This window comes from Maricaulis parjimensis, from assembly GCF_016817355.1.
Classification (GTDB): Bacteria; Pseudomonadota; Alphaproteobacteria; order Caulobacterales; family Maricaulaceae; genus Maricaulis; species Maricaulis parjimensis.
Window position 1 is genome coordinate 765,166 of record NZ_JADOTT010000001.1, and the last position, 45,488, is coordinate 810,653.

45 protein-coding genes (1 of these 45 running past the window's edge) are annotated in these 45,488 nt (G+C 62.6%); 20 read left to right on the forward strand and 25 right to left on the reverse strand.

What is annotated here, in order from left to right; genetic code table 11:
• The 4 genes from I0K07_RS03440 to I0K07_RS03455 form a co-directional block, all read right to left on the reverse strand.
• Positions 1–451, reverse strand: the 5' portion of a protein-coding gene (locus tag I0K07_RS03440) for a putative bifunctional diguanylate cyclase/phosphodiesterase (RefSeq protein ID WP_203291333.1). It extends 1,679 nt beyond the left edge of the window; only the first 451 of its 2,130 coding nucleotides appear in the window; the start codon lies at positions 449–451; its stop codon lies beyond the left edge, outside the window.
• A 137-nt stretch (positions 452–588) separates the two neighbouring features.
• A complete protein-coding gene (locus I0K07_RS03445) occupies positions 589–1,830 on the reverse strand; it encodes an SAM-dependent methyltransferase (RefSeq protein WP_203291336.1) in 1,242 nt (413 codons plus the stop codon).
• Positions 1,830–2,600 carry a DUF1365 domain-containing protein gene (locus I0K07_RS03450; RefSeq protein ID WP_203291337.1) on the reverse strand — a complete coding sequence of 257 codons (771 nt, stop codon included), beginning with the start codon at positions 2,598–2,600 and terminating at the stop codon, positions 1,830–1,832. Before I0K07_RS03450 ends, I0K07_RS03445 begins: the two co-directional genes overlap by 1 nt.
• Positions 2,597–3,952 (reverse strand): NAD(P)/FAD-dependent oxidoreductase, encoded by a 1,356-nt coding sequence (locus I0K07_RS03455; protein WP_203291339.1) that lies wholly within the window; start codon positions 3,950–3,952, stop codon positions 2,597–2,599. Before I0K07_RS03455 ends, I0K07_RS03450 begins: the two co-directional genes overlap by 4 nt.
• A gap of 191 nt (positions 3,953–4,143) precedes the next feature.
• On the opposite strand from I0K07_RS03455, the gene I0K07_RS03460 reads away from it, so the two are divergent.
• From I0K07_RS03460 to I0K07_RS03505, 10 genes are all read left to right on the forward strand, one after another.
• The gene (locus I0K07_RS03460) at positions 4,144–4,728 is read left to right on the forward strand and encodes a sigma-70 family RNA polymerase sigma factor (RefSeq protein ID WP_203291341.1); all 585 of its coding nucleotides are present in this window, start codon (positions 4,144–4,146) and stop codon (positions 4,726–4,728) included.
• The gene (locus I0K07_RS03465; protein ID WP_203291343.1) at positions 4,725–5,384 is read left to right on the forward strand and encodes a ChrR family anti-sigma-E factor; all 660 of its coding nucleotides are present in this window, start codon (positions 4,725–4,727) and stop codon (positions 5,382–5,384) included. The genes I0K07_RS03460 and I0K07_RS03465 overlap by 4 nt, the downstream gene beginning before the upstream one ends.
• Positions 5,385–5,497: 113 nt before the next feature.
• Complete coding sequence (locus I0K07_RS03470) at positions 5,498–6,562, forward strand: LacI family DNA-binding transcriptional regulator (protein WP_203291345.1); 1,065 nt, start codon at positions 5,498–5,500, stop codon at positions 6,560–6,562.
• 97 nt (positions 6,563–6,659) lie between these two features.
• A complete protein-coding gene (locus tag I0K07_RS03475) occupies positions 6,660–6,986 on the forward strand; it encodes an Hpt domain-containing protein (protein WP_203291347.1) in 327 nt (108 codons plus the stop codon).
• Between the two features lie 26 nt (positions 6,987–7,012).
• Positions 7,013–7,315, forward strand: a complete 303-nt coding sequence (locus I0K07_RS03480) for an STAS domain-containing protein (protein WP_203291349.1) — start codon at positions 7,013–7,015, stop codon at positions 7,313–7,315.
• Position 7,316: 1 nt separating this feature from the next.
• Positions 7,317–8,507, forward strand: a complete 1,191-nt coding sequence (locus I0K07_RS03485; RefSeq protein ID WP_203291351.1) for a PP2C family protein-serine/threonine phosphatase — start codon at positions 7,317–7,319, stop codon at positions 8,505–8,507.
• A complete protein-coding gene (locus tag I0K07_RS03490; RefSeq protein WP_203291353.1) occupies positions 8,504–9,361 on the forward strand; it encodes an ATP-binding protein in 858 nt (285 codons plus the stop codon). The genes I0K07_RS03485 and I0K07_RS03490 overlap by 4 nt, the downstream gene beginning before the upstream one ends.
• 79 nt (positions 9,362–9,440) lie before the next feature.
• Complete coding sequence (locus I0K07_RS03495) at positions 9,441–10,940, forward strand: alkaline phosphatase (RefSeq protein ID WP_203291355.1); 1,500 nt, start codon at positions 9,441–9,443, stop codon at positions 10,938–10,940.
• A 125-nt stretch (positions 10,941–11,065) separates the two neighbouring features.
• Complete coding sequence (locus I0K07_RS03500; RefSeq protein WP_203291356.1) at positions 11,066–12,412, forward strand: hypothetical protein; 1,347 nt, start codon at positions 11,066–11,068, stop codon at positions 12,410–12,412.
• A 112-nt stretch (positions 12,413–12,524) separates the two neighbouring features.
• On the forward strand, positions 12,525–13,685 hold the full coding sequence (locus I0K07_RS03505; RefSeq protein WP_203291358.1) for a dipeptidase: 1,161 nt from the start codon (positions 12,525–12,527) through the stop codon (positions 13,683–13,685).
• A gap of 9 nt (positions 13,686–13,694) precedes the next feature.
• On the opposite strand, the gene I0K07_RS03510 is transcribed toward I0K07_RS03505, so the two are convergent.
• From I0K07_RS03510 to I0K07_RS03520, 3 genes are read right to left on the reverse strand one after another with little or no spacing between them, the layout of a single operon-like run.
• Positions 13,695–15,245, reverse strand: coding sequence for a carboxylesterase/lipase family protein (locus tag I0K07_RS03510; RefSeq protein ID WP_203291360.1), 1,551 nt, complete (start codon positions 15,243–15,245; stop codon positions 13,695–13,697).
• A complete protein-coding gene (locus tag I0K07_RS03515) occupies positions 15,242–16,306 on the reverse strand; it encodes a sugar kinase (protein ID WP_203291362.1) in 1,065 nt (354 codons plus the stop codon). Before I0K07_RS03515 ends, I0K07_RS03510 begins: the two co-directional genes overlap by 4 nt.
• A gap of 10 nt (positions 16,307–16,316) precedes the next feature.
• Positions 16,317–17,825 (reverse strand): UxaA family hydrolase, encoded by a 1,509-nt coding sequence (locus I0K07_RS03520; protein WP_203291363.1) that lies wholly within the window; start codon positions 17,823–17,825, stop codon positions 16,317–16,319.
• A 161-nt stretch (positions 17,826–17,986) separates the two neighbouring features.
• Here I0K07_RS03520 and I0K07_RS03525 point away from each other — a divergent pair, with 161 nt between their 5' ends.
• The 4 genes from I0K07_RS03525 (at position 17,987) to kduD (ending at position 22,045) form a co-directional block, all read left to right on the forward strand.
• Positions 17,987–19,072, forward strand: a complete 1,086-nt coding sequence (locus I0K07_RS03525; protein ID WP_203291365.1) for a LacI family DNA-binding transcriptional regulator — start codon at positions 17,987–17,989, stop codon at positions 19,070–19,072.
• Positions 19,073–19,179: 107 nt separating this feature from the next.
• On the forward strand, positions 19,180–20,604 hold the full coding sequence (gene uxaC / locus I0K07_RS03530; protein ID WP_203291375.1) for a glucuronate isomerase: 1,425 nt from the start codon (positions 19,180–19,182) through the stop codon (positions 20,602–20,604).
• Positions 20,605–20,618: 14 nt separating this feature from the next.
• Complete coding sequence (locus tag I0K07_RS03535; protein ID WP_203291377.1) at positions 20,619–21,257, forward strand: RpiB/LacA/LacB family sugar-phosphate isomerase; 639 nt, start codon at positions 20,619–20,621, stop codon at positions 21,255–21,257.
• Between the two features lie 32 nt (positions 21,258–21,289).
• Positions 21,290–22,045 (forward strand): 2-dehydro-3-deoxy-D-gluconate 5-dehydrogenase KduD, encoded by a 756-nt coding sequence (kduD, locus tag I0K07_RS03540; RefSeq protein ID WP_203291379.1) that lies wholly within the window; start codon positions 21,290–21,292, stop codon positions 22,043–22,045.
• A gap of 57 nt (positions 22,046–22,102) precedes the next feature.
• Here the strand turns inward: kduD and I0K07_RS03545 are convergent, their stop codons facing one another.
• The 3 genes from I0K07_RS03545 to I0K07_RS03555 are packed head-to-tail and all read right to left on the reverse strand — an operon-like array spanning position 22,103 to position 25,856.
• Positions 22,103–23,734, reverse strand: a complete 1,632-nt coding sequence (locus I0K07_RS03545) for a phytoene desaturase family protein (protein ID WP_203291381.1) — start codon at positions 23,732–23,734, stop codon at positions 22,103–22,105.
• A 36-nt stretch (positions 23,735–23,770) separates the two neighbouring features.
• Positions 23,771–25,300: a class I adenylate-forming enzyme family protein gene (locus I0K07_RS03550; RefSeq protein WP_203291383.1), complete on the reverse strand. Its 1,530-nt coding sequence runs from the start codon at positions 25,298–25,300 to the stop codon at positions 23,771–23,773.
• A 19-nt stretch (positions 25,301–25,319) separates the two neighbouring features.
• Positions 25,320–25,856 (reverse strand): TetR/AcrR family transcriptional regulator, encoded by a 537-nt coding sequence (locus I0K07_RS03555; protein ID WP_238934390.1) that lies wholly within the window; start codon positions 25,854–25,856, stop codon positions 25,320–25,322.
• 155 nt (positions 25,857–26,011) lie between these two features.
• Between I0K07_RS03555 and I0K07_RS03560 the strand changes: the two genes are divergently transcribed.
• The 3 genes from I0K07_RS03560 (at position 26,012) to I0K07_RS03570 (ending at position 30,273) form a co-directional block, all read left to right on the forward strand.
• Entirely contained in the window at positions 26,012–26,917 is a 906-nt protein-coding gene (locus tag I0K07_RS03560; protein ID WP_203291388.1) for an alpha/beta fold hydrolase, read from the forward strand.
• Entirely contained in the window at positions 26,914–29,220 is a 2,307-nt protein-coding gene (locus I0K07_RS03565) for a TonB-dependent receptor (RefSeq protein ID WP_203291390.1), read from the forward strand. Before I0K07_RS03560 ends, I0K07_RS03565 begins: the two co-directional genes overlap by 4 nt.
• Before the next feature lie 114 nt (positions 29,221–29,334).
• Positions 29,335–30,273: an alpha/beta fold hydrolase gene (locus I0K07_RS03570; RefSeq protein WP_203291392.1), complete on the forward strand. Its 939-nt coding sequence runs from the start codon at positions 29,335–29,337 to the stop codon at positions 30,271–30,273.
• Here I0K07_RS03570 and I0K07_RS03575 read toward each other — a convergent pair.
• The 15 genes from I0K07_RS03575 to hppD all read right to left on the reverse strand — a co-directional run bounded on the left by I0K07_RS03575 (position 30,270) and on the right by hppD (position 41,378).
• Entirely contained in the window at positions 30,270–30,644 is a 375-nt protein-coding gene (locus I0K07_RS03575) for a BlaI/MecI/CopY family transcriptional regulator (protein WP_203291394.1), read from the reverse strand. The two genes, I0K07_RS03570 and I0K07_RS03575, sit on opposite strands and share 4 nt — an antisense overlap.
• A 98-nt stretch (positions 30,645–30,742) precedes the next feature.
• Positions 30,743–31,273: a DUF4199 domain-containing protein gene (locus I0K07_RS03580; RefSeq protein ID WP_203291396.1), complete on the reverse strand. Its 531-nt coding sequence runs from the start codon at positions 31,271–31,273 to the stop codon at positions 30,743–30,745.
• Positions 31,274–31,359: 86 nt separating this feature from the next.
• A complete protein-coding gene (locus I0K07_RS03585) occupies positions 31,360–31,836 on the reverse strand; it encodes a helix-turn-helix transcriptional regulator (protein WP_203291398.1) in 477 nt (158 codons plus the stop codon).
• Positions 31,833–32,552 carry a hypothetical protein gene (locus I0K07_RS03590; protein WP_203291422.1) on the reverse strand — a complete coding sequence of 240 codons (720 nt, stop codon included), beginning with the start codon at positions 32,550–32,552 and terminating at the stop codon, positions 31,833–31,835. The genes I0K07_RS03585 and I0K07_RS03590 overlap by 4 nt, the downstream gene beginning before the upstream one ends.
• A complete protein-coding gene (locus I0K07_RS03595) occupies positions 32,549–33,307 on the reverse strand; it encodes a hypothetical protein (protein WP_203291424.1) in 759 nt (252 codons plus the stop codon). The genes I0K07_RS03590 and I0K07_RS03595 overlap by 4 nt, the downstream gene beginning before the upstream one ends.
• A complete protein-coding gene (locus I0K07_RS03600; protein ID WP_203291425.1) occupies positions 33,304–34,041 on the reverse strand; it encodes a hypothetical protein in 738 nt (245 codons plus the stop codon). The genes I0K07_RS03595 and I0K07_RS03600 overlap by 4 nt, the downstream gene beginning before the upstream one ends.
• Positions 34,038–34,784: a hypothetical protein gene (locus I0K07_RS03605; RefSeq protein ID WP_203291426.1), complete on the reverse strand. Its 747-nt coding sequence runs from the start codon at positions 34,782–34,784 to the stop codon at positions 34,038–34,040. Before I0K07_RS03605 ends, I0K07_RS03600 begins: the two co-directional genes overlap by 4 nt.
• Entirely contained in the window at positions 34,781–35,548 is a 768-nt protein-coding gene (locus tag I0K07_RS03610) for a hypothetical protein (RefSeq protein WP_203291427.1), read from the reverse strand. Before I0K07_RS03610 ends, I0K07_RS03605 begins: the two co-directional genes overlap by 4 nt.
• Entirely contained in the window at positions 35,545–36,312 is a 768-nt protein-coding gene (locus tag I0K07_RS03615) for a hypothetical protein (protein WP_203291428.1), read from the reverse strand. The genes I0K07_RS03610 and I0K07_RS03615 overlap by 4 nt, the downstream gene beginning before the upstream one ends.
• The gene (locus I0K07_RS03620) at positions 36,309–37,058 is read right to left on the reverse strand and encodes a DUF6090 family protein (RefSeq protein WP_203291429.1); all 750 of its coding nucleotides are present in this window, start codon (positions 37,056–37,058) and stop codon (positions 36,309–36,311) included. Before I0K07_RS03620 ends, I0K07_RS03615 begins: the two co-directional genes overlap by 4 nt.
• Positions 37,055–37,795, reverse strand: a complete 741-nt coding sequence (locus tag I0K07_RS03625; protein ID WP_203291430.1) for a hypothetical protein — start codon at positions 37,793–37,795, stop codon at positions 37,055–37,057. Before I0K07_RS03625 ends, I0K07_RS03620 begins: the two co-directional genes overlap by 4 nt.
• Entirely contained in the window at positions 37,792–38,532 is a 741-nt protein-coding gene (locus I0K07_RS03630) for a hypothetical protein (RefSeq protein WP_203291431.1), read from the reverse strand. Before I0K07_RS03630 ends, I0K07_RS03625 begins: the two co-directional genes overlap by 4 nt.
• 102 nt (positions 38,533–38,634) lie before the next feature.
• Complete coding sequence (locus I0K07_RS03635) at positions 38,635–39,612, reverse strand: PhoH family protein (protein ID WP_203291432.1); 978 nt, start codon at positions 39,610–39,612, stop codon at positions 38,635–38,637.
• Between the two features lie 143 nt (positions 39,613–39,755).
• Positions 39,756–40,289 carry a VOC family protein gene (locus I0K07_RS03640; RefSeq protein WP_203291433.1) on the reverse strand — a complete coding sequence of 178 codons (534 nt, stop codon included), beginning with the start codon at positions 40,287–40,289 and terminating at the stop codon, positions 39,756–39,758.
• A gap of 9 nt (positions 40,290–40,298) precedes the next feature.
• Complete coding sequence (gene hppD, locus I0K07_RS03645; protein WP_203291435.1) at positions 40,299–41,378, reverse strand: 4-hydroxyphenylpyruvate dioxygenase; 1,080 nt, start codon at positions 41,376–41,378, stop codon at positions 40,299–40,301.
• 120 nt (positions 41,379–41,498) lie between these two features.
• On the opposite strand from hppD, the gene I0K07_RS03650 reads away from it, so the two are divergent.
• The 3 genes from I0K07_RS03650 (at position 41,499) to typA (ending at position 45,121) form a co-directional block, all read left to right on the forward strand.
• Entirely contained in the window at positions 41,499–41,984 is a 486-nt protein-coding gene (locus I0K07_RS03650; protein WP_203291437.1) for a MarR family winged helix-turn-helix transcriptional regulator, read from the forward strand.
• Between the two features lie 69 nt (positions 41,985–42,053).
• Positions 42,054–43,229: a cache domain-containing protein gene (locus I0K07_RS03655; RefSeq protein ID WP_203291439.1), complete on the forward strand. Its 1,176-nt coding sequence runs from the start codon at positions 42,054–42,056 to the stop codon at positions 43,227–43,229.
• 65 nt (positions 43,230–43,294) lie between these two features.
• The gene (typA, locus tag I0K07_RS03660; protein ID WP_203291441.1) at positions 43,295–45,121 is read left to right on the forward strand and encodes a translational GTPase TypA; all 1,827 of its coding nucleotides are present in this window, start codon (positions 43,295–43,297) and stop codon (positions 45,119–45,121) included.
• The last annotated feature ends 367 nt before the right edge of the window (positions 45,122–45,488 follow it).

A 45,488-nucleotide genomic window follows, 5' to 3' on the forward strand; every position in this document is an offset into this window, starting at 1 on the left:
GGCTGCCGATGAATTCGTCTTCCTGATAGGCGGCCGCCAGATCGGCGCGGATTTCCGTCAGCTGTTCTTCAGAAAGAAGCTTGGGCAGCGGTGTTTCGCCGCTGTCGCGGTGCCAGGACAAGGCATAGGCATTGTCCTTGGAGGCCATCACGACAAAATCGAAGCCGAGGTGATCGGAGAAGGAGGAGGCCATGCTCACGGAAAGTTCGTCGACGGCGCGCTGCTCCAGAAGCTCGCGGGCGTAGGACCACCAGCCGTAATCAGCGACCCAGGTTTCATTGTGGTGGATGGCTGTTTCGATGCCGGCTGTCAGCAATTGCCGGTCGGTCCGCGCGGCATTGCGGTTCAAGGCGCCCACAAAGAAATAGATCATCAGGACAGACGCGATCAGGCTGATCAGCGCTGCCACATTGATGAAGCGTCCCAATTGAGTGTCGAGCGTTCGGCTCATCCTGCCCCGATCCCGGTCCAATGCAATCGAACCGCACGATGACAGGCTTTGGTAAAGACGCCGTCAGCAAGCCTGCATAAAATTTACACGACCTGAGAAATTCTGAAAGTCAGTGTAAAAACAGTATATTGATGGTGTTACGCACGGGCGGTTCCGGGCTTTTCATAGGTGAATTGGCCCACATCAATGCGGCCCGTGTCGAAACCGGCTTCGCAATAGGCGAGGTAAAGGCGCCAGATCCGGTCGAACCGGTCATCAAAGCCCAAAGGCTTGATGGCAGGCCATGCGGCCGAATAGCGCGCGTGCCAGGCTTCGAGCGTTCGCGCATAGCTCTTGCCGAACATGTGGGTATCAACGGGGACGAGACCGGCCCGGCGGGCTTCGCTGTCGAGGCGGCTGGGCGGCGGAAGAATGCCGCCGGGGAAGACGTATTTCTGGATGAAGTCGACGGAGTGGTAGTATTGCGCGAACAGGTCTTCGCGAATGGTGATGACCTGGAGCGAGGCGCGGCCACCAGGCTTCAAACAGGTCATCAACTGGTCGAAATAGATGGACCAGTGGGCTTCGCCGACGGCCTCAAACATCTCGATCGAGGCAATCGCGTCAAAACTTTCCTCGACATCACGATAATCCTGCAGGCGGATGTCGGCCTTGTCGCCCAGGCCGGCCGCGTCGAGGCGGGCAATCGCATAATCATGCTGTTCCTGGGACAGGGTCAGACCGGTCACACGGCAGCCGAAATCCCGGATGGCGATCTCCGCAAACCCGCCCCAGCCACAGCCGATCTCCAGAACATGGTCGCCGGGTTTCAGCTGGAGGCTTTCGCAAATCCGGCGGTATTTCCGCGTCTGGGCCTCTTCCAGTGCATCCTGCTGAGTGTCGTACAGGGCAGAGGAATAGGTCATGCTCTCATCGAGCCATTGCGAATAGAAGGCGTTCCCCAGATCGTAGTGGAAAGCGATATTGCGCCGGCTGCCCTTGCGCGTATTGGCATTGCGCCAATGCTGGAAGCGGCCCAGTAGCCGGCTGGGGCCGCGCTTGCCTTGGGCGGCTTCAATATCATCAAGTTCGTGGGACAGGGCTTTCAGAAGTCCCCGCAAATCATTCGTTTCCCACTCCGCATTGATGAAGCCTTCCACAAAGCCCAGCGTCCCGGAGCTCGCAATCCGCAGCAGCGCATTCCATTTGTGGATGGTCCAGTCGGCGCGTACTTGTGCTGAGCGAGGGCCGCACTCAAACCGGTAGCCGCCTGGCAGCGTGATCCGCAACCGGCTTTCCGTCAGGTCTGCCAGGGCGGATCTCAACCGTTCGCCGGCAAAACGTTGCAGGCGGCTGGGTGCGTTCGGAAGGGAGGCAGGGCTTCCCGTCTGGTAATCCATCACAAACTCTCCGGCATAGTGTCAGTACTTCCCCGGCGCGGTGCGAATGTCGGCAATCCCTTCAGGCGAAGGCGCAAGGCCTCCAGCAGGATACCAAAAACCGTGGTGATTGTATTCGCCGGAATGGCCCGCAGGGCGCGGGCGGTGGATTGTGTCGTCAGGGGGCGGGCGCGGGCGAGGTGGACAGCGCCCATTACGCATTCCCCGTCCCGAAAGAGCTGGATGCCCAAACGCAGACTGTTCGCATCGCGGTCCAGACGGAAGCGGTACTCGCCCTCAACCGGGTTGAACGGGGACACGAAGAAGGCTTTCGGGCAGGCAAATCGCAAACTCCCGGTCGTTTCCGGGTCGACCGGAAACGCATAGGCATGGCGTCCGCTGTGAAAATTGGAGACTTCAAACAGAACGGCCCGGAGCTGGTCAGCTTCGTCATGGCAGAAGAAGACGCTGACCGGATTGAACACCAGGCCCAGCCAGCGTGGGGCGGCCAGCAACTGGATGCGGCCGGGCTTGAAGCCGATACCTTCGCGTTCCAGGACCGCGCACACCCAGTCGCGCAAATCGGCTCCGGGGGCACCATGGTCCCGACGAAAATGGCTGAGCAGGTTGAACCGGTCGAAGGAAAACAACCGGCTTTGACGCGAAGCGCGGTGAGGCCCGTCGATATCGGCCAGAATGCTCATCGCGCGGTAGCGCAAGGCGTGCCGCACCGGATGGTGCCGCATATGGGCGATATCGCCGACATAGAGTGAGGCCGGAAGAGGCGTCATTCTGCGGCCACAGGCACCGGCTGAAGACCCGGCTGGGCGGGCTGGTCACACCAGGGAATGCGTCCCGTTGCACCCGTGCGGCCCCAAGGGCGTTCCGGCGCGCCGAGCGCCTCCGCCACAGCCAGGCCGGACTGGATACCATCCTCATGGAAGCCCGATCCCAGCCAGGCACCGGCATACCAGGTGCGGCGATGGCCTTGGACAGTGCGGAAATTCTGCTGCGCCTGGACCGCGGCCGCATCGAAGACGGGGTGGTCGTAATGGTCGGTGTGCAGCACCAGGGCCGGATCCGGCTCGATCTCGGGATTGAGCGTCACCAGGACCGGGGTGTCGGTCGCCAGCGGCTGCAGCGCATTCATCCAATAGGTCAGGCTGATCCGGGAGGTCCGGTCTGCGACGCGCTCGCTTTCCAGGTAATTCCAGGCGGCCCAGGCCTTTCTGCGGCGGGGCATCAGACGGGTATCGGTATGCAGGACCGCCGTGTTGGGCCGGTAGCGGATCGCGCCGAGAAGCCCCTGCTCCAGCGTGTCCGCATCAGCCAGAAGGCCCAGAGCCTGGTCGCTGTGGCAGGCCAGAACGACCTGGTCGAAACGGGTTTCGCCCTGGTCCGTGCTCAGGGTCACACCCGCCTCATCCCGCACGATCTTGCGGATTGGCGTGCCCGCGCGGATATCGCCCCGGAAGGCATTGGCCAAGGCGCGGACATAGACCTGGCTGCCGCCGCGCACAGTCCGCCAGAGCGGGCGCTGTGTCAGTTGCAGAAGGCCGTGATTGACGAAGAAGCGGAAGAATGAGCCGGCCGGATAGGCCCGCATCTGTTCGACCGGAGACGACCAGATCGCGGCACACATCGGCAGGATGTGGTCCTCACGGAAGCTCTCCGAATAGCCTTCCGCCTTTAGGAAATCATCGAGGGAACGGTGTTCGGCTTCCGGATCGATGTGCCGCGCTTGTTCATGCAGGCGCAGAAGATCGCGCAGCATCCGCCACATGCGGGGGCGCAGGAAATTGCGCTTCTGGGCAAACAGGCCTGCGGGGTTGGAGGAATACTCGAAGCTTGCCCCGTCCAGCGAGGCCGAGAAGGACATGTCCGACGGTGCGCTTTCAACGCCGAGATGGTCCAGGAGCGGCGTGAAATTGGGATAGTTGAGCGGATTGAAGACGATGAAGCCCGTGTCGACATCGACAGCCTGGCCCATGATCTCCGCACGCACCGTATTGGCGTGGCCGCCAAGTCTGTTGGCCGCTTCAAACAGTGTCACGTCGTGGCTTTTCGACAATTGCCAAGCGGCCGACAAACCGGCGATCCCGGATCCGATGACAGCGATTTTCTGGACAGCGACTGGTGACATTTCGGCTCCGATCCGGACGAAGGTGTGTGTCAGGCTTACGCTGCGGCGCGCGCGACGGATCACCGCAAAAAGGATGAAGCGGGTGACTGATCCGATCCGGCACTGGCGTCGTAAGCGAGAACATGTACGCTGCTGCCCAAATCCAGCCCGCCAGGGCGCGACCCGCTTCGACCGAGATCAGAAGGGTGCGAATGACGCAAGACAGTGAGCGTGCACGTCCGGCCTCCCAGGCCCGTGCCTTCGCGGCTCTCATGCAACGTGTCGGGCAGGAGCGGGATCGGACGGCCTTCGGGCAATTGTTCGAACACTTCGCGCCCCGCATCCGGACTTTCCTGCTCAATCGGCGGGTGGTTCCGGCGCAGGCCGATGATCTGACCCAGGAAGTCATGCTGGCCGTCTGGCGTCGCGCGTCGAGCTATGATGCGTCCAAGGCGGCGGTGACGACCTGGATCTACACGATCGCCCGGAACCTCCACATCGATCATTTCCGCAAGACGGTACGGGCGGGAAAGATGGATGAGCAGGACCCGATCCTGCAGCCGGAGCCCGCACCCGAAGCCGATGACCTGCTCAGCCGCTCCGAGGATGTGGACCAGGTCAGCCGTGCGCTGGCGGATTTGCCGGACGATCAGAAAACCGTGCTGGAGCTGGCCTTCGTGGAAGGCCTGTCGCACAGCGAAATTGCAACCCGTTTGGACCTGCCCCTGGGCACGGTGAAATCCCGTGTCCGCCTGGCCATGTCCAAGCTGAGACTATCCCTTGGAGACGAGACATGACCCGGCGTGGCAACGTGCTGGAAGACAGTTGGTACCTGGATTACGCAGCCGGTAATCTGGAAAGCAAGGCGCATGATGTGATCATGGCGTCGCATGTGGAATTGTCCGATGAGGCGCGCGAGCGCGTCCAGACCCTGGAACGGGTTGGCGCCGCGCTGATGCCCCAGGCCTCGGCGGACACGCTCGGCTTTTCGGCCGATGATGTTCTGGCGCTCGATATGGGCGAGGTGGAAACACACCTGCCCGAACCGGCGAATGATGCCGATCCGGACCTTCCCCTGCCAGCGCCCCTGACGGACTGGATGCGGGAGACCGGCACTCAGGTGAAGTGGAGCTTCCTGGGCCCGGGCCTGTCCAAGGCCATTCTCTGGCGCGGTCCGAACGGCCAGCGTCTCTGGCTGCTGCGTGCCCAGCCGGGTGTGTCGATTCCCAATCACGGGCATAACGGGTCGGAATTGACCCTCGTCCTGAAGGGCTCGTTCTGGGATGGCGAGACGCAATATCGGCCGGGTGATCTGGAAGAAGCGCATGCCGGAGTGGAGCATGATATCCGGATCGATGATGCGGAAGAATGCGTCTGCCTGGCGCTCACAGAGGGCAAGCTGCGCTTTGATAATCCGCTGCTGAAACTCTTCCAGGTGTTCACCGGGCTCTAGAAAACCGGCTGGCGCGACATGACGCAGTTGTGCCCAAGCGGCATGCGTCTATTCTGCGTTTGCGCTACCATTGCGGTCGCGACGTGTCGTCAACAGCCGGAACGCCTCTGACCATGAGCGTGAAAACACGGGCCAACAAGCAATCGGGCGCCACCATCAAGGACGTCGCCCAGCATGCCGGCGTGTCGGCCATGACCGTGTCCCGCGTGCTCAATGCCGAGCCGAATGTGCGCGAGGCGACGCGTGAGCGCGTGCAGGAAGCGATCCGTGAGCTCAATTACCGACCCAATCTCTCGGCCCGGAATCTGGCGCGCGCGAACACCTATTTCATCGGTCTTCTCTACGATAATCCCAGTGCCGGCTATATCAGCGAGCTTCTGATCGGGGCGCTGAACCGCTGCCGCAAGGCGGGCTATCATTTGATGGTGGAGAGCTGTGGCGCCGCCGAGCAGGACTGGGAAAGCGCCATCGGCGACATGCTGCGCACGTCCAATTTCGACGGTGTCATCATTCCGCCGCCGGTTTGCGACAATGAAGCTGTCCTGGCCGCTGTCGATGCTGCCAATCTCCCGCATGTCCGGATTTCCCCGGACACGTCCCGCGAGACGTCGCCCTGCATCGTGACCGATGACCGCACAGCCTCGCAGCGGATGACGGAATATTTGCTGGAACTGGGTCATCGCCGGATCGCTTTCATCCGGGGACCGGAAACCCATGGCGCCAGCCGCACGCGTTTTGACGGGTATTGCGATGCCATGAAGGCGGCCGGGCTGGAGCTCGATCCCGCCTTGATCGCTCCGGGCGAGTTCACCTACCGGTCCGGTCTGGAGGCCGCTGATGCGCTGTTGTCGGCCGAACCGCGCCCGACGGCGATCTTTGCCTCCAATGACGATATGGCCGTGGCGGCCATCGCCATGGGCCATCGCCATCAGCTTGATATTCCCGGCGATCTCACTGTGGTCGGGTTTGACGATACCCAGACAGCCACGGCGATCTGGCCGCAGCTCACCACGGTCCGCCAGCCGATCGCGACCATGGCGGCCGAGGCGATCGAGATGCTCGCTGACCGTCTGGACCGGCAGCGCTCCGGTGATGACGCAGCCGGTGAAGCCCGCCGGGAGATCCGCTCGGAGCTGATTGTGCGCGACTCTTCGGCACCGCCGCCTGCGGGCGGCTAGCGCGTTCCCCTTGCGGCGCAGGGAGTCGCCCGACTAGATTGGCGGACGGATCAGGACATGCGTCTTCTGACAGGTTCGGCATGGGGGAGTGCACGGCATGAGTGAATGGCAGGACCAGCCGGAACTGGACATGGCGGCGGTGTCGACGCTGGTCGCCGCTGTCGGCAAACCCGTCTTCGATGACATGAAGGGGCAGTTCGTTGCCGACCTGTCGCGCCTGGTGGAAACCTATGGCACGGCCCATTCCGGCGGGGATGACGGGGAAGCCCGGGCGATGGCGCATGCGCTCAAGGGGGCTGCGTCGAATATCGGCCTCAAGCGCCTGGCGGCCCTGGCCGCAGAGCTTGAGCGTGGCAATGACCAGCATGCCGCTGAATTGACCGCCGTGCTGGAAGGGTCTGTTCGCCAGCTCGAGGCTGCGTGACACTCAGGCGGTGAAAGGAGGCCGGCATGGATTTCAAGGCACAGACCGAAGCGGATGCGGTCATCGTCACTCTGAACGGTGTCCTGACATTTGATGATCACGAGACATTCCGGGGCGTGGTCACGGCGATTGTTGATGCGAACGTCTCCACCGCCATTCTCGACCTGTCCGGCCTGACCATGATCGACAGTGCCGGGATCGGCATGCTGCTGCTGGCCAATGACCGGGCGACCAAACAGGACAAGACCCTGCGCTTGCGGGGTGTGACAGGACATGTCGCCAAAGTCGTGGAATTGTCGCGGCTGGAACAGCTCATCCCGATCGACTGAGATGACCGGGCACAGCGATGACGGGGCGAGAGACGCCGATGACGGGGTCATTCATGCGGCCCGCATTCTCATCGTTGATGATCTGGATTCCTCGCGTCTTCTGATCGCCCAGCTTCTCAAATCGGCCGGCTTCCACAATCTGCATTTTGCCGAGGACGGTGCGTCGGCACTGGCGAGCCTCTCCGAGGCCCTGCCGGACATGGTCGTGCTTGATATCGTCATGCCCGGCATGGACGGGTTCGAAGTCTGCCGCCGTATCCGGCGGGACTTTCATCGGGATATGCCGGTCCTGATGCAGACCGGCATGCAGGATGCTGATTACCGGCTGCACGCTTTCGAAGCGGGCGCGTCGGACATCGTGTCCAAGCCGATCGATGCCGGCGAGCTGGTGTCACGTGTACGCCTCCACCTGGAACGCCGGCGCCTCATGTCCAACCTCCAGGTCTATCGGCATCGCATGGAGGAGGACCTGCGCGTTGCCCAGGCCATGCAGCACTCCCTGCTGATGACCGAGGCGGATGTCGAAGCAATCGTCGCGCCGCGCCGCGCGAGTTTGTCCACCTTCTACCGGGCGTCGAACACGCTTGGAGGAGATCTCTGGCAGGTGTTTCCGGTCGATGCCACGCGCTTCGGCCTCTTCATGGTGGACTTGTCGGGACACGGCGTGTCGGCCGCCATCAATGCCTTCCGGGTTCATATGCTGGCAGGGCGGATGTCGGATCTGGGATCCCGGCCGGACGCCTGGATGCGCACGCTCAACCTGATGCTGGTGGACATGCTGCCGGTGGAGCAGTTCGCGACGGCATTCTACGGTCTGGTGGATATACCGGCCCGGAGCTTGAAGTACGCGGCGGCCGGTGCGCCACCGCCGCTTCACTTCAGCGCGGAAGGGAATTGGACAGCCCTGGATGGCTCCGGCGTCCTGCTTGGATGCAATGCCCGCGCGGAGTATCCGGTGCGTGAATGCCCGCTGGGTGAAGGTGATCGCCTGTTCGTTTACAGCGATGCGCTCTACGAGAATTTTGACAATCCTGACGCCTCGCTCGAGGCGGATGCGCTGGCAGACGCAGTCCGGACCGTTTTGCCCCACACCGGAAATTTTGCCGACAATCTCTTGAGCCGTTTGTTCGGCGCCCCGGATGCGCCCTTGCATGATGATCTGACCTGGATGCTGATGGAGGTTCAGGCATGACCCGGCATCGCAAGGACCGCATCTGGCTGGCTTTGACGCCCGGTAAGCTGGCCCAAACCCTCGTCAGCGTGCTGGAGAGCGAAGCCGGAGACCGCGTGACCGCCGGTCCGGATATGCCGGCCGGCAGCGAGATCGGCATTGTCGTGGCGGATCAGGAACATGCCCACGCGATTGCTCTGGCGCATGGCAAGGCGGCGGACTCCTTCCAGTCGGTATTGATCACGCCGCGCCCGGATGCCGCCGGCGAAGCGGATTTCATCCTGACGCCGGATGTCGATCCGGCGACCCTGGTCGCAATCGTCCGGATCGCCCGGGATTTCCAGGAGGAAGTCGCTGGCTTGCGATCGGATGTGGCGTCGCGCCGGTCGGCGGTCGGGACCATCATGTCCGGCCAGTTCGAGTTCCGGACGCTGGAAGAAGCGCGCAATCTCGCCACCATGCTGGCCCTGGCCTGCCCGAATTCGGATCTGGTGGCCGTCGGCCTCCAGGAATTGCTGGTGAATGCGGTCGAGCACGGCAATCTGGAAATCGGGGCCCAGGAGAAACAGGACCTTCTCCTGACCGGGGAATGGCGGGCCGAGGTTGAAAAACGTCTCGCCGATCCGCGGTACGCGCACCGGCGCGTCATCGTCAATTTCAAGCGGGGCCGCCGCATGATTTCCCTGACCATCCAGGATGATGGGGAGGGTTTTGATCATTCCGCGCTTGATGCTGAAGAGGGGGCCACGACCGGCTATCGCGGGCGCGGCGTGGCCTTGGCCCGTTCCCTGTCTTTCGCCTCCGTGACCTATCTGGGTAGCGGCAATCTGGTCGAGGCGACCATCCTTCTGGACGGGCAGACTGCACAAGCCTGACGGCGACGCGAAACTTTCATTGGAAATCCGGCGGCACGGGCATTAGGCCAAGCCTGACGCATGATGTGAGGATGTTGCCGTGTTGAAATTCCTGTCCCGCTGGGCCCTGGCGGCCCTGGTCCCGAGTGTTCTGGCCCCGGCTGCGCTGGCGCAGCCCGATCCGATGACGGCCAGTCAGGACAGCTGGGAACGGGCGCAGGCCGAGGCCGTTCGCCGTCAGGCCGTCGAGGTCCGGCCGCAACAAGCGCGCAATGTCATTCTCTTCATCGCCGACGGGATGAGTATTCCGACCATTTCCGCCGGTCGAATCTTTCTCGGCGAACACACCGGCGCAGGGGAGAGCCAGACGTACGTCTTTGAGGGGTTTGACCAGACGGCTCTGGTCCGGACCTATAACACCGACGCCCAGGTCGCGGATTCCGCCAGTACGGCCACAGCCCTGGTGACCGGTTTCAAGACGCGGACCGGCGCTGTGAGTGTCTTGGCGAGCCAGGGTTTCGAGGCTTGTGCGCCAGGCGCCCGTTTTCCGTCCTCGCTGGCCGAACTCGCTGAGCGCCGGGGCCTGGCGACCGGTGTGGTCAGCACGGCCCGTCTGACCCATGCCACACCGGCGACGATGTATGCCCACAGTCTCAGCCGCAATTGGGAAAGTGATGCGGACCTGCCGGAGATGGCGCGGGACGCGGGTTGCCAGGACATTGCGTCCCAGCTGATTGCCTTTGCCGAAGGTGACGGGATCGAGGTCGCCATGGGCGGCGGCCGCCGTAATTTCCTGCCGGACGGAGCGGGCGGCGAGCGCGAAGATGGCCGGGACCTCACGGCTGAATGGTCGGGTATCGTTGTGCAAGACCGTACGGCGCTCATGGCTGTTGCGGCCGATGATGATGCGCCGGTCCTTGGCCTGTTCAATGATGATCACATGTCTTACGAGGCGGATCGCGCGGCAACCGACGAGCCCTCACTCGCCGAGATGACGCGCTTTGCGATCGACCGTCTGTCCCGCAATCCCGATGGCTATGTTCTCATGGTCGAGGCCGGGCGCGTTGATCATGCCCATCACATCACCAATGCCTATCGGGCCCTGACAGACATGGAAGCCTTCAATGCGGCGATCACCACGGCTCTCGACCATGTCGACTTGGACGAAACCCTGGTCATCATCACCGCAGACCATGGTCACACCATGACCTTTGCCGGTTATCCGGCGCGCGGCAATCCGATCCTCGGTCTTGTGCGCCGGTCCAATCCTTTCCGGCCGGGCAGTGAGCCGGAGCTGACCCTCGATGTGACGGGACGCCCCTATACGACCTTGGGCTATCGCAATGGCTCGAATGTGCGCACGCCGGACAGTCCGGCCCTGGACGAGGCCGATACGGTGCATCCGGATTATCGTCAGGAAGTTCTGGTGGGGCTGGAAGACGAGACCCATTCCGGCGCAGATGTTGCCCTCTATGCGACGGGGCCGCGCTCGCACTGGTTCTCCGGCTCGCTTGAGCAGAACACGATCTTTCATCTGATCCAGGGTGCGCTGGGTTGGCAGAGAGATGCCGGTGACTCGGGCGAATCGTCGCAGGAATAGAAATATCTTGCTGTTCAGCTAGGGTTCAGCGGGTCCTTCGTCTAATCTTCTCATGCTGGACCGGAAGGTGCGGATCGCAGGGGGCGATCCCGACCGGTCAGGCAGGCTCTGGGAGGGGTCCTGAGATGAGAAGTTTACTGGCAGCCCTTGTTTCCGTTGCAGCCGTGTCCGTGCCGGCCATGGCGCAGGATTACAGCGCGACACCATCCTATGGCAGCGTCAATCTGAGCTCTGGCTTCGCGCCGGACCCCTATAATGTCCAGCTGACCTCCGGCGGCGTCCGCGCGGCCAGCAATATTTCGAGCAGCTGCCGCGGCTGGATCGCCAATGCGCCCGATTTTTCGCTTTATTACGAGGCCGGCTCGACCTTTGACCTGACCATCGGTGCGGTGTCGAACTCCGACACCACGCTTGTCATCAACGGTCCCAGCACAAACTGGTATTGCGATGATGACAGTGGTGAAGGCCTCAACCCGTCCATCACCTTCACCAATCCGCGGTCCGGCCGGTACGACATCTGGGTCGGCTCCTATCGCGAAGGTGATTATGCCAGCGCCACCCTGTCCATTTCCGAACTGGGCCTGGCGGGCGGTTCTCCGAGCGGGGGCGGCAATTCCTATGGCGGGATCGACTGGTCCCTGCCGGCCAATTTCGGCAGCGCCTCCCTGCGCGGCGGCTTCGCGCCGGACCCGTACACGGTGAATGTCGTTTCCGGTGGCGCCTATGCCGCTTCCAGCATTGACTCCTCCTGCCGCGGCTGGGTCTCCGGGGCTCCGGACTTTGAACTGTCCTTCTCGGCTGGCTCCCTGCCCCTGACCATTGCAGCCATGGCCAGCGGTGACACCACGCTTCTGGTGAATGATCCGAATGGCAATTGGTACTGCAATGATGATGGTGGCGAAGGCCTCAATCCGCTCCTGACCTTCTCCAACCCGGCATCGGGCACCTATGACATCTGGGTCGGTTCCTACAGCGAAGGCCGCAATATCAACGCCACCCTGTCCATTTCCGAACTGGGCCGCACCTCCGGTGGCGGCGGTGGTGGGGGCGGTGGCTCCTACGGCCGGATCGACTGGTCCCTGCCGGCCAATTTCGGCAGCGTCTCCCTGCGCGGTGGCTTCACGCCGGATCCGTATCGGGTGGACATTGTCTCTGGCGGCACGCACCAGGCCTCCGAAGTCCGCAGCGGATGTTCGGGCTGGGTCTCTGCAGCACCTGATTTCGAACTGACCTTCTCGCCGGGTTCGCTGCCGCTGATCCTGTCGGCTGCCTCCAGCGGTGACACGACCATCCTGGTCAATGATCCCAACGGCAATTGGCACTGCAATGATGATGGCGGCAATTCCGGTCTCAACCCGGCGCTGACCTTCCACAATCCGGCAGCCGGCACCTATGACATCTGGATCGGGTCCTACCGCCAGGGCCAGAATCTGAATGCCTCCCTGTCGATTTCCGAGCTCTACAGCGAATAGGATTTCGCCCGACGAAAACCGGAAGGACCGCCAGCGGCGCTGGCGGTCCTTTTTTGTTGGCTGAAAGCGCGCTACCCCTTTGCCCAAGAAACTCACCAAACGGGGCGGTCGCATGCGTATTTTCGGAATCATCCTGGCCGGGTTGCTGACCCTGGCCGGCATTGCCTTCTTCTACATCATTCCGGTCCGGATCGATGCCGGTCGCAATCTCGTCCTGCCGCATGCGCCCTATGCCATCTCCGCCGAGGCGCAGGCCCTGCATGACGATCTGCGTGTGGCCGACCTGCATTCCGACATGCTGCTCTGGATGCGCGATCCGTCACGCCGCCATGATCGGGGCCATACCGACCTGCCGCGCCTGCGCGAAGGCCGTGTCGCGCTCCAGGTTTTTGCGAGTGTCACCAAGACCCCGTCCTCGATGAATTACGAGGCCAATTCGGCGGATAGTGACAACATCACCCCGCTTGCGATTGCCCAGCGCTGGCCGGTCGACACTTGGGGGTCGATCCGCAATCGCGCGCTCTACCATGCCGATCGCCTGAATCGTCTCGCTGACCGTGATGATGATTTCACCGTGATACGCTCGCGGACCGATCTTGATACTCTTTTGACCGCCCGGGAGTCCCAACCTGATGCCCTGGCGGGCCTGTTGGCGACCGAGGGCGCACATCCTCTGGAAGGGGATTTGGCGAATATTCTCCCCCTGTGGGATGCGGGATATCGCATGGTGGGCCTGCAGCATTTCTTCGACAATGAGCTGGGCGGTTCCTTGCACGGCCTCAGCGGGGCCGGGCTTTCCGAATTCGGCCGTCAGGCTGTGCCGGCTCTCATTGAGCAGGGCTTCATCATCGATGTCGCGCACTCCTCGCCGCAGGTCGTTCGGGATGTCCTCGCGATGACGGACCGGCCGCTCATCGTCTCCCATACCGGCATCCATTCGCACTGTCCGGTGACGCGGAATATTCCGGATGATCTGATGCAAGCCATCGCAGCAGAAGGCGGGTTGATCGGGATCGGTTTCTGGGATGACGTCACATGCGATGACAGTCCCGCCGGTGTCGCTTCCGCCATTCTCGCCGCCATTGATCTGGTCGGCGTGGAGCATGTCGCACTGGGCTCGGACTATGACGGGACTATCACCACGACGTTTGATGCCTCCGAATACGCTGTCCTGACGGACCGCCTACTGGCGGCCGGTTTGGGCGAAGCGGATGTCCGCGCGGTTATGGGCGAAAACCTGATCGAATTCTTCCGCGAGAACCTGCCGGAATAGCGTTTCCTATCAGGTGCCTGGCTGGACATAGGGTACGCTGGCGAACAATTCCCGCTCGGCGCCGCGCGGATCGTTCTCCATGCGCGGCGGCCAGTCGAAGACCAGGGTTTCGCGGTGTTCCATCGTGTAGGGCTGCCAGTCGGGCAGAGCCGTATGCTGGGGTGAGCCTGTGCGCGCCAGGGCGATGAAGGCCTCGCTCAGCAGGGCCGCCATATTGCGAGCCGTTTCGCCATCCCCCGTCAGGCTGCCTTCAACCGCCGTATTGTCAAAAGCCAGTGGGATATCAAACGTGTGCGGCGCATGGGGGTTGCCCCAATCCATCTGGTAGACATAGGCAGGCGCCCCCGCCTTGGCCCGTTCTTCCGCTTCGATCACCGCCGCCCTCCAGGACCGTGCGGCCGTGGTTGCGGTGTAGAACACCTCCTCCGGTGTGCGCTGGGGGTAGAGTTCGCGATAGCGGGCGATCACGGTCTCCGGACGGATGTCCACCCGCATGTTCGGGATCAGCAGTTCCGGCAGGGCTTCCCAGCTGATATTTTCGTAGCGCTCACCGCGCAGGAAGGCGCGGGTTTCGTCATGCGTATTCCCGATGATCATGGGAATGTGCAGGGATTGCGGTGCCGCGTCAGGATAGAAGGGGTGACGTGGCATCACCGCATCATCCTTCACCGGCCCGAAATAGACAGAGCCATAGGGCAGGACCGGATCTGAAGCCGAGAGAGCTTCGACCAGGGCCTCGGCCGGCATGTCCAGAAGCTGGTCCGCAGACGAGTCATCCAGTCCCAGTTCCGCCAGGAAGGCGCGGGTTCGCGCCGTCGCATTGGCCGGACCTGAGGCGGTGACCTGCTGACCGCTCATGCTGGCTGCGCGATGGAACAGGCCTTCAGCCGCCGGTGTCGCCATCAGGCTGGCGATCTTGGCGCCTCCGCCGGATTGCCCGAACACCATGACCCGGTCCGGATCCCCGCCGAAGCGGGCGATGTTCTCGCGCACCCAGTGCAGGGCGAGGATCAGGTCCAGCTGGCCGGCATTGCCGGACTGGGCGAAGTCGGGGCCGAGCAGCCGTTGAAGGTAGAGATAGCCGAAGGCGTTGAGCCGGTGGTTCACCGTAACCACAACGACATCGCCACGTGTCGCCAGACGTGTCCCGTCATAGAGCGGGTGCGAGCCGGACCCGGTCGCATAGGCGCCGCCATGGAAATAGACCATGACCGGCCGGCGGGCCGCCTCTTCCAGTCCCGGTGTCCAGACATTGAGAAACAGGCAGTCTTCGGACTGGTTGGGCTCGCGGCCGCGTTGCGGGCAGGCCGCGCCGTATTCTGTTGCGGGGGCGATGTCCGACCAGGCTTCCGGCCGGCGCGGTGCGCGGAAGCGGGCAGCTGCCGTGTCGGCGCCGTAACGGATACCGAGAAACCGATGGATGCCTTGGCTGATGACGCCGCTGACGAGGCCATGGCTCGTCGAGACCACCGGATCGGTCCGGGTTCGGGCGCCGGCTGTCGATGTGGCCAGTATGGCCGCGCCGGTGCCGGCGAGAAGGGTGCGACGGGTCGGGGTCATCGGATCACTCCTGCATCCTGATTGTCGAGCGCACGTTCGACTTCTGCCAGGGAGGCCATGGAGGCATCACCAGGCGTCGTCATGGCGAGGGCACCGTGAACCGTGCCGTACTCGACCGTGGTGGCGTGGGGTTTGCCGGTCAGAAGCCCGTAGGCAATGCCGGATGCGAAGGCGTCGCCGCCACCGACGCGATCGAAAATGTCCAGCCCGTCATGGGCCCGTGAGGCATGCAGCCGGTCGCCGCCAGCCCAGAGAAAGCCCTGCCAGTCATTGATGTTGGCCGTGTGCGCCTTGCGGGTCGTGGTTGCGATGACTTTCAGATTGGGGAAGTCGGTCCGGACGCTGTCGATTATGTCTCGCGGCGTGCCGGTGACAGCCGGTGTGCCCAGACCATCAGCGCCGAACAGGATGTCGACATGCGCTGCGATGCGCCGGTTGAGTTCGCGGGCCCCGTCCGAACCGCCACGCTCGGCCCACAGGGAAGGCCGGTAGTTGAGGTCATAGGAGACCAGGGTGCCATGCCGATGGGCCGCCTCGATGGCCTCCAGTGTGACGGCGGTCGTGTTGTCCGACAGCGCTGCAAAAATGCCGCCGGTATGGAACCAGCGGACGCCGCACTGACCGAAAATCTGGTCCCAGTCGATTTCGCCGGGCTGGATCTGCGAGGCGGCTGAATGTCCGCGGTCGGAGACGCCCAGGGCCGGGCGAATCCCGAATCCGCGTTCCACGAAGTTCAGCCCGACCCGGGTATTGCGTCCGATCCCGTCAAAATCCCGCCAGATGATGTTGGATGTGTCGACCCCGCCCTGGAGGATAAGGTCCTCGGTCAATGCGCCGATATCATTGCGCGGCAAGGCGGTCGCAATACTGGCCCTCAACCCGAAACATTTTCGCGCCGCTCTCGCCAGATTGTACTCGCCGCCGCCTTCCCAGACCTGGAAATTGCGGGTGTTGCGAATGCGGTTCTCACCCGGATCCAAGCGTAGCATGACCTCGCCCAGGGCGAGGATATCCCATTGGCAATCGGCTTCCGGCCGGAAGGGGAGTGGGGTTTCGCTCATCGTTTCTGGCCTAGAGGGTGACGCCGCCCTTCCAGAGGGCAATTTCGCGTTCGTCATAGAGTTCGTTGCGGGCCCGTCGGCCTGAGGCTGTGTCCAGGATAAGCTGCCAGAGCCGGTCCGCGGCGGCATCCAGACTTTCGCCCGATGCCACCGGCCCGGCATCGAAATCAATCCAGTGCGGCTTGCGTTCAGCGAGGTCGGACTGGGTCGATAGCTTCAGGGTTGGCACCGCTGTGCCCAGCGGCGTGCCCCGGCCGGTCGTGAACAGGACAAGATTGGCGCCGGCCGCGGCCATGGCCGTGGTCGAAACCGCATCATTGCCGGGCGCTTCCAGCAGGGTGACCCCCGTCGTGCGGACCCGCCCGCCATAGGCCAGCACATCCGTCACGCTCGCCGTGCCGGCTTTTTGAACGGCGCCGAGGGATTTCTCTTCCAGCGTGGTAATCCCGCCTTCGATATTGCCCGGCGAGGGATTGGCGTGGACGACTTCGCCATGGTCCAGGAAATAGCGCTTGAACCTGTTCATCATCTGGCCGATGCGCGATTGGACGCCCGGATTGGCAGCCCGCTGCATGAGCAGGTGCTCTGCCCCGAACATTTCCGGCACTTCTGTCAGGATGGCGCTGCCGCCCAAAGCGGTCAGCCGGTCTGTGATGCGGCCAAGCAGCGGGTTGGCTGTCAGCCCGGAGAAAGCATCCGAACCGCCGCATTTCAGGCCGATGACAAGATCGGACACCGGGCAGGCTTCGCGGCGATCCATGTCAGCCATGTGGCTGGCGATGTCGGACACGGCGGTGATGCCCGCGTCCAGCTCATCACCCATGTCCTGGCAGGCAAAAGCGCGGACGCGCAACGGATCCGTGTCCGGCATGGCCTCAAGCAGGTCGCGATACTGGTTGGATTCGCATCCGAGCCCTACAAGCAGGACCCCTCCGGCATTCGGGTTTTGGGCCAATCCGGCGAGGATGGCGCGGGTGTGGGCCAGGTCGTCACCGAGTTGGGAACAACCGAACGGGTGGGTCACAGCATGCACGCCATCCACCCGGCCCCGGACCTGGTTGCCTGCCATGCGGGCGATCCGTTCGGCGATCTTGTTGACGCAGCCGACCGTCGCCACGATCCATATTTCATTGCGGATACCGACCCGGCCATTGAAGCGCCGATATCCCATGAAATGGCTGTCTTCGATCGGTCGTTTGCCGCGAAGAGGTGCTTCCAGCGGGACGGAATAGTCGACCTCGCCGGACAGGGCAGACAGCAGGTTGTGGCTGTGCACATGTTCGCCCGGCCGGATGGCCGAGAGGCTGGCGCCGATGGGAGCACCATACTTGACCACCGCGGCCCCTGCCGGCACCGGCCGCAGGGCGAATTTGTGTCCGCGGGGGATGTCATTGATGACGTGCGGATATCCCGGGCCGGGGGATGTGCCGGCTCTGAGATCTTCCAGCGCCACTCCCACATTGTCGTCGGGGTGAAGCGTGAGGGCCGTCCGAACGGCTGTTTTCTCGGCTACGGTCATGGGGTCTCTTCGTCTGTCTGGCCTTGATGGTAACCGGTGTCATTTTTTCGACAAGTGGGAAAATTCACGCAGACCGCGCGAGCGCGCTAAAAGCATGACAAGCAAGGAAATGTCCTATAGGAGACATTTTTGATGGTAGCGCGAACGGGGGACAGTCGCGGATGTCGGACGAAGAAAATCCGGAGAATTCCGAACCGAAACCGTCCTTGCGTGACGAATTCAGAAACCGCCGTCCCACGATCAATGATGTCGCCCGGCTGACAGGGGTCTCCAAAAAAACCGTCTCGCGGGTGATCAACAAGTCGCCGGCTGTGAAGGAAGACACGCGCGAAGCCATCCTTCGGGTCATGCACGAGATCGGCTATGCGCCGGACCCGCAGGCGCGAGGGCTGGCTTTCCGCCGCTCCTTCCTGGTCGGGATGATCTATGACAATCCGAACCCGCAATATGTGGTCAACATGCAGCAGGGTCTGCTGGACGGGATCCGGGGTACCGGTTTCGAGCTGGTCGTTCACCCCTGTGACCGGGCGAGCGAGACCTTCCTGACCGATCTGCGGAATTTCGTGGAACGCCAGAAGCTCTTCGGTGTGGTCCTCACCCCCTCTGTGTCGGAAGACGAACGCATCCCGCCGGTGCTCCGGGAGATCGGGTGCGAGTTCATCCGCATTGCGTCGGTCTCGCTGGACGAGCCGGAACACATGATCGTCACGCGGGACCATCTGGGCGGTGAAGCGGCCGGTCGCCATCTGGCTGAGCTGGGTCATAAACGGGTGGGCTTCATCTCGGGGCGCCCGACCTTCCGGTCCTCACACGAACGCCGCCGCGGATTCGAGGCGGGTCTCGCAGAGGGCGGCGTATCCCTGGACGAGGCGAATGTCGCTCAGGGCGCCTACACATTCGAGTCCGGCTATGACTGCGCGCGTGAGCTGCTGAGCCGGGCAGACCGCCCGACGGCGATCTTCGCGGCGAATGATGAAATGGCGGCCGGCGTCCTTCAGGCAGCGCGCTCGCTGGACATTCCGGTTCCCTCCCAATTGTCTGTGGTCGGCTATGATAATTTTCAGCTCGCAGAACGGCTCTGGCCGCGTCTGACGACGGTCAATACACCAACCCGGGAAGTGGGGCGTCGGGCCTCGACCAAACTCATCAATCAGCCAGCTACGGCAGATATCGACACGGATGATGACCGTGCCAAGCCCAGCCTGGTCGTGCGGGAAAGTTCTGCGCCGCCTCCGGCTGCTCCCTAGCCTTACCGGATCCATCGACCGCCGGAATTCCTGAACGGGCTGGTTGATGTTCGAAATGACACCGGTTACCTTCCTGGCAGGACAAAGCCAGAAAACGGGCTGATTTCATGCCTGCAACCCCGCAGCTTCACGAAGACCGGTTATTCCCGGCCGACCCGGCTACGCGCGCGATTGCCCGCGCGCTGTACGACCGTGTGAAGTCGCTTCCGATTGTCTCGCCTCATGGCCATACGGATCCGCGCTGGTTTTCCGGGAATGCGGCCTTTGACAATCCGACGGAACTTTTCCTGGCACCGGACCACTATGTGTACCGCATGCTCTACAGCCAGGGGATAAGCCTGGACCGGTTGGGTGTGCCGTCGAAGGCTGGGCGACCCGACACGGACCCCAGGGAAGCCTGGCGCCTGTTTGCGCAGCACTTCTACCTGTTCCGCGGAACGCCCTCCGCGATGTGGATGAACCATGTCCTGGGCGAGGTGTTCGGCATCGAAGCCCGGCTTGACGAGAATTCGGCCGATGCCATCTATGACGAAGTCGACGCGGCCTTGAAGACGGAGGCATTCCGTCCGCGCGCCCTATTTGACCGCTTCAATATCGAGTTGCTGGCGACGACGGAATCACCCGCGGACACGCTGGATCACCACCACACAATCGCGGCGAGCGATTGGAATGGGCGCGTGGTGACGGCCTACCGGCCCGACCCGGTTGTCGATGCCGATCATGAGGATTTCCGGTCTTCCCTTGAACGGTTCGGCGATGTGACCGGAGAGGACACGTTCACCTGGCGCGGCTATCTGGCGGCCCACCGGCAACGCCGGGTCGACTTCATGGCGGCCGGTGCGACGTCGACGGACCATGGGCATCCCACGGCGGCGACCGCTGATCTCGACCCCGGTGCCGCTGAAGCTCTTTTTGATCGGATCGTATCCGGTAATTGTGGTGAGGGTGATGCCGAGTTGTTCCGCGCGCAGATGCTGACCGAGATGGCGGCGATGAGTCTGGAAGACGGTCTGGTCATGCAGATCCACCCCGGCTCCTTCCGCAACCATAATGCTGCGCTCTTCGCAAGCCATGGCCGGGACAAGGGTGCCGACATTCCAAGCCGAACGGATTATGTCCACGCGCTCAAGCCCTTGCTGGATCGTTTCGGCAGCGAAAAGGGTCTCGATATCATCGTCTTCACCCTCGACGAGACCAGCTATTCGCGCGAACTCGCGCCGCTGGCGGGCCACTATCCCGTCCTCAAACTGGGCCCGGCCTGGTGGTTCCATGACAGTCCGGAAGGCATGATGCGCTTTCGCCGGCACACCACCGAGACAGCCGGCTTCTACAACACGGTCGGCTTTAACGACGATACCCGTGCTTTCCTCTCCATCCCGGCCCGCCATGACATGGCGCGGCGGGTGGATTGCGCCTTTCTGGCCGGCCTGGTGGCGGAACATCGCCTCGGCGAGGACGAAGCCGCCGACCTGATCACCGACCTTTCCTATAATCTGGCGAAACGCGCCTACAAGCTCGACGCCCTCAATTGAGACAGGATGCTCCCATGAAGATCGCGCTCATCATTGAAAACAGCCAAGCCGCCAAAAGCGACATTGTTCATGATGCCCTCAAGGCCGTTGCCGAACCCCTCGGTCATGAAGTCTTCCACTACGGCATGTACTCGCCGGAGGACAAAGCCTCGCTGACCTATGTGATGAATGGTTTGCTGGCCGGTCTTCTGATCAATTCCAAGGCTGCGGACTTCGTGGTGACGGGTTGCGGGACGGGGATGGGCTCCAACCTTGCAGCCAATTCCATGCCGGGCGTGTTCTGTGGCCTGATCATTGACCCGACCGATGCCTTCCTGTTTGGTCAGATCAATGCTGGCAACGCCATCTCTATGCCCTATGCCAAGGGATTTGGCTGGGCGGCCGAGCTGAACCTTCAAGATTGCTACCGCAAGATCTTCGAGTTCGAGGCCGGCGCTGGCTACCCCAAGGAACGCGCTGAGATCATGGCGAAGAACCGGGGCATTCTCACGGATCTCAAGGCGGCGTCCTGCCATGACATGCTGACCGTCCTGAAGACGGTCGATCAGGACCTGCTCAAGGCCGCGATCGCGGGCGAGAAATTCCAGGAATATTTCTTTGCCAATTGCCAGGACGAGGCGATCGCCGACTACATCCGCGGCGTGCTGGCCTAACCGGCATTCTACCGACAGAGACGGAGACATTCATGAGCAATCCCTTCAGCCTTGAAGGCAAGGTCGCCCTCGTCACTGGCGGCAATACCGGCTTGGGCCAGGGCATGGCTGTGGCGCTGGCCGAGGCGGGCGCCGATATTGCGGTTGCCGGGCGATCCAGCGCGGCGGAAACCGGCCGGGCTGTTGAGGCGCTGGGGCGCCGCTTCTTTGAGGTGAAGGCCGATTTTTCCGACCCCTCCTGCGTCGAGGGCGTGGTTGCGGAGACCGTCGAGAAGGCCGGGGCCATCGATATCCTGGTCAATAATGCAGGCATCATCCGCCGCAATGACGCGATCGACTTCACCGAGGACGACTGGGACAGCGTCATGGACGTGAACATCAAGTCGGCCTTTTTTCTGTGCCAGGCTGCGGCCAAGCGGATGATCCCGGCCGGAGGCGGCAAGATCATCAACATCGCCTCCATGCTCTCTTTCCAGGGCGGGATCAGGGTGGCGTCCTACACCTCGTCCAAAAGCGCGATTGCCGGCCTGACCAAGCTCTTGGCCAATGAGTGGGCGGCCAAGGGTATCAATGTGAATGCCATCGCCCCGGGCTATTTTGCGACGAATAATACCGCGGCCCTGCAGGCCGACGAAGATCGCAACAAGCAGATCCTCGAACGGATTCCGGCCGGCCGCTGGGGCGACCCGAAGGATTTGGGCGGCGCCGCCGTCTTTCTGGCGTCCTCTGCCGCGGACTATGTCCAGGGTACCGTTCTGGCGGTCGATGGCGGTTGGCTGGCGCGCTAGCCCGTACAGGCTTCTTTCCCTCGTGGCCGGACAGGGTTTGCCTGTCCGGCCCTCTTTTTATGCCGGCATGCGCTTGCCGAAATCCTTGAGAATTTCCCGGGCCGCATTGTGTCCCGGCGCACCGGTGACACCGCCGCCCGGATGGGTTCCGGAGCCGCATTGATAAAGGGCTTTCACGGGAGACCGATGATCGGCATGGCCCAGGACCGGACGGGCCGAAAAGAGCTGGTCCAGACTGAGTGCGCCGTGGAAAATATCGCCCCCGACCAAGCCAAATTTGCGCTCCAGATCCTTGGGGGAATGGATCTGCCGGCCGATGACGAGATCCCTGAAGCCCGGTGCCCAGCGATCGACCGTGTCGATCATCAAATCGGCGACTTCTTCTCTATGATCATCCCAGTCCCGGCCTTCGGGGAGTTCCGGCGCGACATGCTGGCAGAACAGGCTGGCGACATGCTGGCCGGGTGGGGCAAGGCTGTCGTCCAGCGTGGATGGGATCAGCATTTCCACGATGGGTTCGCGTGACCAGCCATCCCGGCGGGAATCCATCCAGGCGCGGTCCATATATTCGAGGCTGGGGGCAATGATGATGCCGGCGGTCAGATGGTCACCGGGTTCGGGCTTGCAGGTGAAACGCGGCAGGCCGGACAGGGCGACATTCATTCGGAAGGTGCCGGAGCCGCAGCGGAAATTGCCGATCCGCTCCCGGAAATCATCCGGCAGGTCTCCGGGATCGACCAGGCTGGAAAAGAGGAGTTTGGGGTTCAGGTTGGACACCACGGCCCGCGCCACGAATTGCCGTCCGTCCTCCAGCTCCACACCGCAGGCTCGGCCTTGTTCCGTCAGGACCTCACGGACGGCCGCTCCGGTCTCCAGCACCACACCGGCTTCCCGGCATGCCGCAGCCATGGCCTGGGTGATCCCCCCCATGCCACCGATCGCATGCCCCCAGGCGCCCTTCTTGCCATTCACCTCGCCGAACAAATGGTGCAGCAGGACATAGGCGCTGCCTGGCGTGTAGGGGCTGGCATAATTGCCGACAATGCTGTCAAAGCCGAACAGGGCCTTGATCGGCGCGCTCTCGAACCAGCCATCCAGCCAATCTCCGGCCGACTTGGAAAACAGGTCGAGCAAATCCCGCTTGGCCGTCAGGGACAGCTTGCCCAGTTTTGATCCGAGGCCGAGTGTTTTGAGAAGCTCGGGCAGGGCGCTGGTCCAGCCGTCTTCCCGCAGATTGGGCGGGGTCTCCAGAACAAGGTTGCGCAGCGTGTCGGCGATGGCCTCCAGGCGCGCCTCATAATCCGGCAGGCGGTCTGCGTCGCGTGCCGAAAAGCGAGCGACTTCCGACCGGGTCAGACCTTCGCCAGCCAGGAGGTAATCATCCTCCAGCGGCAGGAAATTTCCGACCTTTCGCTCAACGACTTTAAGGCCATGCCGCGGAAGGTCGAGATCGGCAATGACTTTGGGGTTGAGCAGGGAGACCGTGTAGGACGCCACAGAATTGCGAAAACCGGGGTGGAACTCCTCTGTGACCGCAGCGCCGCCCAGCACCTCCCGCCGCTCCAGCACGGTCACGGACAGGCCGGCCTTGGCCAGATAGGCGGCACAGACAAGGCCGTTATGGCCTCCGCCGATGATGACGATATCGGTCTTGGCCGACGCGCTGGCCGTGCTTGCTGGGACTGTCATGGCGAACCTGTTGTCTGGGGCCGGTGCGGGACGCGGCTAGTCAGGCGTCGGAACGTAGCCGGACTCGGTGCGGATTTGGGGAACAGGAAGCAGATGCTTCTGGATCTTGCCCGCCGCGGTGCGGGGCAGGCTGTCACACCGGATGAAATGACGGGGCACCTTGTAGGCGGCCAAGCGGTCCCGGCACCAGCGCTCCAGCTGGTCGGTGGGAATCTCCTGCCCGTCATGGCTGACATAGTAGGCACAGCCGACTTCACCCCATTTGTGGTCGTCGACTCCGGCGATGGCGATATCCGCCAGTGCCGGGTGCTGGGCCAGCACATCCTCGATTTCCGCCGGGTACACATTTTCGCCGCCGGAAATATACATCTCCTTGATCCGGCCCACGACATAACCGTGCCCGTCCGCATCGATACGGCCCAAATCCCCGCTTCGAAGCCAGCCGTCATCGGTGAAGAGTTCGGCGGTTTCAGTCGGGCGTTGCCAATAGCCCGGTGTCAGGCCGGGCCCGAAGAACTGGACCTCGCCAATCTCGCCCGTTGGCAGGATTGTGCCATCTGGTGCCGCAATGCGGGCCTGTGACAGAATCTGTGTCTGCCCGACCGATCCGATATGCGAGAGCGCGTGTGCGGGGTCAGCCAGGAAGGCCGTGGGGCCGGTCTCTGTCATGCCGAACCCGTTACACAGGATCGCCCCCCGCTCGGCAAAGGTTTCGACGATCGCGTTGGGCAGGGGCGCACCGCCGCTGGCCCAGTGGCGCACGCGGGTCAGCTCCGCCGCCGCGAAGTCCGGATGCTCGATCAATTCGCGGAAAACCGAAGGCACACCCAAAAGGATGTCGATCTGATCCTGGTTGATCAGGTCCAGCATGCGACCTGCATCGAAACCCGGCATGATGTGAACCTGCCCGCCGGCGATCAGCACCGGAAGCGTGTGCAGATTGATGCCTGCGGTATGAAAGAGGGGCAGGAAGTTGAGGGTGGAGTCCGCTCCGGTCAGGCCGGTGGCCTGGGCGATGTTGACGTAATTCACCAGCGCCATGCGGTAGGTCTGGATCACACCCTTGGGCCGGCCCGTCGTGCCGGATGTGTAGATCAGGTACCAAGTCTCATCGCCTGGCCAGGCTTGGCGCCCGGCATGAGGCTGTGCGGCATCACGGCCCGCCGGGAAGTCCTGTTCCAGGTCGACCAGTTCGATCCCGGTATCCGACAGGGCCTGGCTCGCCAAAGCGAACTCTTCGCCCCCTGCCAGGCACAGCGTGGGCGCGCAATCATCCACCAGATCCCGCAGTTCGCGGGCGGTCATGCGCCAGTTGAACGGGACCAGGATGGCGCCGAGTTTGGCGCATCCGAAGAGAAGCTCGAAAAACTCCACCCGGTTGCGGCAGAACACGCCCACCCGGTCGCCCGGTCGGACACCCCGGCCGGCGAGATAGCCGGCTGTCCGGGCGCCGCGCAGGTCCAGCTGCGCATAGGTCGTCTTGTCGCCGGTCAGGACATCGCGAAATGCGACCTTGTCCGGCGTTAGCTCTGCCCGGCGGGCTGTGATGTCGGTGATGATATCCATCGCCTCACTCAGTCCCGTCCTATTGGTTCAGGCCATGGGCGATCAGGTCTGCCGCGGCGCGGGCGACCTCTTCCGCGCTGCGTTCCTGGTCCCAGATTCCATAGCGCAGGCCGAGGAAGACGCTCATTCCGATCAGGGCCCAGGCCCGGGTCGATTGATCGCCATCGCTGATTTCGCCGCGGGCTGTGGCATCCGACAGATTGCGCTCATAACGCGCGGCGAAACTGTCATAATGGAGGCGGTAGGCGTCCGGTGCGACGAACTGGGACTCCTCGATGATGCGATAGAGATTGGGGTGGGCGCGGGCGAATTCGATATAGGCCAGCAAGCCCAGATATTCCGCGTCCAGACGGTCGGTCGCCGTCTTCACCCGGTCGGCGATCCAGCTTCGGGTCATTTCACCCATATGAGCCACAAGCGCCCGGAATATTTCGTCTTTGGAGTCGAAATAGACGTAGAAAGTCCCCAGGGCGACAGAGGCGCGCCGGGTAATGTCGCCGATGGAAGTGGTGTGGAATCCGTTCTCGCCGAAAGCGCCCTCGGCGGCCTCCAGCAACTTCTTCCGTGTCCTTTCCCCCCGCGCGGTCTTTGGTTTTTTCGACGCCGCGTGTGTTTCAAAAGTTGACATATGATTCAGTTTTCACAAGATTGCCCTCAAAGCAATATGCCACACAAAGGTCGAAAGCAAACGGCCGACAGGGGAGAGATCACGTGCTGCACGTCCGTCAGGACCGAGCATTGAAGCGTGACAGCGCGGGACAGGTCGTCCTGCGTGACGGAACCCCCATGGTTTTTTCCGACACCGGATCCGGGCCCGTCATCCTGGCCGTTCATGGCTGGGCGGCGAGCCGCAGTTTCTTTGCCGATCTGGCAGATCGCCTCGGGGACCGCTACCGGGTGATTGTGCCGGACCTGCGGGCCCACGGGGATACGCCGGCCGGCAGCCTGCCGCTGGATATTGATACGCTGGCCGCTGATCTCGCCGAGCTCATGGACAAGCTGGAGCTGGACCATGTCGTCCTGATCGGCTGGTCGATGGGGGCGATGATTGCCTGGGCAATGATCCGCCAGAGCGGTGTTGCGCGCCTGTCCGGCCTGGTTGTCGAAGACATGACGCCGCGCGTGCTGAACGACACGGACTGGTCGCTCGGCATGGCCAGCGGGTTGAATGCGTCGGGCAGTGCCCGGGCGACGGATCTGATGCGCGCCAACTGGCCGGCCTATGCCGCCGGGTTTGCGCCGCGCCTGTTCGCGTCCGGCAGCACGGATGCCGGACTGGTCCGAGAGACCGCTGAAGAATTGTCGCGCCGGGACGGCGAGGCGATGGCTGTTCTGTGGAGTTCGATGACCTCCCAGGACATGCGACCGGCCCTGGGTGATATGAGCCTGCCCATTCTGGTTGCGCACGGTGCTGAAAGCGCCGCCTACGGACCGGAGACGAGCCGGTATCTCGTCGACACCCTGCCTCAGGCAGACCGCCTAGAGTTTGCCCATTCCGGGCACACGCCGCATCTCGAGCAAGCTGAAGAATTTGCGCATGCGGTCGACCAGTTCGCCTCCCGCATTCTTGCCGGAGCCGAGTACCAACGAAAAATCGAGGGGAGTATCTCACCATGATCCGCAACATGACCAAAGCCGCGCTCCTTCTGAGCACGGTCGCCAGCACGGCCTTTGTCGCTGCTCCGGCCCTGGCCCAGGACGAGGGCGCCGGCCAGACCAATGATGTCATCACCGTCACGGCCCGCCGTCGCGAAGAGACCATCCAGGACGTGCCGATGTCCGTGACCGCCATTTCCGGGGATACCCTGGAAGACATGGGCGCGATCGACATCACCGCGATTGCCGAAACCACGCCGAACGTGACGCTGGAAGTGTCGCGCGGCACCAACTCCACCCTGTCCGCCTTCATCCGTGGCGTCGGCCAGCAGGACCCGGTTGCCGGTTTCGAAGCCGGTGTCGGCATCTATGTCGACGACATCTATCTGAACCGTCCGCAGGCGGCCGTTCTGGACATCTATGATGTCGACCGGATCGAAGTCCTGCGCGGCCCGCAGGGTACGCTCTATGGCCGCAACACGATCGGTGGTGCCGTGAAATACGTCACCCGCCGTCTGGACCCGGATCAGCCGACCTTCAATGCCCGCGTCAACTTCGGCACCTATGGCCAGTTCGACCAGATCGTGTCCGGCTCCATGCCGCTCACCGACACGTTCCGCGTTGGTGGTGCTGTCGCCAACATCCAGCGTGACGGTTTCGGCCAAAACCTGACCACGGGCGAAGAGAATGCCAACAAGGACGTTCTGGGCCTGCGCCTCTCGGCCGAGTGGGAGCCGACCGACAGCCTGTTCTTCCGTCTGTCCTATGACAATGTCCAGGACGACTCCACGCCGCGTGGTGGTCACCGCCTGACCCCGGGTGCCTTCTCCGGCGCTCCGGTTCTGGACAGCGTGTTCGACACCCGCTCCGGCCTGAATGTGGTCGAGCAGGAAGTTGAATCCGAAGGCCTGTCCCTGACGGCCGAATGGCAGATCAACGAGAACTGGACGGTTCGCAACATCCTGTCCGATCGCAATGACACCTCTGTCACGCCGATCGACTTCGACAACCTGCCGTCCGGCGACCTGGATGTTCCGGCCATCTATGAGAACGAGCAGTTCTCCGAGGAATTCCAGCTGCTCTACACGGGTGATCGTCTCAGCGGTGTGATGGGGTATTTCTACCTCGACGCCAATGCTTCGACCGTCTTCGACGTGCTGCTGGAAAACACCGGTACGCTGATCGGTCTGCCGGGCCTGAACGCCCAGACCTTTGGCGATGTCGACACCAAGACCTGGTCCGTCTTTGCCAACTTCACCTATGACCTGACCGATCAGTGGAGCGTCACATTGGGTGGCCGCTACACCGAGGACGAACGCACCTCGCAGGTCCTGCGCCGCACCTATATCGGCGGCTTCTCCGAATTCTTCGGTGGCGCCGGTATCCCGATCGCGACGACGTCGGACTTCAACGGCACGAACTCCTGGGATGATTTCTCCCCGACGGTGACGCTGGCCTGGCAGCCGAACGATCAGCACAATATCTATGCGACGTTCAGCCAGGGCTTCAAAGGCGGCGGTTTCGACCCGCGCGGCCAGACCTCGGCGGCTCCGGACCTGAACGGTTCCGGTGCTGTGGATGCCGATGACATCTTCAACTTCATGGCCTTTGATCCGGAGTCGGTCGACAGCATCGAAATCGGCTGGCGCTTCCAGAGCGGTCGCTACCGTCATGCCCTGGCCTTCTTCAACATGGACTATACCGACATCCAGGTGCCGGGTTCCGTGGGCGTGGACACCAATAATGACGGCGTCAACGACACCTTCACGGGCGTCACGACCAATGCCGGTGCCGCCACCATTCGCGGTATCGAGTATGAAGGCTATCTGGATGCGGTCGACGGCATCTTCCACGAGGATGACAACCTGTCCTTCACCTGGGCCCTGGGTCTGCTGGACGGTCAGTACGACCAGTTCGTCAATGCCTTCGGTGTCGACGTTTCCAGCGATGTCGTGATCCAGAACACGCCGGACGTCACCGCCTCGCTGACGGCGACCTATACCCGCCCAATGGGTGATGGTGACCTGGCCGTGCTCAACACGCTCAGCCACCGTGGCGACTCCAGCCAGTTCGAATTCCCCTTCCCGCTGCTCGACCAGCCGGCCTACACGCTGTGGAACGCCTCCGTGGTCTGGACCAGCTCGGATGATCGTTGGGAATTCGGCCTGCACGGCCGCAACCTGACGGACAAAGAGTACAAGGTCTCCGGCTATGACTTCGTCAATAATGCGACGCTGGCACCGGAACTGGGTCTGGAAGGTACGCTGATCGCCTATTACGGCAATCCGCGCACCGTCACGGCCACGGCAGCCTTCCGCTACTGATCAGCCTTGGGCGCGCCGGCACCTCCCCGGCGCGCCCGAAGCGGCTAAACTGGACCGGCGCTTCACCCGAAGTGCCGGTCTTTTCATGAACACCTCCAGTTCGGGGAACGGAAAATGTCACGCTTTGTTTGGCTCCTGGCCATTGTCCTGATTGTTGCGGCGGGGGCGGCCTGGTTGCTGTTGGGCCGGGCTGGTCCTGATGCGGAACCTGTGGCGGCGATTGAGTCCCCTTATTGGTGGGACGCGGCCGACCAGCTGGTCGATGTGGACGGGGTCACGGCCCGGGTCCGGATCGAGGGTCCGGACGACGCACCGGCCATCGTGCTGGTGCACGGTTTTTCCCACTCCCTGGAAAGCTGGGATGGCTGGGCGGCGGACCTGTCAGCGGATTATCGCGTGATCCGCATGGACCTGCCCGGTCACGGTCTCACCGGACCGGATCCGCAGGCGCGATATTCTGTGCCGCAGACGGTGGATTTCCTGGCCGGTCTGATGGATGCGCTGGAGATTGACCAGGCCTATCTGGCCGGCAATTCGCTCGGCGGTCTGGTGGCCTGGCGCTATGCTGTCGACCATGCGGACCGGGTGCAGGGCCTTGTTCTGGTTTCGCCGGGCGGCTTCTCGATCAATGGGGTCACCGAAGACCCGGTACCGGTCCCCATTGGCGTGAGCTTTTTTCTCACCCAGGCACCGGAAGCCATGGTGGCAGCAGCCACCGGTGCCCTTTATGGCGACTCCACGCGGATGGACCCTTCTGTGCCGACCCGCGTGCACGCCCTGATGCGCCGCGACGGTGTCGGTGAGGCGATGGTGGAGCGGCTGGAAGTCTTCACCCTGCCGGATCCCGAGGCGGATCTTGCCCGGGTGACAGCGCCGACACTGATCCTTTGGGGTGAGCGCGATGCCATGGTTCCGGTGGATCATGCCGCGCAATTCGAGGCGGCCATGCCGGATGCCCAGGTCATTCTCTATCCGGATCTCGGGCATGTCGCACAGGAAGAGGACCCGGCGCGAACGCTGGCCGATGTCCGTAGCTTCCTGTCGGAGAACTAGCCCTTGCGGCGTTCGGCAATCTCGGCCTGAAGGTCTGCCCAGTCCTTCGGGTCGATATCGCTTTCTCGCAGTACGACCACGCCGAGACCATTCGATCCGGCCGGCTGATCGCCGGACAGAAGACGGCCCAGCGCATGGGTGCGGGCCGTTTCCCGGTTCAGGCGCGGCCGGTAGATGACATCGCGGCCGGTCTGGTGCCGCGAGACGGCGCCCTTGTTGCGCAGGCCGCGCAGCAGGTTCAGCAGCTCACCGGCCGGGCGCTGGGTGGCCATGGCCAGCTCACCCACAGACGCACCGCCGCGATCCCACAGGATGCGCATGGCGTGGTTCTCGTCTTCGGTGAGTGATTGATGTGCCGATTTCTCTGCCATCTTTCCAGCCTTGTCCCGATCGCCTCGTTTTGCAACAGACGTCCTGTTGTTAACGTCTCGTTTGCAATTGCCGCGCCGACCGGAACGGGCCCACCGGGTCAGGCTGTCCGGGGCAGGAGGCGCGGGTTTCTCAACAGGATCGCTGAAACGAGGCTGACCAGGACGCCGACCGGGAAAATCTCGGCAAAGGTCATGGGCATGCGGAACCACCAATTGGCATAGAGGTCGGCAAAGCCCTGCATCGAGGCCTGGAAGGCGGCGATGTCAGCATCGCTGGCGCCGGCGGCGCGCTGGGCCTCGATCTGACCGGCCATGTAGGCCTCCATGAAGGCTCCGCCGGACAGGTTGAAATAGGCCTCCCAGGTGATCGTGTAGAACACGCCCGCCAAGGCTGCGACGCAAAGGCCGAGCGCCAGCGCCGGCCAGAATTTGATCGCGCCGCCCAGATTGATGTCGCGATGCCGTTTGATCGCCAGGAAGATGAACGCCAGGGCCAGCAACATGGTCAGATAGCCAAAGGCCTCTGACGCGCCGCCATGCTCACCGCTGAGCAGGGTGAAGCCCAGGACCATGAGGGCGGATACGATCAGTCCGGACAGGCTGCCGAAAATCAGGATGATACGGGTCATGGTGTGTGCCTTTCGTTTTGAGACGGCTCACAGAGGGGTGTCCGGGTGCAGGTCTGTCGTCACCCGGTCGGGTGATTTTCGTGAAATCACAGATGTTCGCCGCGATCAGGCGGACGGGTCTTTTCGAACGAGCCGGAGGCCGGAATCAGGCGGAGCAGGCGGGCCTGCTCGATGGCTTCGATCCGGCCTGACACGCCCAGCTTGTTGTAGAGGCGGGCTGTGTGGGTCTTCACCGTGTTGGCGGAAACACCCAGACTTTCCGCGATTGTCTTGTTGGATCCGCCGCTGACCAGGGCCTCCAGAACCGTCAATTCACGTGGGGTGATGCCCAGGGACGACAGGGCCGCCTCATTCCGGATGAAAGGTGTGGCCGGTGCGCGCCGGGTCAAATGGAAGCCGAGCCAGATGCCCAATCCGGCAAATCCGACCGCCAGCAGTCCGGCAAAGACCTCCACGCCCATCCGGCGGCTCCAGAGCCGGTATTCCAGCCATTCCAGCAGGAAAACACTGACGGCCAGAACCAGGGCAAAGCCGGTGATCGTGATCCAGCCTGAACGGGTCATGGTTCCGGGTCGGACAGGGCCGGAAGGATATCCAGGACTGCCTGTGCCCGCTCCAAAGTGCCGCGATGCCAGTACAGATTCACCTGGTTGACCCTTTGCGTCAGACGGGCCGCAGTAAACGTGTCGGGCGAGCGGCGGATTTCCGCGATGGCGGCTTCCAGATGGGGTGGCAGGGCTGCGGTATCCTCAAGGGAAAAGGACTGGGCCTGTACCAGAATGCCGGCATTGTCGGTGATCAGGCGGGCCAGGGACGCATAGGCCAGCTCCTGTCGGCGCACCTGTTCATCGAATTCCACCAGAGCAGTGCGCAGACTTTCCGACCGGATCAGCCGCATCTCGCCGGACGCCAGCAGCTCGGCATAGGTGGCGGACCGCCCCAGGGGCACCGGTGTGCCGACCGCTTGGCTCAGGCTCGTGAAGAAGGCCTCGGTATCGCTGCCCTCCGGTGCCTCCTGCAGGAGGCGGGCAAAGGTGTCGCCCGCTATGATCCGGGCTTCCAGTTGGTCAATCGTCAGGGCCGTTTGCTGGGTGATGTCCGTGAAGTCTGCTTGCAGGCGCTGCACGATCAGGGCTTCGCGTTCCCGGTCCTGTCGGGCTTCATTCCAGGCGGACACCTGAAAGCCGATGACCACACCGGCCAGCACGATCAGGAATTCCAGCGCTACGGCAAACCAGTTCTGTTCGCGAATGGCGTGGGACAGGCGGGAGAGGATCATGGTGCGGTCTCCATCTCTTCATGCGACAGGCCAAGCTCGGCATCGATCGCGTCATGGAGATTGTTGAGGGACTCGTCGATGAAGTCATAGACGAAGCTGCGTTGGGTCCGGACCGCCCCGTAATTGCGCATCATGCTGGCCCGGAATTCCGGGGAGGCGCGCATGGCGTCGAGATCGCAGACCGCTCGCCGGTCCCAGCCATCATCATCATCCGGATCTGCTATCAGTTCGTGCCAGATCAGGGTCGGAAATCTCATGGCCAGGTCATCGGCCCGGGCAACCTCCTGGCGGGTCCACTCCCGGACAGACTGGCGGCGGGCCACAAGCCGCATCATGGAAGCGCGGACATCCTCATTCTCGATGGCGGCCAGGGCGCCGGTGTCGATGATCTCGCCGAGAGTCGGAATTTCGTCCGGCGCCATGTTGAGATCGCCGGATTGGGCCAAGGCGTTGCATTGCGCAGATGTCAAAGCCTCCGCGGCGACATCGCCCGTGATGATGGGGCGGGCCTCGATCAGGGCTTGTTCCCGCGCATAGACATTGGGCCGCGACAGGCTGCGAGCCCCCATGATGTTGCGGATTTCCAGGTCGATGCGGGCCAGGGCGTCATAGGCGTGGGCCCGTTCAGCGCGCGCTTGCCCGGCCTGGCTGATCTGGAAACCGATGACGACACCCAGAATGACGATCACGAATTCGATGCCGACGGCGAGCCAGTTCTGGTCAGCCAGCGCCTTGCGGATGCGGGAGAGGATCATTCGGTATCTCCCGTGTCACAGGCACGCCCGGTTTCCTCGGACAGGCGATGGCAGAGCTCGACCGTGTGGGCCTCCAGCTGGACGACATAATGGGCAAAAATGGCCTGCATGCGGGCGATCTGGACGAGGGCGCTGACCAGGGACGGGTCGGAACGGAGCCGCTCCAGGTCGACCTCGACCCGTGTAACACGCGGATCCTCGGTGGGCAGGTGCACGATGAAACGGCTCAGACGGTCCGTGAACTCGGTCAACCCTCTGCGGAAGCTGTCATGCTGGCTTTCGATCCAGCCTACCCGGCCCTGATAGCGTGTGAGCTCGATGATAAGGCCGGGATCGGAGATCAGGGCCAGATCACCAGCCTGTTCCAGCGCCGCATACGTATTCTGGCGGATCGGTGGCAGGGAGAAATACATGAGTTGGGCGATAGCGCGATCGAAGCTGTCCCGGTCTTCCTCGGCCAGCTCGCCGGTCGTGGCGACCCGGACCATCAGGGTCCGCTCGGCCTGTCGTTCCGCGTCCGCTTCGATCCGCCCGCGCAGGGCCTGGATGGTCTGCTCGCTCTCGAGCTGGAGTTGGGCCAGCGCCTGGCCCACCCGGGCATCATCCTGCCGCCGCTCATTCCAGGCCGTGACCTGGAAGGCCAGCATGACGCCGGCGACCACGATCACAAACTCGATCCCGACCGACAGCCAGTTCTGGTCGGTCAGCGCCTTGCGGATGCGGGAGAGGATCATTCCGCGTCTCCATCGAGGGTGTCGCAATCCAGCTCGTCGGGCACGTCCAGTCCCAGCTCTGTCCCGACGGCGACCCGCAGATTGTCGGCGACATCGGCCATGTCGCCCAGCCAAGCCTTGTTGGCGTCGGTGATGCGCAGGGCGTGGCCAAGCGAATTGAGGAAGACATCATCATCGGCCAGGGCCTCGAAATCATAGGTGATGCGATAGACTGAACCGGGCGAAGGGCGCAGGCGCGAATGCACCTCGTTCAGGAAAGTTCCCTGAGCGTTCACAAGTATCTGGATATATTCATCATAGGATGTCAGCTCGGCATCCGTTTCGGCAATCTGGGCCCGCAAGGTCTCATTGGTGATGATATTGGCGCGGCCACCATTGATCAGCTCGTTCAGGGTTGCCCGGAACGGTGAGCCGGTCTGGACGCGGGTGGAAGCAACCAGTTCGAACCCGCTGTCCGTCACGGCATCCGGGTCGCGCGAAAGCAGCGCGTTGAGGGTTGTCTGTGCCCGGCCATTCCATTCGGCAACATTGTCGCGCTCCCGCTGAATGCGGCAGACGGACAATTGCATGTCCCTGTAGAGGCGCGACAGATAGATCTGCTCGGTCTCGCGTTCCGTGCGCTCCTCATTCCAGGACGTCACCTGAAAGCCGATCACGACACCGAGAATGACGATGATGAATTCGATACCGACGGCGAACCAGTTCTGCTCGCGGATGGCCTTGCTGAGACGGGCGAGGATCATTCGGCGGCCTCCTCTGCGGCGTCAGCCTCCGGCGTGTCGCCCAATACGTGGGAAATCTCGCCAATCAGGGCGTCAACGCGCGTGTCATGAGCTTGCACCACATAGCGGAAATACAATTCATACCGCCAGGCATTCTCCGAGAACGCGTTGAGGAAAGCGCGATTGCTGCGCATGGCGGCCAGATCGCATTCGCTGGTCGGATAGATGTTGCCGTCCTCCTCATCGATGTGCGCTGTTTGGGGCAACAGCTCCGGAAAGGCGGTCGGCAAATTGACCGATCCGCGCACATGCCAGTCGACCAAGCGCGGCACACCTTCACGGAAATGGACGTACTCTGCGATGGCGAGACGCAGGGTTTCGTCGGAAATGAGATTGAGGCCCTGCGCATCGTTCAGCAATTCCTGCAGGGCCGGCAGGGCGGAAGACGCCGAGGCGTCGGAATAATAGCTTGCCGTTTGAATCGCGTTGCATTGCCGCGCGGTCAGTTCGACCTCGGCGTCGCTGAAAACAATGCCGACGGTTTCGCGCAGCGAGGCCAGCCGAAAGGCGTTGTTTCGGCTTTGCTGGCGCTCGGCCTGGTCCACGGCCAGCTCGTCGCGCAGGCGGTCCAGGATGGCGAATTCCCTTTCCTCGGCGACACGCCCGGAATTCCAGACCGTGACCTGAAAACCGATCACGACGCCCAGGATGACGATCACAAACTCTATGCCGACGGCGAGCCAGTTCTGGTCCTTCAGGGCTTTGGCAATGCGGGACAGGATCATTCGGTGGCCTCCGTTTCGCCCCGGTGCGGGTGGCCGGTCTCCAGACCCAGGGCTTCATCGACTTCGGCATGCAGCCGGTCCAGATGCATATCCACGAAGCCGAGCGGGAAGGACACGAAATCCGTCAGGCCGCGTGTGTTCAGGACGATGTCGGCGAGGAAGGCCGGGTCGGCGCGCATACTGTCCAGATTGCACTCGATCCTTACGCTCTCCCGCCCATCCGGCCGGGTCTCGAGTGAAAGTTCGAAATGCTCCGGGTGGGCGCTCATCAGCGAGACCTGGGCCTCGAACAGGTTCTGGCGGACGCTGCGGGCAAAATCGCGCAATTGCAGGGTGGAGAGGGCCTGCTCCCGCACGCCGTCATCGCGGATCAGGTCCATGCGCCCGGTCGCGATGAGCTCCTCGATCGTGGGCAGGGAATCCGGCGGCTGGTCGAAATCATGTGAGGCGGCCAGGGCTGCGCAGATCTCAGGCTCCAGTCCGGCCGAGGGTGTTTCGCTCAGCAAGGCGCGACGCGCAATCAGGACACGTTCCAGCAGCCCCCCATAGGCGGGACTGAGTTGATCCCTGCCCTCTGCCAGGACCAGAAGATCATTGTGCAGCCTGTGCAGGAGCTCGGTTTCGCCCCGCCGGTCTGCCTGGACCTGGTTCCAGCTGCTGATCTGGAAGCCGATCACGACGCCCAGGATGACGATGACGAATTCGATCGCGACAGCGAGCCAGTTCTGCTCGCGCAGGGCCAGGGTGATACGGGACAGGATCATTCGAATGTCCGTTCCGGTGGGTTGCAGGGCGTGCCGGTCAGGCGGCTCGTCTCGGCGCACACGGCGCGGGCCGCTAGAAGTGTTTCCTGCCACCAGCCGCCCATCGCGCGCATGCTGTTGTTTCCATAGAGGAGGCGTTCGATGAAGGCGTCATCCTCGGCGGCTTGCTGCCAGTCGATCACGTGGCGGCGCTCGCGCGGTGTGCCGGGCGCATACTGCATCCGAACCGCGCTGAAGGAGGATATTCTTCCCTCGCCGATGGCACCGTTGCGCAGATAATCGATCTGACCCTGCAGGAAGAGCGCCTGGGACTGATAGGCGCCAAGCGTATCGCGGAAGGCCTCATCGCCCAGGCTGGACAACATGCCGGAACTGATAATCTCGGTGTAGACGCCTTGCTGGGGCGCATAGGCCGGAAAGAGTGAGACGCTTGTAATGGCATCGATCATCCGCTCCTCGTCCATCCCCTCGAAATCGCGTGCGAGCAAACGCTCGATGGCTTCGGTGCGTGCGGCGTTCTGGACTTCATAGAGTTCTGTCATCCGGTCGAGCAGGCCAACCGTGGCTTCCATTTCGCGGTGGAGGCGTGCCAACGCGATCTCGCGCCGCTCGGACTCGGCACGGTTTTCAGCCCATTGGGTCACCTGGAAACCGATCACAACACCGGCAATGACGATGATGAACTCCAGGCTGACGGCGAGCCAGTTCTGGTCCTTTAGGGCCTTGCGGATACGGGGCAGGATCATTCGGCGCCCCTCTCGTCTATGGCCTCAAGCAGCTCCTGCGTTGCGGTTTCCAGCCACTGATTTGTCAGCCAGAGAAACTCGAGGTTGAGCGCGAACAAGGCTAGATGGTCCGCGAATTCCGGGTCCTGCGACAGCGCGCGCCAGTCGGTTTCGAAGCGTACTGGGACAGGCTCGACCAACCCGATCTCCGGAAAGGCCCGGACTATCGCCTCAATCGACAGGTGCTCGAATTTGCTGCCGGTATTGGTCTGCTCGATCATGGCTTCGATATTGATCTCCGTGTCTCTCAAGACCCGAATGAAACGCCGCCATTCGACGAGGGCGGATTCCAGCTCGGTGCCGCTGATCAGCTGGCGCCCGTCCATGCCCTCAAGCCGCTCAATTGCGAAGGACTCGACGTCGAGTTCAGGATGGCTGAAGGCGTAGAGAGCCAGCCCGTCCAGTCGGGTTGTGTCTGTCTCTTCGTTAAACTCGGCGAGTTGGACGCGCAGCTCCCTGAGATTGGCGTTACTTGTCTCAAGCGTTTCCAGATTGGTGCGGATGCGCTCCAAATTTATGCGCATCTCCGCCTCGACCAGTTCGATCTGCGCGACGACACGCGCACGCTCGGCCTGTTGCTGGCTCATCAGCGAGAACTGGAAGGCGAGCAGGACACCCGCAACCACGATGACGAATTCAAGCGCAACGGCGAACCAGTTCTGTTGGCGCACGGCGCGGGAAAGGCGGGACAGGATCACAGCAGGCTCTCCGGCAGGTCGCACTCGAGTGCGCCGGTCTCTTCACTGATCGCCTCGGCCAGGACTCCGCGCAGCTCATCCGCGGCTTCGGCCATATTGTTCAGCCAGACACGATTGACATGCGTGACACGCAGGGCATGGCCCAGCGCATTCAGGAATTCCTGGTCATCGGCGAGGGTTTGGAAGTCATAAGTGACGGCGTAGACCTCGCCCGGCACGGGCTCCAGCCGGTTCTGAACGTCACGCAGAAAGCTGTCCTGGGCGCTGACGAGGACCTGGATCAATTCTTCCATCGACGCGAAATAGGCGTCGGCCTCGGCGATCTGTGCCCGCAACTGGCTGTCAGCGATCAGATTCATCTGCCCGCCATTGACCAGTTCATTCAGGGTGGCGCGGCTGAGCGAGCTGGTCCGGATCCGGGTCGAGGCGATCAGCTCGAATCCGCCCTCTTCGACGGCCTCGGGATTATCGGTCAAGAACGCGTCCAACGTCTGCCGTGCGCGGCGATGCCAGTCATTCGTGACATGGGCGTCCAGCTGAAGCGCACAGGTCGATTGCACCATGTCCTGGTGAAGGCGGGCCAGATAGGTGCGCTCGCTCTCGCGATCGGCCTGTCCGGCACGCCATTCGGTGATCTGGAAACCGATGACGACACCGAGAATGACGATGACAAACTCGATCGCGACGGCGAGCCAGTTCTGCTCGCGCAAGGCCTTGGTGATACGGGCCAGAATCATCAAATACCGCCTCCCCAGCCGGTTGAGTGACACTCTTCAATAAAACGGCAAGTGGTGGAAGGGGGATGCGGACCGGTTTTGTCCAGTGTTCAGGCGAAGGCGTCAGTCAGCCTTGCTGGAGTGCTCATACAGCTCTTCCAGTTCCGCAACGACCGGGTTGCGGACGACCTGTCGGGCGGTGAAGCGAAAGACGCGGGCGATCGGCCGATCATCCAGAAGGGAGATCAGATGCTCCAGGCCGGACGGGCCAGGTGTGTCTGCAGAGACGTGATTGGGGTCTCCGGTGAGGACGATGCGGGCGTTCTGGCCGAGGCGGGTCACCACCATCCGGGTCTGGACCGGGGTCAAATCCTGGGCCTCATCGACCAGGATGAAGGCATTGCGGAAGGTGCGGCCGCGCATGTGTTCCAGCGGCATGACCTGCAGCCATTTCTCGTTTCTCAGGCGGCGCACCTCCTCGGGGCCGACCAGATCATTCAGCTCGTCCTCGATGGCGGCATGCTGGCGTTCGGAATGGAAATCGGCCGGGTCGTCGCTATTGCGCGAAGCTTTGATGTGCGGGCTTGTGATGATCAGGCGGCGGCAATTGCCGGCTTCGATCAGGTTGAGCCCGGCTGCCAGGGCGAGATGGGTCTTGCCGGTTCCGGTGGAGCCGATGCCGATCGTGATCGGCGTGTCCCGATCCAGCATGGACTGCATGTAGGCGTGCTGGATCAGGGTTTTGGAGCGTACCGGCATTTTCAGGCCCGGCAGACGGAAGGCCAGGTCCCGCTGCAGGGCATCGGTGATGACACTCTGCAGGAGATGATGGGCCCAGGGGGCTTCCGGTTCCGAATGGCCGGTCCAGTGTTCAGCCGCTTTTTCCACCAGGTGCTGGAGGATGATCACGGCCGGTTCGTCGCCGCTGAAGTCCACGCCGGTATCACCGGTGGAGAAGCGGGCCGCATAGGGGGCCAGAAGCGGTTGGAGCGCTTCCACCAGGCCCGGTTCGATTGCGCGAAGATGGGCGGCAAAATCCGGCGCCAGCTCAAGACGGGTGCTGAAGGCGGCGGTGGTTTCGCTGGGGTGGCTGGCTTGCATGGGGTGTCACCTCGGTCCGGACCCGCTCTGACTAGACCGGACGGTTCCAATTTAGGGTTAACTCCCGGGCTGGCGGACAAGAAAAACGCCCCGGCAGGGAGGTGCCGGGGCGTTCAGGGACTGAGGCCGGTTGGGGGAATGCGTCAGTCCTGTTCGTGCAGCCAGGCGGCGTGCTTGGGGGCGCGCTTGGTCTGGCTCCACTCTTCGATCATCAGAGACGCAACTTCATTGAGCTGCTTCATCTGATCCGGGGTTCCCGTATTGGCCGCCAGTTCGAGACGGTGACCATTCGGGTCGAAGAAATAGATGGATTTGAAAATGCCGTGATTGACCGGGCCGAGCACGTCGAGGCCTTCGGCTTCGATATGGGCCTTGGCCTTTTCCAGCGCGTCGAGGTCTTCCACCTCGAAGGCGATGTGCTGCACCCAGGCCGGGGTTTGCGGGTCACGACCCATTTCCGGCGAGTTCGGCAGTTCGAAAAAGGCCAGCACATTGCCCATCCCCGCATCGAGGAAGATGTGCATGTACGGGTCCGGTTCCTTGGTCGACGGCACTTCGTTTTCCGCGATGGCCAGGACCAGATCCATATTCATCACGCGCTTGTAGAAATCGACCGTCTCCTTGGCGTCCTTGCACCGGTAGGCGACGTGGTGGATGCGCTTGAGATTGACCGACATGGTGACCTCTTATTCCGCTGCCTGGATGACGCCGCGATTGATCTGGTCGCGTTCGATGCTCTCGAACAGGGCCTTGAAATTGCCCTCGCCGAAGCCCTCGTCTTCCTTGCGCTGGATGAATTCGAAGAAGATCGGGCCGATCGCCTTCTCGCCGAAGATCTGCAGCAGGAGACGCGGCTGGCCGCCTTCGGTGGTGCCGTCCAGCAGGATGCCGCGTTTCTGGAATTCCGCGACCGGCTCGCCATGGCCCGGCAGGCGCTCGTCCAGCATCTCGTAATAGGTTTCCGGCGGGGCGGTCATGAATTTCACGCCGCAGGCCTTCAGGCGGTCCCAGCATTCCACGAGATTGTCGCAGGAGAAGGCGATGTGCTGGATGCCTTCGCCCTTGTACTCGCGCAGATATTCCTCGATCTGGCCAACGCCGTCGGACTTCTCTTCGTTCAGCGGGATGCGGATCAGCCCGTCCGGTGCGGTCATCGCGCGCGACAGCAGGCCGGTATATTCGCCCTTGATGTCGAAATAGCGGATTTCGCGGAAGTTGAAGAGGTCCTCGTAATACTTGGCCCAATAGTCCATGCGGCCCTTGTAGACATTGTGCGTCAGGTGATCGATCACCTTGAAGCCGCAGCCTTCGGGATGGCGCTCGACACCGTCCAGATATTCAAAATCGATGTCATAGATGGACTGACCATCTTCGAACCGGTCGATCAGATAAACCGTGGCGCCACCGATACCCTTGATGGCCGGCAGGCGCAGTTCGGAAACGCCGGTTTCGGTTTCGACCGGCTGGGCGCCTTTTTCCAGCGCCAGGGAATAGGCCTGTTTCGCATTCTTCACGCGGAAACCCATGCCGGAGGCGGACGGGCCGTGCTCGGCGGCGAAGAAGGCGGCCGGCGTGCCCGGCTCGTAATTGATCAGGAAGTTGATATCGCCCTGGCGCCACAGCTCGATGTCTTTGGAGCGGTGATTGGCAATATGGGTAAAGCCCATCGTCTGGAAGACCGGCTCGATCACACCGCGCTCCGGTGCTGCAAATTCCACGAACTCAAAGCCGCAGAGGCCCATCGGATTTTCGAACAGATCTGCCATGTCTCGTCTCCTGGATTGAAGGGGTGCCCTCCGCGTGCGGAGGCACGGACCCGATTTTGACGCTTCGCTATCATATTGGTTGCTATTGCGTCAAGTTGTGATTGCAACTATTATGGCGAAATGACCGAACCGAAATCCATCACGGCTCCGACGCCGCCCGACGCCATTCGTCTCGATGAATACTGGCCCTATCAGGTCACCGTTCTGGCGGACCGTATATCCCGCAGGACCGCCGCCATCGTGAAGCGGGAAGCCGGGCTCAACCTGTCGCAATGGCGGGTGCTGGCGGCGATTGCCGAAAGCCCGGGCCGGACGGCTGTGGATGTGGTGTCGATGACGCCGATGGACAAGGGCATTGTCAGCCGGGCGACCAAGGCCCTTCTTTCGGGCGGTTATCTGGTCCGCGAGGCCTCACAGGTGGATGGCCGGGTCAGTCATCTCTTCCTGACCGAAGCCGGGGCCGCGCTCTATTCGGGTCTCAAGCCGGCCGTGGAAGCGGTGCCGCGGGAGGCCAATGCGCATCTCAGCCCGGCCGAGCAGGCCTTATTCTGCGCCCGTCTCAAACAGCTCGCTGATGCCCTGCCCGACAGCGAACTGCAGAGCTAGGACAGCATTCATCAAATATCACGCGCCTTCGGCAAACCATTGTGTATACAGGACACTGGAGGGTGCGCAGTGAAGATGCACAATTGGATGGTCGCGGCATGGCATGTCGTGATTGCGGGGCTTGTTGCCACCGTGGTCGCGTGTGTTTCCTATGCCGTCATGGATTCTGCGCTGCGCACAGCGCGCGCCGAGACCCTGCAATCCTATATTCGTGTCCGGGCCGACCGCGAACAGAATTTGTTCGACGAGGCGCGCACCTATATCGAGGCCGCCGAACAATCCTTCTTGCGCCGCCTGGAGCAGATCAGTCCGGAACAGGCCGAGGCAGAATTCAACCGCTTCTTCCCGGAGTTCGGCGACGGGACCCGCCGCAGCGTCGACGCCCTGTTTGATGGCACATTGCTGGCCAGCGGGGATTATGTGTTTGGCGTCGGCGCCTTTCTGGCCGACAGCGAAACGATGACGGTCGAAGACCAGCGCCGCTATCTGGCCGCTTTCCACACCGTCCGGGCTGTCGGTGAGGCGCATCTGGGAACTTTCTCCAGCCTCTATTATTTCACGCCGGACCGCCGCGTCCTGATGTTCGCGCCGCAGCGTGAAGACCGGCTGATGTTCTACCGGCGCGAAGCCCCGGCCGACTTCCAGCTCCAGGCTGATGAGGATCCGCGTCTCTTCTCGCTGGTGACCAATCCCAATAGTGACATGCAGTGCACGCGGCTTTCGCGCTTTGTCTACAATGACAGCGGCGAACGCTCGGCGACGGCCTGCCGCATGCCGATGCGGGAGGGGGAGACCCTTCTGGGTGCCTTCGGGACCTCGATCATGATGACGGACTATTTGTCCGGCACGCTGGAAAATCCGCCCAATGGCGGCCTCAACATGATGTTCGACCGAGATGGCGCGGTGATTGCCCGCGGAACCACCACGATTCCGAATGATCATTCGCATGTCAGCCCGGACGAGATCATGGGCTTGCTGCAGGACGATCCGCGTCCACGTGGCATTGTGGAGGCGGCCGATCGCATGCATTTGATCGCCTTCAATCGGATTGCCGGCCCCGACTGGTATTTCGTTTCCGTTGTTCCGCTTGAAGATCTGGAGATGAAGGCCCAGCACCAGGCCTTCAAACTCTTCATCATCGCCTTCATCGTATCGCTGATCGGGGCCTCGGTCCGGGGGGCGGTTCGCCGCTGGACACCCCTCAGCCGCTTCCTGGAAGCGCGCCGCAAGGCCGGCACGGAATAAGCACTGGCCACGCCGCCCCATGCAGCGTATGAGGGCGCGCCCTTTCACCACAGGAAATCATGCCCATGAGCGCGTCCCTCGATAAGCTGCGCAATATCGCCATTGTGGCCCACGTCGACCACGGCAAGACCACGCTGGTTGACCAGCTGCTGCAGCAATCCGGTACGCTCGGCGAGCGCGCCAATGTCTCCGAGCGCATGATGGACTCCAATGATCTGGAGAAAGAGCGCGGCATCACCATTCTCGCCAAGAATACGGCGGTGACCTGGAATGACTGGGCGATCAATATCGTCGACACGCCCGGCCACGCCGATTTCGGCGGCGAAGTGGAACGCGTCCTCTCCATGGTCGACGGGGTGCTCCTCCTGGTCGATGCCGTCGACGGCCCGATGCCGCAGACCTCTTTTGTGACCAAGAAGGCGCTGGCGCGCGGGCTGAAGCCGATCGTGGTGATCAACAAGGCCGACCGTCCCTCCGCCCGTCCGGACTGGGTGGTGGACCAGACCTTCGACCTGTTTGATCGACTCGGCGCCAATGAGGAACAGCTCGACTTCCCGGTCGTCTACGCCTCCGCCCTGCAGGGCTGGGCTGCCAATGAGGCGGGCGAGATCGGCACCGACATGAACCCGCTTTTCGAGATGATCACGAAACACACGCCGGAACCGGACGTGGATCGCGATGGTCCGCTGCAGCTGCAGGTCTCGGCGCTGGATTATTCCTCCTTCACCGGCGTGATCGGCATTGGCCGTGTGGCCCGGGGCAAGGTGAAGAAGAACCAGGCCGTCACCGTCGCCAAGGCCGATGGCCGCAAGGTGAAGGGCAAGATCCTGCAGATCTTCGGCTTCCACGGCCTGGAAAAGGTTGAGCGCGACAGCGCGATGGCCGGGGACATCATCACCTTCACCGGGATCGAGGACCTCAAGATTTCCGACACGGTCTGTGATCCGGATCATGTCGAGGCCCTGCCGCCGCTTTCCGTGGACGAGCCGACCCTGTCCATGACCTTCCAGGTCAATGACAGCCCCTTTGCCGGCCGCGAAGGCAAGTTCGTGACCTCGCGCAATATCAAGGACCGTCTCGAACGCGAGCTAATCCACAATGTCGCCCTGCGCGTGGAGCAGCAGGATGATGCGGACAAGTTCACCGTCTCCGGACGCGGCGAACTCCACCTCTCCATCCTGATCGAGAACATGCGCCGCGAAGGCTTCGAACTGGCTGTCGGCCGTCCGCGCGTGGTCCTGAAAGAGGAAAATGGAGAGGTCCTGGAACCGTTCGAGAGCCTGACCGTCGACCTGGAAGAGGAACACCAGGGTGGCGTCATGGAAAAGCTCGGCCTGCGCAAGGCCGAGATGAAGAACATGGTGCCGGACGGGCATGGCCGGGTGCGGATCGATTATGTCATCCCGACCCGCGGCCTGATCGGTTTCCGCTCCGAATTCCTGACCCTGACCTCGGGCACCGGCCTGATGTTCCACACTTTTGACCATTATGGTCCGCGCACGACCGGCGAGATCGGTCAGCGCCATAATGGCGCGATCATCTCCATGATCGATGGCAAGGCGCTGGGCTTTGCCCTGTTCAATCTGCAGGAACGCGGCAAGCTCTTCATCGGCCATGGTGTCGAGGTCTATGAGGGCATGATCATCGGCGTGAACTCGCGCGAAGAAGACATGATCGCCAACCCGACCAAGGGCAAGAAGCTGACCAATATGCGGGCCTCCGGCACGGACGAGAACATCGTGCTGACCCCGCCGATCAAGCTGACCCTGGAATACGCGCTGGAATTCATCGACGATGACGAGCTCGTCGAAGTGACCCCCCAGTCGATCCGCATCCGCAAGATCTGGCTGAAAGAGCACGAGCGCAAGAAGGCGTCCCGCGCCAAGGAATAGGGCGGGGCCTGGGCCTTCATCGCCATCTCCCAACACATCATTTTCCCCGGGCGAAGTCCCGGGGCCGACAGGGTGTTACATCTTTTCATCGGATGAGGGTGCGGCGCCTTCGGTTGGCCCCGGAACAAGTCCGGGGAAAATGCATTCATGATTCACGGCGTTCAGCGCCACGGCGTTTCGGCCTGGCGGTATGAGAGGTGTGCGGGAGGCCGGCGCTTGCCGTGCCGGCGTGTTTTCTAAGTGTGTGTGACAGGCACTGGCCTCCCGCACGCGGAGATTTCCCGAACGCTCTCGCCCCCGTTTCCAATCCGGCCGGTACTCAGGTCGGGCGTTTAGTGCCGTCAGACCGGGCCGGACGCCCTGCCGG

What these genes read in the sequence shown, in the direction of transcription:
- I0K07_RS03650 (WP_203291437.1), top strand. Translation starts at nt 41,499, where the DNA reads ATGACCGAACCGAAATCCATCACGGCTCCGACGCCGCCCGACGCCATT.
- I0K07_RS03445 (WP_203291336.1), bottom strand. Translation starts at nt 1,830, where the DNA reads ATGGATTACCAGACGGGAAGCCCTGCCTCCCTTCCGAACGCACCCAGC.
- I0K07_RS03635 (WP_203291432.1), bottom strand. Translation starts at nt 39,612, where the DNA reads ATGCAAGCCAGCCACCCCAGCGAAACCACCGCCGCCTTCAGCACCCGT.
- I0K07_RS03480 (WP_203291349.1), top strand. Translation starts at nt 7,013, where the DNA reads ATGGATTTCAAGGCACAGACCGAAGCGGATGCGGTCATCGTCACTCTG.
- I0K07_RS03510 (WP_203291360.1), bottom strand. Translation starts at nt 15,245, where the DNA reads ATGACCCCGACCCGTCGCACCCTTCTCGCCGGCACCGGCGCGGCCATA.
- I0K07_RS03470 (WP_203291345.1), top strand. Translation starts at nt 5,498, where the DNA reads ATGAGCGTGAAAACACGGGCCAACAAGCAATCGGGCGCCACCATCAAG.
- I0K07_RS03565 (WP_203291390.1), top strand. Translation starts at nt 26,914, where the DNA reads ATGATCCGCAACATGACCAAAGCCGCGCTCCTTCTGAGCACGGTCGCC.
- I0K07_RS03490 (WP_203291353.1), top strand. Translation starts at nt 8,504, where the DNA reads ATGACCCGGCATCGCAAGGACCGCATCTGGCTGGCTTTGACGCCCGGT.
- I0K07_RS03545 (WP_203291381.1), bottom strand. Translation starts at nt 23,734, where the DNA reads ATGACAGTCCCAGCAAGCACGGCCAGCGCGTCGGCCAAGACCGATATC.
- I0K07_RS03550 (WP_203291383.1), bottom strand. Translation starts at nt 25,300, where the DNA reads ATGGATATCATCACCGACATCACAGCCCGCCGGGCAGAGCTAACGCCG.
- I0K07_RS03605 (WP_203291426.1), bottom strand. Translation starts at nt 34,784, where the DNA reads ATGATCCTCGCCCGTCTCAGCAAGGCCATCCGCGAGCAGAACTGGTTC.
- I0K07_RS03575 (WP_203291394.1), bottom strand. Translation starts at nt 30,644, where the DNA reads ATGGCAGAGAAATCGGCACATCAATCACTCACCGAAGACGAGAACCAC.
- I0K07_RS03600 (WP_203291425.1), bottom strand. Translation starts at nt 34,041, where the DNA reads ATGATCCTCTCCCGCATCCGCAAGGCGCTGACCGACCAGAACTGGCTG.
- I0K07_RS03630 (WP_203291431.1), bottom strand. Translation starts at nt 38,532, where the DNA reads ATGATTCTGGCCCGTATCACCAAGGCCTTGCGCGAGCAGAACTGGCTC.
- I0K07_RS03620 (WP_203291429.1), bottom strand. Translation starts at nt 37,058, where the DNA reads ATGATCCTGCCCCGTATCCGCAAGGCCCTAAAGGACCAGAACTGGCTC.
- typA (WP_203291441.1), top strand. Translation starts at nt 43,295, where the DNA reads ATGAGCGCGTCCCTCGATAAGCTGCGCAATATCGCCATTGTGGCCCAC.
- I0K07_RS03570 (WP_203291392.1), top strand. Translation starts at nt 29,335, where the DNA reads ATGTCACGCTTTGTTTGGCTCCTGGCCATTGTCCTGATTGTTGCGGCG.
- I0K07_RS03595 (WP_203291424.1), bottom strand. Translation starts at nt 33,307, where the DNA reads ATGATCCTCTCCCGCATCCGCAAGGCGCTGGCTGACCAGAACTGGCTC.
- hppD (WP_203291435.1), bottom strand. Translation starts at nt 41,378, where the DNA reads ATGGCAGATCTGTTCGAAAATCCGATGGGCCTCTGCGGCTTTGAGTTC.
- I0K07_RS03475 (WP_203291347.1), top strand. Translation starts at nt 6,660, where the DNA reads ATGAGTGAATGGCAGGACCAGCCGGAACTGGACATGGCGGCGGTGTCG.
- I0K07_RS03520 (WP_203291363.1), bottom strand. Translation starts at nt 17,825, where the DNA reads ATGACCGTAGCCGAGAAAACAGCCGTTCGGACGGCCCTCACGCTTCAC.
- uxaC (WP_203291375.1), top strand. Translation starts at nt 19,180, where the DNA reads ATGCCTGCAACCCCGCAGCTTCACGAAGACCGGTTATTCCCGGCCGAC.
- I0K07_RS03485 (WP_203291351.1), top strand. Translation starts at nt 7,317, where the DNA reads ATGACCGGGCACAGCGATGACGGGGCGAGAGACGCCGATGACGGGGTC.
- I0K07_RS03460 (WP_203291341.1), top strand. Translation starts at nt 4,144, where the DNA reads ATGACGCAAGACAGTGAGCGTGCACGTCCGGCCTCCCAGGCCCGTGCC.
- I0K07_RS03640 (WP_203291433.1), bottom strand. Translation starts at nt 40,289, where the DNA reads ATGTCGGTCAATCTCAAGCGCATCCACCACGTCGCCTACCGGTGCAAG.
- I0K07_RS03500 (WP_203291356.1), top strand. Translation starts at nt 11,066, where the DNA reads ATGAGAAGTTTACTGGCAGCCCTTGTTTCCGTTGCAGCCGTGTCCGTG.
- kduD (WP_203291379.1), top strand. Translation starts at nt 21,290, where the DNA reads ATGAGCAATCCCTTCAGCCTTGAAGGCAAGGTCGCCCTCGTCACTGGC.
- I0K07_RS03590 (WP_203291422.1), bottom strand. Translation starts at nt 32,552, where the DNA reads ATGATCCTCTCCCGCCTGTCCCACGCCATTCGCGAACAGAACTGGTTT.
- I0K07_RS03455 (WP_203291339.1), bottom strand. Translation starts at nt 3,952, where the DNA reads ATGTCACCAGTCGCTGTCCAGAAAATCGCTGTCATCGGATCCGGGATC.
- I0K07_RS03505 (WP_203291358.1), top strand. Translation starts at nt 12,525, where the DNA reads ATGCGTATTTTCGGAATCATCCTGGCCGGGTTGCTGACCCTGGCCGGC.
- I0K07_RS03610 (WP_203291427.1), bottom strand. Translation starts at nt 35,548, where the DNA reads ATGATCCTGTCCCGCATTGCCAAAGCCCTGAAGGACCAGAACTGGCTC.
- I0K07_RS03585 (WP_203291398.1), bottom strand. Translation starts at nt 31,836, where the DNA reads ATGACCCGTTCAGGCTGGATCACGATCACCGGCTTTGCCCTGGTTCTG.
- I0K07_RS03615 (WP_203291428.1), bottom strand. Translation starts at nt 36,312, where the DNA reads ATGATCCTGTCCCGTATCACCCTGGCCCTGCGCGAGCAGAACTGGCTC.
- I0K07_RS03525 (WP_203291365.1), top strand. Translation starts at nt 17,987, where the DNA reads ATGTCGGACGAAGAAAATCCGGAGAATTCCGAACCGAAACCGTCCTTG.
- I0K07_RS03465 (WP_203291343.1), top strand. Translation starts at nt 4,725, where the DNA reads ATGACCCGGCGTGGCAACGTGCTGGAAGACAGTTGGTACCTGGATTAC.
- I0K07_RS03580 (WP_203291396.1), bottom strand. Translation starts at nt 31,273, where the DNA reads ATGACCCGTATCATCCTGATTTTCGGCAGCCTGTCCGGACTGATCGTA.
- I0K07_RS03535 (WP_203291377.1), top strand. Translation starts at nt 20,619, where the DNA reads ATGAAGATCGCGCTCATCATTGAAAACAGCCAAGCCGCCAAAAGCGAC.
- I0K07_RS03450 (WP_203291337.1), bottom strand. Translation starts at nt 2,600, where the DNA reads ATGACGCCTCTTCCGGCCTCACTCTATGTCGGCGATATCGCCCATATG.
- I0K07_RS03515 (WP_203291362.1), bottom strand. Translation starts at nt 16,306, where the DNA reads ATGAGCGAAACCCCACTCCCCTTCCGGCCGGAAGCCGATTGCCAATGG.